Source organism: Burkholderia sp. lig30 (assembly GCF_000687455.2).
Taxonomy (GTDB): domain Bacteria; phylum Pseudomonadota; class Gammaproteobacteria; order Burkholderiales; family Burkholderiaceae; genus Burkholderia.
Map to the genome: position 1 here is coordinate 1 of NZ_JGVW01000063.1, position 48,198 is coordinate 48,198.

The 48,198-nt window shown below is 68.4% G+C and carries 46 protein-coding genes; 11 read left to right on the top strand and 35 right to left on the bottom strand.

The genetic code is table 11. The annotated features are described in order from the left end of the window. The 9 genes from LIG30_RS08205 to LIG30_RS08245 all read right to left on the bottom strand — a co-directional run. The coding region (locus LIG30_RS08205; protein ID WP_038711171.1) for a sigma-54-dependent transcriptional regulator at nucleotides 1-859 on the bottom strand (859 nt) is incomplete at its 3' end. Between the two features lie 50 nt (nucleotides 860-909). Next, complete coding sequence (locus LIG30_RS08210) at nucleotides 910-3,003, bottom strand: sensor histidine kinase (RefSeq protein WP_038711173.1); 2,094 nt, start codon at nucleotides 3,001-3,003, stop codon at nucleotides 910-912. Nucleotides 3,004-3,008: 5 nt separating this feature from the next. Next, nucleotides 3,009-4,301 carry a dicarboxylate/amino acid:cation symporter gene (locus LIG30_RS08215; RefSeq protein ID WP_038711175.1) on the bottom strand — a complete coding sequence of 431 codons (1,293 nt, stop codon included), beginning with the start codon at nucleotides 4,299-4,301 and terminating at the stop codon, nucleotides 3,009-3,011. A gap of 414 nt (nucleotides 4,302-4,715) precedes the next feature. After that, nucleotides 4,716-6,395, bottom strand: a complete 1,680-nt coding sequence (locus tag LIG30_RS08220; protein WP_038711238.1) for a cation acetate symporter — start codon at nucleotides 6,393-6,395, stop codon at nucleotides 4,716-4,718. Between the two features lie 11 nt (nucleotides 6,396-6,406). After that, nucleotides 6,407-6,712, bottom strand: a complete 306-nt coding sequence (locus LIG30_RS08225; RefSeq protein ID WP_038711176.1) for a DUF485 domain-containing protein — start codon at nucleotides 6,710-6,712, stop codon at nucleotides 6,407-6,409. 114 nt (nucleotides 6,713-6,826) lie between these two features. After that, entirely contained in the window at nucleotides 6,827-8,032 is a 1,206-nt protein-coding gene (locus LIG30_RS08230) for a CaiB/BaiF CoA transferase family protein (RefSeq protein WP_038711240.1), read from the bottom strand. 22 nt (nucleotides 8,033-8,054) lie between these two features. Beyond that, on the bottom strand, nucleotides 8,055-9,209 hold the full coding sequence (locus LIG30_RS08235) for an acyl-CoA dehydrogenase family protein (RefSeq protein WP_038711177.1): 1,155 nt from the start codon (nucleotides 9,207-9,209) through the stop codon (nucleotides 8,055-8,057). Between the two features lie 155 nt (nucleotides 9,210-9,364). Beyond that, entirely contained in the window at nucleotides 9,365-10,561 is a 1,197-nt protein-coding gene (locus LIG30_RS08240) for an acyl-CoA dehydrogenase family protein (RefSeq protein WP_038711178.1), read from the bottom strand. 28 nt (nucleotides 10,562-10,589) lie between these two features. After that, a complete protein-coding gene (locus tag LIG30_RS08245) occupies nucleotides 10,590-12,716 on the bottom strand; it encodes a 3-hydroxyacyl-CoA dehydrogenase NAD-binding domain-containing protein (protein WP_038711180.1) in 2,127 nt (708 codons plus the stop codon). Nucleotides 12,717-12,871: 155 nt separating this feature from the next. Here LIG30_RS08245 and LIG30_RS08250 point away from each other — a divergent pair, with 155 nt between their 5' ends. Both LIG30_RS08250 and ggt read left to right on the top strand, forming a co-directional pair. Beyond that, a complete protein-coding gene (locus LIG30_RS08250; RefSeq protein WP_038711183.1) occupies nucleotides 12,872-13,831 on the top strand; it encodes a LysR family transcriptional regulator in 960 nt (319 codons plus the stop codon). A gap of 67 nt (nucleotides 13,832-13,898) precedes the next feature. Beyond that, the gene (ggt, locus tag LIG30_RS08255) at nucleotides 13,899-15,785 is read left to right on the top strand and encodes a gamma-glutamyltransferase (RefSeq protein WP_038711186.1); all 1,887 of its coding nucleotides are present in this window, start codon (nucleotides 13,899-13,901) and stop codon (nucleotides 15,783-15,785) included. 49 nt (nucleotides 15,786-15,834) lie between these two features. Here ggt and LIG30_RS08260 read toward each other — a convergent pair whose 3' ends face one another. From LIG30_RS08260 to pstS, 4 genes are all read right to left on the bottom strand, one after another. Then, nucleotides 15,835-16,731, bottom strand: coding sequence for an ABC transporter permease subunit (locus LIG30_RS08260; protein WP_038711188.1), 897 nt, complete (start codon nucleotides 16,729-16,731; stop codon nucleotides 15,835-15,837). Next, nucleotides 16,728-17,525 carry a taurine ABC transporter ATP-binding protein gene (locus LIG30_RS08265; RefSeq protein WP_038711189.1) on the bottom strand — a complete coding sequence of 266 codons (798 nt, stop codon included), beginning with the start codon at nucleotides 17,523-17,525 and terminating at the stop codon, nucleotides 16,728-16,730. Before LIG30_RS08265 ends, LIG30_RS08260 begins: the two co-directional genes overlap by 4 nt. A gap of 27 nt (nucleotides 17,526-17,552) precedes the next feature. Further along, a complete protein-coding gene (gene tauA / locus LIG30_RS08270; RefSeq protein WP_038711191.1) occupies nucleotides 17,553-18,569 on the bottom strand; it encodes a taurine ABC transporter substrate-binding protein in 1,017 nt (338 codons plus the stop codon). Between the two features lie 343 nt (nucleotides 18,570-18,912). Beyond that, nucleotides 18,913-19,938 carry a phosphate ABC transporter substrate-binding protein PstS gene (gene pstS / locus LIG30_RS08275; RefSeq protein WP_038711193.1) on the bottom strand — a complete coding sequence of 342 codons (1,026 nt, stop codon included), beginning with the start codon at nucleotides 19,936-19,938 and terminating at the stop codon, nucleotides 18,913-18,915. Nucleotides 19,939-20,567: 629 nt separating this feature from the next. Here pstS and LIG30_RS08280 point away from each other — a divergent pair. Then, on the top strand, nucleotides 20,568-21,731 hold the full coding sequence (locus tag LIG30_RS08280) for a porin (protein ID WP_038711194.1): 1,164 nt from the start codon (nucleotides 20,568-20,570) through the stop codon (nucleotides 21,729-21,731). A 219-nt stretch (nucleotides 21,732-21,950) separates the two neighbouring features. Here LIG30_RS08280 and lipA read toward each other — a convergent pair whose 3' ends face one another. From lipA to LIG30_RS08295, 3 genes are all read right to left on the bottom strand, one after another. Next, nucleotides 21,951-22,961 carry a lipoyl synthase gene (gene lipA / locus LIG30_RS08285; protein WP_038711195.1) on the bottom strand — a complete coding sequence of 337 codons (1,011 nt, stop codon included), beginning with the start codon at nucleotides 22,959-22,961 and terminating at the stop codon, nucleotides 21,951-21,953. Beyond that, entirely contained in the window at nucleotides 22,954-23,700 is a 747-nt protein-coding gene (gene lipB / locus LIG30_RS08290) for a lipoyl(octanoyl) transferase LipB (protein WP_038711196.1), read from the bottom strand. The genes lipA and lipB overlap by 8 nt, the downstream gene beginning before the upstream one ends. A 70-nt stretch (nucleotides 23,701-23,770) precedes the next feature. Continuing rightward, nucleotides 23,771-24,097 (bottom strand): DUF2917 domain-containing protein, encoded by a 327-nt coding sequence (locus LIG30_RS08295; RefSeq protein WP_038711198.1) that lies wholly within the window; start codon nucleotides 24,095-24,097, stop codon nucleotides 23,771-23,773. A 102-nt stretch (nucleotides 24,098-24,199) separates the two neighbouring features. Here LIG30_RS08295 and LIG30_RS08300 point away from each other — a divergent pair, with 102 nt between their 5' ends. Then, nucleotides 24,200-25,141, top strand: coding sequence for a transcriptional regulator GcvA (locus LIG30_RS08300; protein ID WP_038711201.1), 942 nt, complete (start codon nucleotides 24,200-24,202; stop codon nucleotides 25,139-25,141). Nucleotides 25,142-25,187: 46 nt separating this feature from the next. Here the strand turns inward: LIG30_RS08300 and LIG30_RS08305 are convergent, their stop codons facing one another. The 13 genes from LIG30_RS08305 to LIG30_RS26780 all read right to left on the bottom strand — a co-directional run bounded on the left by LIG30_RS08305 (nucleotide 25,188) and on the right by LIG30_RS26780 (nucleotide 36,228). Beyond that, complete coding sequence (locus LIG30_RS08305) at nucleotides 25,188-25,496, bottom strand: HP0495 family protein (protein WP_038711202.1); 309 nt, start codon at nucleotides 25,494-25,496, stop codon at nucleotides 25,188-25,190. After that, a complete protein-coding gene (locus tag LIG30_RS08310) occupies nucleotides 25,493-26,422 on the bottom strand; it encodes a D-amino acid aminotransferase (RefSeq protein WP_038711203.1) in 930 nt (309 codons plus the stop codon). The genes LIG30_RS08305 and LIG30_RS08310 overlap by 4 nt, the downstream gene beginning before the upstream one ends. Nucleotides 26,423-26,471: 49 nt before the next feature. Continuing rightward, the gene (locus LIG30_RS08315) at nucleotides 26,472-27,785 is read right to left on the bottom strand and encodes a D-alanyl-D-alanine carboxypeptidase family protein (protein ID WP_038711205.1); all 1,314 of its coding nucleotides are present in this window, start codon (nucleotides 27,783-27,785) and stop codon (nucleotides 26,472-26,474) included. Nucleotides 27,786-28,204: 419 nt separating this feature from the next. Then, nucleotides 28,205-28,849 (bottom strand): alpha/beta hydrolase, encoded by a 645-nt coding sequence (locus tag LIG30_RS08320; protein ID WP_038711207.1) that lies wholly within the window; start codon nucleotides 28,847-28,849, stop codon nucleotides 28,205-28,207. A 61-nt stretch (nucleotides 28,850-28,910) separates the two neighbouring features. Continuing rightward, on the bottom strand, nucleotides 28,911-29,228 hold the full coding sequence (locus tag LIG30_RS08325) for a (2Fe-2S) ferredoxin domain-containing protein (protein ID WP_038711208.1): 318 nt from the start codon (nucleotides 29,226-29,228) through the stop codon (nucleotides 28,911-28,913). A gap of 183 nt (nucleotides 29,229-29,411) precedes the next feature. After that, entirely contained in the window at nucleotides 29,412-30,035 is a 624-nt protein-coding gene (locus LIG30_RS08330; RefSeq protein WP_038711241.1) for an ABC-type transport auxiliary lipoprotein family protein, read from the bottom strand. Nucleotides 30,036-30,079: 44 nt separating this feature from the next. After that, a complete protein-coding gene (locus tag LIG30_RS08335) occupies nucleotides 30,080-31,009 on the bottom strand; it encodes an MlaD family protein (RefSeq protein WP_038711211.1) in 930 nt (309 codons plus the stop codon). A gap of 27 nt (nucleotides 31,010-31,036) precedes the next feature. Beyond that, nucleotides 31,037-31,876 carry an ABC transporter ATP-binding protein gene (locus tag LIG30_RS08340; protein WP_038711212.1) on the bottom strand — a complete coding sequence of 280 codons (840 nt, stop codon included), beginning with the start codon at nucleotides 31,874-31,876 and terminating at the stop codon, nucleotides 31,037-31,039. Then, a complete protein-coding gene (locus tag LIG30_RS08345) occupies nucleotides 31,873-32,997 on the bottom strand; it encodes an MlaE family ABC transporter permease (protein ID WP_038711213.1) in 1,125 nt (374 codons plus the stop codon). The genes LIG30_RS08340 and LIG30_RS08345 overlap by 4 nt, the downstream gene beginning before the upstream one ends. A 334-nt stretch (nucleotides 32,998-33,331) precedes the next feature. Then, complete coding sequence (locus tag LIG30_RS26120) at nucleotides 33,332-33,730, bottom strand: hypothetical protein (protein WP_152986040.1); 399 nt, start codon at nucleotides 33,728-33,730, stop codon at nucleotides 33,332-33,334. A gap of 206 nt (nucleotides 33,731-33,936) precedes the next feature. Next, nucleotides 33,937-35,103: a glycosyl hydrolase gene (locus LIG30_RS08350; RefSeq protein ID WP_038711216.1), complete on the bottom strand. Its 1,167-nt coding sequence runs from the start codon at nucleotides 35,101-35,103 to the stop codon at nucleotides 33,937-33,939. Nucleotides 35,104-35,179: 76 nt separating this feature from the next. Continuing rightward, entirely contained in the window at nucleotides 35,180-36,067 is an 888-nt protein-coding gene (locus LIG30_RS08355; protein ID WP_038711218.1) for a hypothetical protein, read from the bottom strand. A gap of 2 nt (nucleotides 36,068-36,069) precedes the next feature. Continuing rightward, nucleotides 36,070-36,228 carry a hypothetical protein gene (locus LIG30_RS26780; RefSeq protein ID WP_160326684.1) on the bottom strand — a complete coding sequence of 53 codons (159 nt, stop codon included), beginning with the start codon at nucleotides 36,226-36,228 and terminating at the stop codon, nucleotides 36,070-36,072. A 403-nt stretch (nucleotides 36,229-36,631) separates the two neighbouring features. Here LIG30_RS26780 and LIG30_RS08360 point away from each other — a divergent pair, with 403 nt between their 5' ends. The 3 genes from LIG30_RS08360 to LIG30_RS08370 all read left to right on the top strand — a co-directional run bounded on the left by LIG30_RS08360 (nucleotide 36,632) and on the right by LIG30_RS08370 (nucleotide 38,671). Next, a complete protein-coding gene (locus LIG30_RS08360) occupies nucleotides 36,632-37,561 on the top strand; it encodes a biotin--[acetyl-CoA-carboxylase] ligase (RefSeq protein WP_038711219.1) in 930 nt (309 codons plus the stop codon). Continuing rightward, on the top strand, nucleotides 37,558-38,349 hold the full coding sequence (locus LIG30_RS08365) for a type III pantothenate kinase (RefSeq protein WP_038711221.1): 792 nt from the start codon (nucleotides 37,558-37,560) through the stop codon (nucleotides 38,347-38,349). The genes LIG30_RS08360 and LIG30_RS08365 overlap by 4 nt, the downstream gene beginning before the upstream one ends. A gap of 73 nt (nucleotides 38,350-38,422) precedes the next feature. Next, complete coding sequence (locus LIG30_RS08370; protein WP_038711223.1) at nucleotides 38,423-38,671, top strand: hypothetical protein; 249 nt, start codon at nucleotides 38,423-38,425, stop codon at nucleotides 38,669-38,671. Between the two features lie 10 nt (nucleotides 38,672-38,681). On the opposite strand, the gene rfaE2 is transcribed toward LIG30_RS08370, so the two are convergent. The 6 genes from rfaE2 to LIG30_RS08400 all read right to left on the bottom strand — a co-directional run bounded on the left by rfaE2 (nucleotide 38,682) and on the right by LIG30_RS08400 (nucleotide 44,596). Continuing rightward, entirely contained in the window at nucleotides 38,682-39,167 is a 486-nt protein-coding gene (gene rfaE2, locus LIG30_RS08375; protein WP_038711224.1) for a D-glycero-beta-D-manno-heptose 1-phosphate adenylyltransferase, read from the bottom strand. A 133-nt stretch (nucleotides 39,168-39,300) separates the two neighbouring features. Then, nucleotides 39,301-40,176, bottom strand: a complete 876-nt coding sequence (locus LIG30_RS08380) for a ferritin (RefSeq protein WP_038711226.1) — start codon at nucleotides 40,174-40,176, stop codon at nucleotides 39,301-39,303. Nucleotides 40,177-40,593: 417 nt separating this feature from the next. Then, complete coding sequence (locus tag LIG30_RS08385; RefSeq protein WP_038711227.1) at nucleotides 40,594-41,802, bottom strand: patatin-like phospholipase family protein; 1,209 nt, start codon at nucleotides 41,800-41,802, stop codon at nucleotides 40,594-40,596. A gap of 34 nt (nucleotides 41,803-41,836) precedes the next feature. After that, nucleotides 41,837-42,607, bottom strand: a complete 771-nt coding sequence (locus LIG30_RS08390) for a PhaM family polyhydroxyalkanoate granule multifunctional regulatory protein (protein ID WP_038711228.1) — start codon at nucleotides 42,605-42,607, stop codon at nucleotides 41,837-41,839. Nucleotides 42,608-42,677: 70 nt separating this feature from the next. Beyond that, complete coding sequence (locus LIG30_RS08395; protein WP_038711230.1) at nucleotides 42,678-43,505, bottom strand: enoyl-CoA hydratase/isomerase family protein; 828 nt, start codon at nucleotides 43,503-43,505, stop codon at nucleotides 42,678-42,680. A 98-nt stretch (nucleotides 43,506-43,603) separates the two neighbouring features. Continuing rightward, complete coding sequence (locus LIG30_RS08400) at nucleotides 43,604-44,596, bottom strand: fumarylacetoacetate hydrolase family protein (RefSeq protein ID WP_038711232.1); 993 nt, start codon at nucleotides 44,594-44,596, stop codon at nucleotides 43,604-43,606. Between the two features lie 134 nt (nucleotides 44,597-44,730). Here LIG30_RS08400 and LIG30_RS08405 point away from each other — a divergent pair, with 134 nt between their 5' ends. From LIG30_RS08405 to LIG30_RS08420, 4 genes are all read left to right on the top strand, one after another. After that, the gene (locus LIG30_RS08405; RefSeq protein WP_038711243.1) at nucleotides 44,731-45,588 is read left to right on the top strand and encodes an IclR family transcriptional regulator; all 858 of its coding nucleotides are present in this window, start codon (nucleotides 44,731-44,733) and stop codon (nucleotides 45,586-45,588) included. 117 nt (nucleotides 45,589-45,705) lie between these two features. Next, nucleotides 45,706-46,956, top strand: a complete 1,251-nt coding sequence (locus LIG30_RS08410) for a DUF3108 domain-containing protein (protein ID WP_038711233.1) — start codon at nucleotides 45,706-45,708, stop codon at nucleotides 46,954-46,956. 205 nt (nucleotides 46,957-47,161) lie between these two features. Continuing rightward, nucleotides 47,162-47,419: a BTH_I0359 family protein gene (locus LIG30_RS08415; protein WP_038711235.1), complete on the top strand. Its 258-nt coding sequence runs from the start codon at nucleotides 47,162-47,164 to the stop codon at nucleotides 47,417-47,419. A 204-nt stretch (nucleotides 47,420-47,623) separates the two neighbouring features. Then, nucleotides 47,624-48,198: homocysteine S-methyltransferase family protein (locus LIG30_RS08420; RefSeq protein ID WP_038711236.1), on the top strand; the 575-nt coding region annotated here is incomplete at its 3' end.

A 48,198-nucleotide genomic window follows, 5' to 3' on the forward strand; every position in this document is an offset into this window, starting at 1 on the left:
TCGCGGCCGCGACGATCCGGCAGTTCACGCGGATCGGCTGGTTCGAGCCGAGCCGCTCGAGCACGCCGTCCTGCAGCACGCGCAGCAGCTTCACCTGCAGCGCGAGCGGCATGCTTTCGATCTCGTCGAGGAACAGCGTGCCGCCCGACGCGTATTCGAGCTTGCCGACCCGGCGCTTCGCGGCGCCGGTGAACGCGCCCGGCTCGTAGCCGAACATCTCCGATTCGAACATCGGCTCGGGCAGCGCGCCGCAGTTCACCGCGATGAACGGCTTGTCGCGGCGCGGCGACAATTCGTGCAGGCTGCGCGCGATCAATTCCTTGCCCGCGCCGGTGTCGCCGTTGATGAGCACCGACGCGTCGGTCGGCGCGATGTTCGCGATCAGGCGGCGCACCTGCTCGATCGCCGGGCTGCGGCCGATGATGCGCGGCGCGACGATGTTCTGCCCGGCCAGCTCGCGCCGCAGCGCGTGATTCTCGAGCACCAGCTCGCGCCGCTCCAGCGCGCGCCGCACGGTTTCGATCAGCCGCTCGGCGGCGAACGGCTTCTCGATGAAGTCGTACGCGCCGTCGCGCATCGCCTGCACCGCCATCGAGATGTCGCCATGCCCGGTGACGAGGATCACCGGCACGTCCGGCGCGCGCTCGCGGCATTGCGCGAGCAGGTCGAGGCCGCTCGCGCCGGGCAGGCGGATGTCGCTGACGATCGCGCCCGCCGTGTCGGCCAGGATCGCCTTCTCGGCGGCCTCGGCCGATTCGAAGCCGGTCACGTCGAAGCCCGCCAGCTGCAGGCTCTGCATGCTCGCCCGGCGCACGAGCGCATCGTCTTCGATATAGATCACTTGCAGCCGGTTGGCCATCGTTATCCCCTGCTCTTCTGCTGCGCGTCCGCCGTCATGCCGCGCGGGCGTCACGCGCCGGCGGACGCGGAGTCCGGATGATGCGTGCGGGCGCGCCGCAACGTCAAGACGAACAGCGCGCCGCCCGCCGGCGCGTTGCGCGCAGTCAGCGAGCCGCCCGCGTCGCTCGCGATCGACGACGCGATCGCGAGCCCGAGCCCCAGCCCGCGCCCCATTTCCTTGGTCGTGAAGAACGGCTCGAACAGCCGCGGCAGCAGTTCGGGCGGAATGCCCGGGCCGTTGTCGCGCACCTGGATCGCGAGCATCGCCGCCGACACCTCGAGCGTGACCTCGATGCGTGGGGCGGCCATCCGTGGGGCGGCCATCCCGGTGGCGGCGGTTGGCGGCGCCCCCGTCGCGGCGACCGCGTCGAGCGCGTTGCCGATCAGGTTGATCAGCACCTGCTCGAGACGCAGGTCCTCGCAACGGGCGACCAGCTCCGGATAATCGTCCGCCAGGTCGAGCGGCGTTTCGCGCGCGGGCGACACGGTCGTGTCGCACAGCGTCAGCACCAGTGCGACGCCGCGCAGCCGCTCGTCGAGCAGCGACAGCACGCTGCGCAGCGCGCGGACCACGAGCGAGCGCTCGTTGCGCGGCCGCGCGCGCCCGACGAACAGCTTCAGCTGGTTGGTGATCTTGCCCATCCGCTCGGTGAGCGCGGCAATCGCCTCGAGATTCTCGCGCGCGGCCGCCTGTTCCCCACGGTCGAGCAGCACGCGCGTGTTGTCGGAGAAACTGCGCAGCGCCGCGAGCGGCTGGTTCAGCTCGTGCGTGATGCCGGCCGCCATCTGGCCGAGCGCCGCGAGCTTGCTCGCCTGGATCAGCTCGTCGTGCGCGGCGCGCAACTCCTGTTCCGCGCGAATGCGGTCGCCGACTTCCTTCTGCAATTGCGCGTTCGCCTCCGACAGATCGGCGGTGCGCTCCGCGACGCGCTGGTTCAGCTCCGCGTACGCCTGCTGCAACAGCGCGCGGCTGCGGATCATCTCGCGCACGCGCGCGCGGCGCATCCGCCAGTAAAACCCGAGCAGCGCGAGCGACACGAAGCCGAAGCCGGTGACGATGGTCGCGTTGCGCGCGTCGGCGTCCACCGGCGCGATCGGCGCGAGCGTGACGAGCCGCCAGTCCGGCTCGCCGAGACGGCGCTGCGTCACGAGGTAGCGCGGCGCGCGGAGGCCCGGGCCTGAGCCGACCGCGCCTGGGCCGGCCGCACCTGAGCCGGCCGCACCGAGCCGCACGATCTGCGCGTCGGGGCCGAGCACCTGCTCGACCCGCAGCGGCAGCGGCGTGACCGGCTGCTGCGCGTACTGGCGGGTCGCGTAGATCGACGCCGCGACGCCGCCCTGCAATGGCTCGAGCGTGTGGTATTTCCACGCCGGCACCGACGACAGGAACACCACGCCGTGATCGTCGGCGACGACGAGCGGCTCGGACGCGTCGGCGCCCTGGAACCATTCGAGATTGAGCTTCACGACGACGACGCCGACGATCTTGCCGTCGCGCCGCACCGGCTGCGAGATGTAATAGCCGGGGTCGCGCGAGATCGTGCCGATGCCGAAGAAGCGGCCGACCCGGCCGTGCATCGCGTCGATGAAATACGGGCGGAACTGGTATCCGATGCCGACGAAGCTGTCGGGCGCGCGCCAGTTGCTCGCGGCGACGCACTGGCCGTCCGCGCCGATCAGGTAGGTGACGGTCGCGTGCGCCTGGCGGTTCAGGTCTTCGAGGTAGCGATTCGCGCGCGTGACGTAATCGACGCGCTGCGGCTCGGCGAGCAGTTCCTGCACGAACGGATGGCTGCCGAGCAGGTAAGGCAGCGATTCGTAGCGGTCGAGGGTGCTCTTGAGCGCGTTGGTGGTGCGATCGACGCGCACCGCCGCGTTGCGCTGCAGCTCGCCGACCCCGCGCCGCCAGGTGACGGTCCACGTCAGCGCGCACGCCGCGGCGAGCGCTGCGGCGAGCACGACGAGGACGAGCAGGCGGCGCTTCACGGTGACGGCTTCCTGGCGATGCGGATCGCTTATTGTGTCATAGCCGCCCGCCCCTGCCCGGCCGCCGCGCGGCGCGCCGCCCGCGGCGGGCGAGCCGTGCGCCGCCCGGTGTTGCACGGCCGTCAGATGCCGGCCGTCTCGGTGGCCGCGACTTGTTCGGCGCCGCCGTGCATCGCCTGGCGCAGCTTCGTGCGGTCGAGCTCCTTTTCCCAGGCAGACACGACGACCGTCGCGACGCCGTTGCCGACGATGTTGGTCAGCGCGCGGCATTCGCTCATGAAGCGGTCGATGCCGAGGATCAGCACCATGCCCGACAGCGGGATCGTCGGCACCACCGCGAGCGTCGCGGCGAGCGTGATGAAGCCCGCGCCCGTGACGCCGCTCGCGCCCTTCGACGTCAGCATCGCGACCGCGAGCAGCGTGAGCTGCTGCATCCACGTCAGTTCGATGTTGGTCGCCTGCGCGATGAACAGCACGGCCATCGTCATGTAGATGTTGGTGCCGTCGAGGTTGAACGAGTAGCCGGTCGGCACGACGAGGCCGACGACCGAGCGCGAGCAGCCGGCCTTCTCGAGCTTTTCCATCAGTTGCGGCAGCGCGGCTTCCGACGAGCTGGTGCCGAGCACGATCAGCAGCTCTTCCTTGATGTAGCCGACGAAGCGGATGATCGAGAAGCCGGTGAGGCGCGCGATCGTGCCGAGCACGACGAGCACGAACACGACCGACGTCAGGTAGAACGTGCCGATCAGCTTGAGCAGCGGCAACAGCGAGCCGACGCCGTACTTGCCGATCGTGAACGCCATCGCGCCGAACGCGCCGATCGGCGCGAGCTTCGTGACGATGTGCACGATGCCGAACAGCACGCGGGTGATGCCGTCGATGAAGTCGGTGACGGCGCGGCCGCGCTCGCCGAGGTGCGCGAGCACGCTGCCGAACAGCAGCGCGATCAGCAGGATCTGCAGGATTTCGCCCTGCGCGAACGCGTCGACCATCGTGTTCGGGATGATGTGCATCAGGAAGTCGACCGTCGACTGGCCGTGCGCCTTCGCCGCGTACGACGCGACTTCCTTGCCGTTCAGCGTCGCCGGATCGATGTTGAAGCCGACACCCGGACGCAGGATGTGCGTCGCCGCGAGGCCGAGCGCCAGCGCGAAGGTCGACACGACCTCGAAGTAGAGCAGCGCCTTGCCGCCGACGCGCCCGACCTTCTTCATGTCCTCCATGCCGGCGATGCCGGTCACGACCGTGCAGAAGATGATCGGTCCGATCACCATCTTGATCAGCTTGATGAAGCCGTCGCCGAGCGGTTTCATCTCGGTGGCGAGCGCCGGATAGTAGTGGCCGAGGATCACGCCGACGATGATGGCGAAGATCACCTGGGCGTAGAGCACTTTATAGATGGGTTTCTTCTTCACGATGATTCCTGACGAGAAGGTAGGGGTGGGCTGGTGGAGCGGCGTCACGCGCGCGGGGAAGAACGCCGAAGGGGGCAATGCCCCCTTGGCACTCGCCCGCGCGGCTGCCGTGCCGCAACAAGCGATGCCTCAGGGCATCCAGGGGAGGGGGAAGGCGCTGGTCATCGAATGTCTCCTGTCGACCCGAGTTAGCGCTTCAGCGCTTACTCGGGTCCCATGCAAGGCTGCTTTAATTGTCGGGCCGGGTGGCCGTGCGTCTTATATTGCAAGGTCGATGCCAGGCACAAAAATCACACCAAGCCGTTGTTTCTATTATATTTTTCACAATACGGCAGGCACAGGAATCCAGCTTTCCGGAAATCCGGAAAGCGCGCGTCCGGCGATCCGGACGCGCGCAGGGTTTCATCGGGAGAATCAGTGCCGGGCGGCCGGCCCGGCCAGCACGCCGGTCTGCGCGTAGAACTCCTGGCGGGCGAATGCGTCGCGCTCACGGCGTGCGCGCTCGCTGCGGTCGGCGAGCGAGCCGACGATGATCCCGACGAACGCGAGAGGCACCGACACGAGCGCCGGGTTGTCGAGGAACACCGGCGCGTGCGCGTGGTGCAGCACGTCGACCCAGACCGATTTCGACAGCAGCGTCAGCAGCACCGCCGACACGAGCCCGAGGCCGCCGCCGATCACCGCGCCGCGCGTCGTCATCCCGCGCCAGAAGATCGACATCGCGAGCACCGGGAAATTCGCGCTCGCCGCCACGGCCGCGACGAGGCCGACCATGAACGCCACGTTGACGTGCTCGAACAGGATCGACAGGCCGATCGCCACAGCCGACAGCACGATCGTCGCCGCGCGGGAGATGCGCATTTCCCGCCGCTCGTCGGGCTTGCCGCGCGCCCACATCTGTGCGTACAGGTCGTGCGAGATCGTCGTCGCACCGGCGAGCGTCAGGCCCGCGACGACAGCGAGGATCGTCGCGAACGTCACCGCCGCGATGAAGCCGTAGAACCAGTCGCCGCCGACCGCCTGCGCGAGCTTCACGGCCACCATGTTCGAGCCGCCGAGCAGGTCGTGCGTCAGGTTGAAGGTGCCGTCCGCGCCGAGCCGGAAGAACGCCGGATGCTGCGCGAGCAGCACGATCGCGGAAAAGCCGATCGCGAACGTCAGCAGATAGAAGTAGCCGATGAAGCCCGTCGCGTAGAGCACCGACTTGCGCGCCTCCTTTGCGTTCGGCACCGTGAAGAAGCGCATCAGGATGTGCGGGAAGCCCGCGGTGCCGAACATCAGCGCGATGCCGAGCGACAGCGCATTGGCCGGATCGCGGATCAGCTTGCCCGGCCCCATGATGCCGAGCGCGCCCGGATGCACGGCGACCGCGCGGCGGAACATCTCGTCGACGTCGAAGCCGAACTGGGCAAGCGCGAGCACGGTGAGCAGCGTCGCGCCGCAGAGCAGCAGCACGGCCTTGATCATCTGTACCCAGGTCGTCGCGGTCATCCCGCCGAAGAACACGTAGATCACCATCAGCACGCCGACGATCAGCTCGGCCGTTCCATACGAGAGCCCGAACAGCAGCTGGATCAGCTTGCCCGCACCGACCATCTGCACGACCAGATACAGCACGACGATCGTCAGCGAATTGGCCGACGTGAGCAGTCGTATCGGCTGCTGCGCGAAGCGGTACGCGACCACGTCGACGAACGTGAACTTGCCGAGATTGCGCAGCGGCTCGGCAATCAGGAACATCACGAACGGCCAGCCGACGAGAAAGCCGATCGAGTAGATCAGGCCATCGAAGCCGAACATGAACACCATCCCCGACAACCCGAGGAACGACGCCGCGGACATGTAGTCGCCCGCGATCGCGAGCCCGTTCTGCAGGCCCGTGATGCCGCCGCCGGCCGTGTAGAAATCGCGCGTCGAGCGGGTGCGGCGCGCGGCCCAGCGGGTGAGCGCGAGCGTCGCGAACACGAACGCGAAGAACATGCCGATCGCAATCGGGTTCAGCTCGACCTTGTCGGGCATCGGCCCGGCGACCGACACGGCATGCGCGGCGGCGGGCATCGCGGTGGCCGCGATCCAGATCCATTTACGTTTCATCAGGGCCTCCATCACGAACGCTGCAGGAGCGCGTCGACCGTGCGGTCGAACGAGCGGTTGGCGCGCACCACATACCACGCCGTCAAGCCGATCGCGACGAAGATGATCGCGACGCCGGCGACGATGCCGACGCTGATCGTCGCGCCCGCATAGAGCGGCGCGGCGAGTGTGTGCGGCGCGAGCGCGACGAACAGGATGAAGCCGTAATACGTCGCGATCATCAGCGCCGTCAGCACGAAGCTGAAGCGGCGCCGCGTGCGCACGAGCTGCTGGTAGTCACGGCGAGCCGTGAGTGTTTCGATGACGGAAAGCTCCATGATGTCTCCTCCTCGATCGGCGAGGTGTGTTGGTGTGGTGAAGCGGCACTGCGACAACGAGAGCAACATGCGCACGGCGCGACGCGCACGCCGAGCGCGCAGGAATCGGAGGAATCAGACGGCGCGCCCGGTACGCAGGCGCTCGACATCCGCCCCGGACAGGCCGAGCCATTCGCCGAGCACGCGTGCGGTATCCGCGCCGAGTACTGGCGGCGCACCACGCACCGGCAGCCGCTCGCCGTCGATGCGGTACGGCGGCACGAGCACGTCGACGCCGCCCGCGACCGGATGCGGCTGCCGCGTGACGAGCCCCGCGCCACGCGCACGCTCTGACGTCAGCGCCTCGTGCAGGCCAAGCACCTCACCGCACGGGATGCCGGCGTCGGCGAGCGCCGCGAGCAACGCCGCGCGCGGCCGGCTGGCCAGCGCACGGCGGATGTCCGGCAGCAGCTCGGCGCGATTCGCCGAACGCGCGAGATTGGTTGCAAAGCGTGCATCCTGCGCGAGTTCCAGACGGCCGATCACGCCGCAAAAGCGCGCGAACTGCGCGTTGTTGCCGACCGTGATCACAAGCGGACCGTCCTTCGCGTCGAACACGCCATACGGGACAATCGACGGATGCGCGTTGCCATAGCGCGGCGGGTCCTTCTCCATCAACAGCGCCTCGAGCCCGTAGTACGCGGTGATCATCAGCCCGCAGTCGAACAGCGCCATCTCGATGCGCCGCCCGCGTCCCGTCGTATGCCGCTCATAGAGCGCGGCGAGGATCGCCTGCGCCGAATACATCCCGGTAAAGAGGTCGACTGCCGCGACACCGAATTTCAACGGCGGCTGGTCTTCCTCGCCGTTGAGCGCCATCAGGCCGGCCTCGCCCTGCACGACGAGGTCATAGCCGGGCCGGCCGGCTTCCGGGCCGGAACGGTCGTAGCCGGAGATCGCGCAATGCACGAGGCGCGGATTCAGCGCGGCGAGCGCGTCGTAGCCGAGGCCGAGCTTCTCCGCGCCGCCGGGCTTGAAGTTGTGGATCACGACGTCGGCCCGCGCGGCCAGCTCGCGCGCGACGCGCTGTCCCGCGTCCGTCTGCAGGTCGACGCAGATCGAGCGCTTGCTGCGGTTCACGCTGTTGAAGTAGGTCGTCTCGGTGTCGCCAATCCGCAGCCCCCAGTCGCGGGTGTCGTCGCCGCGCGCCGGATGCTCGACCTTGACCACCTCGGCGCCGAAGTCGGCCAGCACCATCGCGCACCACGGCCCGGCCAGCACGCGCGAGAAGTCGAGCACCTTGACGCCCGACAGCGGCAGCGCGCGTTGATCTTCCTGCATCGTCGTCTCCTCCATTCGCGGTTTACCGTTTCGACAGCGCGACGTAGCGCGCAAGGTGATGGTCCTCGTCGCCGAGCTGGTGATCGATCATCACGAGCCGCTTCGCGTAATGCGACAGCGGCAGTTCCCAGGTCATGCCGATCCCGCCGTGCAGCTGGATGCTCTCCTCCGCGACGAGCGTGCCGATCCGGCCGATGCTGTATTTCGCGGCGGCGAGCGCGCGCTCGCGCACGGTGCGCGGCGCATCGAGCTGCGCGGCCGCGTTGATCACCGCCGAGCGCGCCTGCTCGACTTCGAGCAGCAGGTCGGCCATCCGGTGCTGCAGCGCCTGGAAGCTGCCGATCGGCACACCGAACTGCTTGCGCGTGCGCAGGTAGTCGAGCGTCTGCTCCTTCGCGACGTCCATCGCGCCGAGCGCTTCGGCCGACAGCGCGAGCAGGCCGTAGCCGAGCACGCGCTCGACGAGCGCCGCGCCCGTCTCGATGCCCGTCTCGCTGCCCGGCCGCGGCTCGCCGAGCGCCGCATCGGCCGGCAGCGCGACGCGATCGAAGCGCACTTCGGCCGCGCGGCCGCCGTCGATCTTGCGATAGCCGCGCAGCGACACGCCGGACGCGCTCGCGGGCACGACGAACAGGCCGATGCCGTCCGCGTCGTCGTCACTGCCCGACGTGCGCGCGGTGACGACGAAGAACGCCGCCTGCTCCGCGTGGTCGACGACGCCCTTCGCGCCGGTGATCACCCAGCCGTCGCCGGAACGTTCGGCGCGCGTGCGCACGGTCGTCAGTTCGTAGTGCGAGCCCGGCTCGTCGTGCGCGAACGCGGCGCTCGCGCGGCCGTCGATCAGCGCGGCGAGCCTGTCGCGGTGCGCGTCGCCGCCGGCCAGCGCCAGCGCGCGGCCCGCGAGCAGTGCGCCGAGGAACGGCTCGACGACAAGCCCGCGCCCGACGCACTCGAACACGACCATGATGTCGAAGCCCGCGCCGCCGAAGCCGCCGTCGGCTTCGGCAAACAATGCGCCGACCGCGCCGAGTCCGGCGAAGCGCGCCCACATCGTCCGGTCGAAGCCTTCGGGCGACAGCGCGATGCGGTCACGCACCGGAAAGCCGTATTGCTCGACGATGAAGCGGTTCAAGGTATCCGCCAGCATCCGGCGGTCTTCGGTATGTTGAAAGTTCATCGAATCACCTGTCGACCCGTTGTCGACCGAATTTGGCGCTTCAGCGCTTAAGTTCGGTCCCGTGCAAAGCTGTTGGCGCTTCAGCGCTGTCGATCGGTGTGGGTGCTTCAGCACGTACTCCGGTCCCACGCAGTGCGCTCTGGTCCCATGCAAAGCTACAGCCCGAGCATCATCTTCGCGATGATGTTCTTCTGGATCTCGTTCGAGCCGCCGAAGATCGACAGCTTCCGGTTGTTGAAATACTGCTGCGCGGCGCTCGCGGCCTCCTCCGGCCCGACCGGCTCGTCATCCTGATCGCCGTCGAGCGCCTCCTCGACGAACGGCTGCGCGTACGGCCCCATCGCGCGGCGCATCAGCGACGTGATCTCCTGACGGATCTGCGTGCCGCGGATCTTCAGCATCGAGCTTTCGGCGCCCGGCGCGCCGCCGCCCGCGACCGCGGCGAGCACGCGCAGGTTGGTGGTCTTCATGTTCTCCAGCTCGATCTCGACGCGCGCGAGACGCGCGGCGAACAACGGATCGTCGGCGAGCGGCCGGCCGTTCTTCACGCACTTCGCGGCGACCGCGCGCAGCCGGTCGAGCGCCGCGGTCGAAAAGCCGACGCCCGCGATGTTCGTGCGCTCGTAGGTCAGCAGGTACTTCGCGTAAGTCCAGCCCCTGTTTTCCTCGCCGACGAGGTTCCCGGCCGGTACGCGCACGTCGGTGAAGAACACCTCGTTCACTTCGTGCTCGCCGTCGAGCGTGACGATCGGGCGCACCTCGACGCCGGGGCTGTTCATGTCGATCAGCAGGAAGCTGATGCCCTCCTGCTTGCGCACGTCGGTCGCGGTGCGCACGAGGCAGAAGATCATGTTCGCGTAGTGGCCGAGCGTGGTCCACGTCTTCTGGCCATTGACGACGTAGTGATCGCCATCGCGCACCGCACGCGTCCTGACCGCCGCGAGATCCGATCCCGCACCGGGTTCCGAATAGCCCTGGCACCACCAGTCGGTGCCGTCGAGGATGCGCGGCAGCCAGTGGCGCTTCTGCGCTTCGCTGCCGTACTTGATCAGCACCGGGCCGAGCATGTTCACGCCGAACGGCACGACGCGCGGCGCGCCCGCGAGCGCGCATTCGTTGTCGAACAGGAATTTCTGCGCGACGCTCCAGCCAGGGCCGCCGTATTCGCGCGGCCAGTGGCTCGCGAGCCAGCCGCGCGCATTGAGAATCGCGTGCCATTCGCACATGTCGTCGCGCGTCAGGCGCAGCCCGCCCTTCACCTTGCGCGCGATGCGCTCCGGCAGGTGCTCGCTCAGGAAGCGCTGCACGTCGGCGCGAAACGCTTCCTCTTCGGGAGTGAAATTCAGATCCATCAGTTATCCGTATCGAATGCGTTGACGTTCAGTCGCGGCGGTTCAGGCTCGCGAAATCCGCGCCGCGCGCCACCAGCTCGACGATCAGCGGCGACGGCGTCCAGAACAGCGGATCGTCCTTCGCGAATGCGCGGATGTCGGCGAGCACGTTCGCGAGGCCGACCGTGTCCGCGTAGTGCATCGGCCCGCCGCGATAACGCGGAAAGCCGTAGCCGTGCAGCAATACCGCATCGACGTCGAGCGGGCGCAGCGCGATCTTCTCGTGCACCACGTTCGCGCCTTCGTTGATCATCGCGGCCAGATAGCGGCGCACGATCTCGTCGTCGCTGAACGCGCGCGACGTCATGCCCTTCTTCGCGCGCTCCGCGTCGACGATCGCCTCGACGTCCGGGTCCGGCGTGCCGACGCGCGCGCCGTCCGGATACAGGTAGAAGCCGCGCCCGCTCTTCTGGCCGAACCAGCCGCGCTCGCACAGCCGGTCGGCAATCTCGACGTAGCGTGCGCGCGGGTCGCGCGTCGGCGCGCGGCGCTTGCGGGCCGCCCAGCCGATGTCGCCGCCCGCAAGGTCGACGACCTGGAACGGCCCCATCGGAAAGCCGAAGTCGCGCACCGCGCGGTCGATCTGATACGGCGACGCGCCGTCTTCCATCAGAGCGTCGGCCGCGGCACGGTAGACGGCGAGCATCCGGTTGCCGATGAAGCCGTCGCACACGCCCGCGCGCACCGGCGTCTTCTTCAGTTTCTTCGCCAGCTCGAACGCGGTCGCGACCACGTCGGCGCTCACGCGCGCCGGCACCACGATCTCGAGCAGCTTCATCACGTGGGCCGGCGAGAAGAAGTGCAGGCCGATCACGTCGGATCCGCGATCGATGCTCGCGGCGATCTCGTCGACGTCGAGATACGACGTGTTGGTCGCGAGCACCGCGCCCGGCTTGCACACGCGCGCCAGTTCCGCGAACACCGCCTGCTTCACCGCGATGTCCTCGAACACGGCTTCGATCACGATGTCCGCCTGCGCGAGCGCGTCATACGACGTGCTGCCCTTGAAGCGCGCGATCCGCGCGGCCTGCGCGGCGGGCGTCATCCGGCCCTTCGCGACGAGGCCGTCGTAGACCTTCTCGACGTGCGCGCGCCCCCGCGCGAGCGACGCGTCGTCGCGCTCGATCATCGTCACCGGCAGCCCGGCGTCGAGCGCCGCCACAGCGATGCCCGCGCCCATCGTGCCGCCGCCGACGATGCCGACCCGCTCGATCGGCCGCGCGCTCCCGCGGCGCGTCTCCGGCGCCTTCGCCGCTTCGCGCTCCGCGAAGAACGCGTGCACGAGGCCCGCGCGCTGCGGACTGTCGACGCATTGCAGGAACAGCGCGCGTTCGAGCGCCATCCCTGCGTCGAACGGCTGCGTGAGCGCGGCCTCGACCGCGTCGACGATCTTCGCCGGCGAGAACAGCCCGCGCGCCTGCTTCGGCAACGCGGCGCGCGCCGCGTCGATCGCCGCCTGCGCGGCCGCGCGGTCCGCGAGCCCCTGCGCGTCGCGCGTGCGGCGCACCGGCGCGCCGATCGACAGCAGTTCCTGCGCGTACGCGAGCCCTTCGGCGAGCGTGTCGTCGCTGTGCGCGACGCGGTCGACGAGACCGAGCGCGAGCGCTTCCTCCGCGCTCGCGTGTCGGCCGGACAGCATCAGGTCGAGCGCGGCCTGCGCGCCGACCAGGCGCGGCGTGCGCTGCGTGCCGCCCGCGCCGGGCAGCAGGCCGAGCTGCACTTCCGGCAGCCCGAGCTTCGCGCCCGGCGCCGCAAGCCGGTAATGCGCGGCGAGCGCGACTTCCAGCCCGCCGCCGAGCGTCGCGCCGTGCAACGCGACGACGACCGGCTTGCCGCTCGACTCGATCCGCGCGCAGACGTCCGGCAGCGACGGCGGCACCGGCGGCTTGCCGAATTCGCGGATGTCCGCGCCCGCGATGAAGTTGCGGCCCGCGCCGACGATCAGCACCGCGCCGATCGCGGCATCGGCCTGCGCCGCGTCGAGCGCGTCGGCGAGGCCGCGCCGCACGCTCGCGGACAGCGCATTGACGGGCGGGTGATCGACGGTGACGACGAGCACCTTGTCGCGCCGCTCGCGCGTGACGGTGCCGGTTTCATCAGGGAGGGGCGGGTTCATCGTGACTCCGGAAAAATGTGCCCGGCGCCGTGCCGGGTTTGACATGATTCTCGATTGATCGAGTTTCATTGACAATTCCAGCAACCCTTTACAGACTGTCAAGTCCGATTTGACACCGGATGTTTTCCATCCGTTAAACCGGCACGGAGCCATCGATGGATCTGAACGCGCTGACGCTGCTCGTCGACATCCTCGACGCGGGCAACCTGAGCAAGGCCGCGCAGCGGCTGAAGATGAGCCGGGCGAACGTCAGCTACCGGCTGAACCAGCTCGAGCGCTCGATCGGCCTGCAACTGGTGCGCCGCACCACGCGGCGCATCGAGCCGACCGAGATCGGCCTCAGGCTGTACGAGCACGGCCGGCGCATCCAGAACGAGCTGCTGGCCGCGCAGGAATCGGTGGCGACGCTCGGCCAGGATCTGCAGGGGCGCGTGCGCCTGTCGGTGCCGAGCGGCTACGGCCAGCTCGTGATGTCGGAATGGCTGCTCGCGTTCAAGCGGCTGTATCCCGGGATCGTGCTCGACGTCGTGTTCGAGAACCGCGTCGAGGACCTGATGCGCGACGAGGTCGACATCGCGGTCCGCGTGATGTCCGAGCCGCCGCAGAGCCTGGTGGCGCGCGACATGGGCGCGGTGCGCTACGTCGCGTGCGCGTCGCCGGCGTTCGCCGCCGCGCACGGAATGCCGGCCGGGCTCGACGCGCTGCGGGCCGCGCCCGTGATCACCGCGACGGTGATCAACCGGCAGCTGCGGATCGCCGCCTATCTCGGCGACGAGCGCCATGAAGTGCTGCTGGAGCCGACGCTGATCTCGGAGAACTTCCTGTTCCTGCGGCAGGCGATCCTCGCCGGGCTCGGCGTCGGCATCGTGCCGGACTACGTCGTGCACGACGACATCCGGCGCGGCGCGGTCGTCACGTCGCTCGACGCGTACCGGCTGTCGATCTTCGGCACGCACATGTACATGCTGTACATGCCGAACCGGCACCACACGCGCGCGACCTCCACCTTCATAGAGTTCATCCTCGAACAGGCCGGCATGACCGGCCGTGGCGGGTCTGGCCCGCGTCAGGGTTTGTGGTCGGATGACAGCCCGCCAGCGGCGCGGCGACAATAGCCCGCGCCGGCGGCTGCCGCCGGGGAACGCCGCACCGCTTCGCATTCATCTTCCTGCCGAGGGTTCAATGTCCGACCGGATTCGTCCGCGCGCGCCGCGCCTGTGCGTCACGCTGGCCGCGGCCGCGCTCGTCGCGTTCAACGCCGCCTGCACGAGCGCGCCCCCGACCGCCGGGGCCACCGCTTCGGCCGCCACGGCCGCTGCCGCCCCGCAGGCCGCCTCGGGCACCCCGGCCCCGCACGCGCCCGAGCTGTCGTCGGGCTGGACCGACAAGCCAGGCTGGACCGCGCAGCGCGACATGATCGTCGCCGCGAATCCGCTCGCCGCGCAGGCCGGCCACGCGATGCTGAAGGCGGGCGGCAGCGCGATCGACGCGGCGATCGCGACGCAAATGGTGCTGGCGCTCGTCGAGCCGCAATCGTCCGGGCTCGGCGGCGGCGCGTTCATGCTGTACTTCGACGGCAAGACGACGCAGGCCTACGACGGCCGCGAGACCGCACCGGCCGCCGCGACCGAGCGGCTGTTCTACGGCCCGGACGGCAAGCCGATGAGCTTCTACGACGGCGTCGTCGGCGGGCGCTCGGTCGGCACGCCGGGCGTGTTGCGGATGCTGGAGACGGCGCACCGCGCGCACGGCAGGCTGCCGTGGCGCCGGCTGTTCCAGCCGGCGATCGGGCTCGCCGAGCGCGGCTTCGCGATCAGCCCGCGGCTCGCGACGCTGCTCGCGAACGACGACTACCTGATGAAGGACCCGGCCGCGCGCGCGTACTTCTACAACAAGGACGGCACGCCGAAGCGGGCCGGCACCGTGCTGAGGAACCCGGCCCTCGCGGCCGTGCTGCGCCAGGTCGCCGAGCGCGGCGCGAACGCGTTCTACACCGGCGCGATCGCGCGCGACATCGTCGCGAAGGTGCGCAAGCACCCGGCCAATCCGGGCCTGCTGTCGCTGCAGGATCTCGCGCGCTACAAGGCGAAGGTGCGCGAACCGCTGTGTACCGACTACCGCCGCTGGACGGTGTGCGGGATGCCGCCGCCGTCGTCGGGCGGGCTCGCGATCGCGCAGATGCTCGGCATCCTCGAGGCGCTGCCGGACTGGCAGCAGATCGGCGCGCAAAAGCTGGTGCGCAACGACGTCGGCGTCGAGCCGACGCCGTTTGCCGCGCACCAGTTCAGCGAGGCCGGCCGCCTCGCGTACGCGGACCGCGCGCGCTACGTCGCCGATCCGGATTTCGCGCCGCTGCCGGGCGGCAGCTGGGCGAGCCTTGCCGACAAACACTACCTCGCGCAGCGCGCGCGGCTGATCGGCGAGGACAGCATGGGTACCGCGCAAGCCGGCATGCCGCACGGCGCGACGCTCGCGATGGCCGACGACCGCAGCCCGGAGCGGCCGTCGACGTCCGATCTCGCGATCGTCGACCGCTACGGCCAGGCGGTGTCGATGACCACGAGCGTCGAGGACGCATTCGGCTCGCGGCTGATGGTGCGCGGCTTCCTGCTGAACAACACGCTGACCGACTTCTCGTTCGTGTCGAGCGACAACGGCCGGCCGGTCGCGAACCGCGTGCAGCCCGGCAAGCGGCCGCGCTCGTCGATGTCGCCGGAGCTCGTGTTCGACACGCGCACGAAGCAGCTGACGACGATCGTCGGCTCGGCAGGCGGGCCGGCGATCATCAATCACGTCGCGAAGGCGCTGGTCGGCGTGATGGACTGGGGGATGACGATGCAGCAGGCGGTCGCGCTGCCGAATTTCGGGTCGATGAACGGGCCGACGCAGCTCGAGAAGGGCCGCGTGTCGGATGCGCTGGCGAACGGGCTGAAGGCGCGCGGACACGACGTGCAGGTCGTCGAGATGAATTCGGGACTGGAGGGGATTCAGCGGCTGAACGTCGAGGGACAGACGATCTGGTTCGGCGGCGCGGATCCCCGGCGCGAAGGGGTCGCGATCGGGGACTGAGCGGCAAGCGCTCCACGCCGACGCGGCGCACGAGCGGCGCGCCGGCCGCTCAGCCGCGCCCCTTCCACGGCACGATGCGCCGCTCGACCCAGCGCATCGCGAGGTCGAACAGCCACGCGATCGCGCCGATGATCAGAATCCCCATCACGACGATGTCGGTGCGCAGGAAACTCGACGCGTTGAGCACCATCTGCCCGAGCCCGGCCGTCGCGGCGACCATCTCGGCCGCGACGAGCGTCGTCCAGCCGAAACCGATCGCGATCCGCAGGCCGGTCAGGATCTCCGGCAGCGCGGCCGGCAGCACCACGTGCCGGACGACCTGCGCGAAGCTGCCGCCGAGCGAATACGCGGCGTTGATCTGCTCGACCGTCGCCGCGCGCACGCCCGCGCGCGCGGCCATCGCGACCGGCGCGAAGCACGCGAGGAAGATCACGACGAGCTTCGCGGTCTCGTCGATGCCGAACCAGATCACGACGAGCGGCAGATACGCGAGCGGCGGCAGCGGCCGGTAGAACTCGAGCAGCGGATCGAGCACGCCGCGCGCGACGCGGCTCACGCCCATCAGGATGCCGGCCGGCACGCCGACGAGCGCCGCCAGCACGAATGCGCCGAACACGCGGGCGGCGCTCCACATCAGATGCTCGGACAACGGCAGGCCGCCTTGAATGCGGCCGTGCCATGCATCGACGAACGCGGCCCACACCGCCTCCGGCGCCGGCAGAAAAAGCGGCGGCAGCCATTGCCGGTGCGTGGCGATCCACCACAGCGCGGCGAGCGCCGCGACCGTCGCCGCGCTCAGTCCGGCCGTCTTTCCCTGCCCCGGCAGCCGGTAGCGACGGCCTCGCACGAGCCGCCCGCCGTCGGCACGCTGCAGCGCCGACGCACTGCCGCCAGCCACGAAGCGCGCGGCACCGCGCTCGGCCGTCAACGAATCCTGCGTGCTCATGCCGCCTCCCCGACCGTCTCGCCGCGATGCAGATACGCGATCAGCCATTCGCGCCATTCGATGAAATCCGGCGACGACTTCACCGCGCGCGCGTCGCGCGTCTCGACATAGCGGCGCGCGAACGGCAACTCGAAGGTCTCGGCGATGCGCCCCGGCCCCGTCGTCATCACGACGAGCCGCGTCGCGAGAAACAACGCCTCCTCGACATCGTGCGTGATGAAGAACACCGTCTTGCCGGTGCGCGCCCACACGTCGAGCACGAGCGCCTGCATCGTGCCGCGCGTCATCGCGTCGAGCGCGCCCATCGGCTCGTCCATCAGCAGCACGCGCGGATCGCTGGCGAGCGCCCGCGCGATGCCGACGCGCTGCTGCATCCCGCCCGACAATTCGTAGACACGCGCATGCGCGTGACGCTCGAGGCCGACGAGCGCGAGCATCTCTCTCGCACGCTGCGTGCGTTCGGCCTTCGGCACGCGCGCGAAGCGCAGCCCGAGCGCGACGTTGCCGAGCACGTCGAGCCACGGCAGCAGTGCGTATTTCTGGAACACGACGCCGCGATCCGCGCCCGGGCCGGTCACGCGCACGCCGTCGACCAGCACGTCGCCGGTCGTCGGCGCGACGAAGCCGGCCATGCAGTTCAGCAACGTGGTCTTGCCGCAGCCGGACGCGCCGAGCGCGACGACGAACTCGCCCGCGTCGAGCCGCAGATCGACCTGCGCGAGCGCCTGCGTGGTCGGCCGCCCGCGCTCCCCCGGATATGCGACCGACACCTGGCGGACTTCGAGCGTGCTCATGCGTGCCTCGCGTTGGTTCCGCCGCGCTCAGCGCGCCGCCTTCTGCACGAACTGCGGATCGACACCGACCGAGTAGTCGGCCAGCACCGCCTGGATCGTGCCTTGCGTCTTCAGGAACGCGGCCGTCGCAGCGAGCGACTTCGCGGCGCCGGATTGCGCGCCGCCGCCGAGCCACGTCGACGACGCCTGCTCGCCCGGCGTCGGGAACGCATAGAGCGCGAGGCTCGCCGGCACGTCCTGCGGATTCGCGCCGGACACCTTCGCGACCGCCGCGACCTGCGGCGTGCCCGCCGTCCATGCCGATGCGTGCGCGCGATAGTCGGCATCCGCGGCGGCCAGCACCTTGACGAAGCGCGTGACGAATTCCGGGTTCTCGCGCGCGAACTTGCGGCCCACGACAAAGCCGTCGAAGGTCGCCTTGCCGCTTTGCTTCGCGACCTGGCCCGACGTCGTCAGCACCGTGCCGGATTGCTTGACCTTCGCGAGCACCGGGTCCCAGATGTAGGTCGCGTCGATGTCGCCGCGCGCCCATGCGGCCGCCACTTCAGGCGGACGCAGGTTGACGATCTTCACGTCGTTCGGATTGACGCCCGCGGCCTGCAGCGCGACGAGCGTATGGAAATGCGACGTCGACACGAACGGCACGCCGATCTTCCGGCCCTTCAGCGCGGCGATGCTCGTCACGCCCGAGCCGTTGCGGGCGACGAGCGCCTCGGCGTCGTTGATGTTGTCGAGAATCCAGAACAGCGAGATGTCGAGCCCCTGCGACAGGCCGGCCGCGATCGGGCTCGAGCCTGCCTCGCCGAGCTGCACCGAGCCGGACGCCAGCGCGCGGATCACGTCCGCGCCGCTGTCGAGCTTGCGGAACGTGACCTTGTAGCCGGTCGCCTTCTCGACTTCGCCGCTCGCCTGCGCGTAGCGCCATGGCACGACCATGTCCTGGTAGGCGATCACGACCTCGCGCGATTCGGCATGCGCCGAGGTCAGCGCGGCAAAGGCCGTCAACGCGGCGACGGCATGGCGGATGAGGCTGAAACGGGACATGCGGCTCTCCTTCGATATCCTGGCGATGCAACGAGAGAGCCGACTATAGGCGGTTTGCGCGCGGCGGAAGCGAACTTATCCTGCGAAGCAATCGACGCTGCTGCAGCTTTGCTTTCCACGCTGGATTGGATGGCGCGTTCGATCAGCACCTGTTCACGCTGATCACTGGCTTGCGCTGGCCGCGAGCAGGGCCGGGCACGAGGACTGCGTCGAAGCGAATACGACGCGTATTCGCTTCGAGCCTGACGCGGCGCGGGACGCCGCCTCGAGGGAAGACCGCCTTGCGGCGAAAGACATGGCCCGCTCGCCATCCGCATGCGGGATGGCGAGCGGTCATTCAGGCTTACTGCCCGATCGGCTTGCCGGCCGCATCCTTGATCTTGCTGGCCCACTGCGTCCGGATTTCCGTCACGACGGACTTGGGCAGCGAAATGTAGTCGAGTTCGTCGGCGGCCTGCTCGCCGTTCTTGAACGCCCAGTCGAAGAACTTCAGCGTTTCCTTGCCCTGCTCCGGCTTCTCCTGCGTGCTGTGCAGCAGCACGTAGGTCGCGGCGACGACCGGCCATGCTTCCTTGCCCGGCTGGTTCGTCAGGATCTGGTAGAACGACTTCGACCAGTTCGCGCCGGCAGTGGCGGCCTTGAAGGTTTCCGTCTTCGGCTCGACGATGGCGCCCGTCGAGTTCTTCAGCGCGGTATACACCATATGGTTCTTCTTCGCGTACGCCCATTCGACGTAGCCGATCGAGCCCGGCAGGCGCTGCACGAATGCCGCGACGCCGTCGTTGCCCTTGCCGCCCGTGCCCGTCGGCCAGTTGACCGTCGTGCCTTCGCCGACCTTCGACTTCCACTCGCCGTTGACCTTCGACAGGTAGTTCGTCCAGACGAAGCTCGTGCCCGAGCCGTCCGCACGGCGCACCACGGCGATGTCCGTATCCGGCAGCTTGACCTTCGGGTTCAGCGCGACGATCTCCGGATCGTTCCACTTCTTGATCTTGCCGAGGTAGATGTCGCCGAGCACCTGACCCGACAGCGTCACTTCGCCCGCCTTCACGCCCGGCACGTTGACGACCGGCACGATGCCGCCCACCACCGTCGGGAACTGGAACAGGCCGTCCTTCGCGAGGTCTTCGTCCTTCAGCGGCGCGTCGGAGCCCGCGAAGTCCACCGTCTTGGCGATGATCTGCTTGATGCCGCCCGACGAACCGATGCCCTGATAGTTGACCTTGCCGCCGCCCGTCTTCTGATAGGCGTCAGCCCACTTCGTGTAGATCGGCGCGGCGAAGGTGCTGCCTGCGCCCGTAATGTCTGCGGCATGCGCGGCGGCGGCGCACAGTGCATACACCGTAACGGCGAGTTGCTTGACGTTCATATCAGATTCCTTGCGTGTCGACTGCTTCGTAAAAACCAGCACCCTAAAGGCCCGATGTGAAACGATTGTGACCGCCCGATCCAGTCGACAGGCCAAGGCATCGCGAAAACCGGCGCATCGCGTGAACGCACCGGCCCGCACCGGTATTCAGCGGATGCTTCAGAAAATGACCGACGACGACCGTTGGTAAGGATTGCTTGTGCGGTCGTCGGCATCGAGTCGGTCATGAACGGCTGCTTTCGTGCACTGCGGGGCGAACGGCCGGGTGAACGACTGCTTTCGTGCGTCGTGGCGCGAACACCGGGGCGGACGGGATCGACGGCGGCGACGCGTTACGCAGTCCGACTCGTTTTTTCCCGAGCGCCCCCCGCCCGCTTACGGTGCGACGCGCAATCTTGCGGGCGGCCTCTGTTGCGTCAACACCACTCGATATCGGTGCAAATCGGTACCCTTGGCCGCCTCCTTATCCCTAAAAACCCTACCACCGCTCAATTGTTTCACATTTGTGAACGATTATTTCGTTTTCAGCAATAGATTCGTGTGAGGCGCAAACAACTTGCTGACCCGCTCAGGTTTTTATACTCGCCCCGTTTTTCCCCATTCGTTTCAAGAAAATCTGGAGTTTTCTCGTGAAAAAACTGTCTCTCGCTGTCGCCGTTTGCGGCGCATTCGCGGCGTCCGCGGCCAACGCACAAAGCTCGGTCACGCTGTACGGCCTGATCGACGCTGGTATCGCATATACGAGCAACGTTGCGAACGGTGCAACCGGTCACGGCAGCGGGCGCGTCGCCCTCGCCAGCGGCAACATCAGCGGCAGCCGCTTCGGCCTGCGTGGTTCGGAAGATCTCGGCGGCGGCCTGAAGGCAGTCTTCGTGCTCGAAAACGGTTTCAGCGTCAACAACGGCACGCTCGGCCAAGGTGGCCGCATGTTCGGTCGTCAAGCGTTCGTCGGCCTGAGCGCCAACGACTACGGCACCGTGACGATGGGCCGCCAGTACGACTCGATGGTCGATTTCGTTGCACCGCTGTCGGGCACGGCTGGCCCGTTCGGTGACTCGGGCTTCGCGCACGTGTACGACAACGACAACCTGCAACACAGCATCCGCCTGAACAACTCGGTGAAGTTCACGAGCGTTGACTACGCCGGCTTCAAGTTCGGTGGCGCGTACGCGTTCAGCAACAGCACCGACTTCACCATCGATCGCGCATACAGCGTCGGCGCGAGCTACAACAACGGCCCGCTGCGCCTGGCTGCTGCGTACCTGCAGATCAACGGTTCGGCGCAGGCAACTGCGCTGTCGGCGAGCGGTCAGGCAAGCGCCGGTGTCGACCCGAGCGAATTCAAGGGGAACCTGACGGCAGACGTGCAGCGCACGGTCGGTGGCGGCGTGGGCTATACGTTCGGCCCGGCAGCTGTCAACTTCGTCTACACGCACAGCCAGTTCCAGAACACGACCGCGTTCGGCTTGAATCACGGTTCGACGAACTTCAACAACTACGAACTGAACGTCAAGTACGCACTGACGCCGGCGCTCATGCTCGGCCTGATGGATACGTACACGGATGCCCACCTGAATGGCGCTGGCGGCAATCTCGGTACGGCTGATCCGAAGTGGAACCAGGTCAACGCGATTGCGCGCTACTCGCTGTCGAAGCGCACGGAACTGTACGCTGAAGCGATGTACCAGCACGCGATCGGCAGCAGCAACCACGCAGTGATGTACAACGCAGGCGGCGCATCGGCGACGGGCAACCAGGTGATGGGCGCGGTCGGCATGCTGACCCGCTTCTAAGAAGCAGCCAGCACACCCATCCCGAAGTCATCAGCGGGGTGGGTGGTTGTGCAGGGACCGCGAGACCGTGGATATCGCAGTCCCCGTGCAGTGCGGTTGAAAAAAAGGCCCGCCCATCGTGGCGGGCCTTTTGTCGTTTACGGGCCGGCCATGGCCCCGGGCGTCCGGAGAACAACCGGCGCGAACCGGTTCTCCTCGGGACTTACCGATCTTCCTCGCTTACTTCTGGACGTCGACCACCACGCCCGCGCCGTGCGCCTGCAGGTCGGCGTGATAGCTCGAACGCACCATCGCGCCAACGGCCGCGTGCGTGAAGCCCATCTTGTACGCCTCTTCCTCGTACATCCTGAACGTATCGGGATGCACGTACGCGCGCACCGGCAGGTGGTGTTCCGACGGCTGCAGGTACTGGCCGATCGTCAGCATGTCGACGTCGTGCGCGCGCAGGTCGCGCATCACCTGCAGGATTTCCTCCTCGGTCTCGCCCAGGCCGACCATCAGGCCCGACTTCGTCGCGACGTCCGGATGCTGCGCCTTGAAATCCTTCAGCAGCTTCAGCGAGTGCGCGTAGTCCGAGCCGGGGCGCGCTTCCTTGTACAGGCGCGGCACCGTTTCGAGGTTGTGGTTCATCACGTCGGGCGGCGCGGCGTTCAGGATCGAGATCGCACGGTCGAGACGGCCGCGGAAATCCGGCGTGAGGATCTCGATGCGGGTTTCCGGCGACTGCTCGCGCACTTCGCGGATGCACTCGACGAAGTGGCCGGCGCCGCCGTCGCGCAGGTCGTCGCGGTCGACGCTCGTGATCACCACGTACTTGAGCTTGAGCGCCGCGATCGTGCGCGCGAGGTTCTTCGGCTCGTCCGCATCGAGCGGATCGGGACGGCCGTGGCCGACGTCGCAGAACGGGCAGCGGCGCGTGCACTTGTCGCCCATGATCATGAACGTCGCGGTGCCCTTGCCGAAGCACTCGCCGATGTTCGGGCAGCTCGCTTCCTCGCACACGGTATGCAGGTTGTGCTCGCGCAGGATCGTCTTGATCTCGTTGAAGCGCGAGCTGCCGGTCGCCGCCTTCACGCGGATCCATTCCGGCTTCTTGAGCCGCTCGATCGGCACGACCTTGATCGGAATGCGTGAGGTCTTGGCCTGCGCCTTCTGCTTGGCGGTCGGATCGTAGGCGGTGCCCGGCTCGGCCGGTTCGGCCGGTGCGGGAGAAGCGGTAAGGTCAGTCATTCGAATGTTCCAGTGCCTGCGGCTGTGCGGCGGCCGCGGATTCGCCGTCGAGGTTGGCGATCAGACGGCGCACAAGCGCGTGCGCCACGTCGTTCCAGTCGGCGGCAACCTCGAGGCTCGCCATGTCGACGGTTTCCAGTCCGGCGTAGCCGCACGGGTTGATCGCGAGAAACGGGCGCAGATCCATCTTCACGTTCAGGCTCAGCCCGTGATAGCTGCAGCCGTTGCGGATCTTCAGGCCGAGCGCCGCGATCTTCGCGCCCTCGTGAGGGCCGGATGCGACGTAGATGCCCGGCGCGCCCGCCTTGCGAACCGACGGGAGATTATACGCCGCGAGGGTTTCGATCACGGCCTCCTCGATCCGGCTCACCAGCGTGCGGACCATCAGCTTGCGGCGGCGCAAGTCGAGCAGCAGGTAGACGACGATCTGGCCGGGGCCGTGATAGGTGATCTGCCCGCCGCGGTCGACCCTGACGAGCGGGATGCCGCTGTCGGCCACCAGCAGATGGGCCGGGTCGCCCGCCTGGCCGAGCGTGTAGACGGGCGGATGCTCGACCACCCAGATCTCGTCGCCGGTGTCCTCGGTGCGCGCATCGGTGAACGCGCGCATCGCGTCGAAGCTCGCGTCGTAAGGCTCGACGCCGCGCCAGCGCACCGTCACAGGCGTTGCCGCGGGTGCGGCGGGCGAAACGGGTACGGCAGCAGGCGTGGACACGATGGAAACCGGCGAGACGGACATGGGCGGTAGTTTAACGAAATCCCATGCGTCTCGCCGGTCAGTGAAAGGGGCAGATCGCCGCCCTCGCCGCTCAGACCGTGCGCCAGCCGTCGCGGAACAACGACAGGAAGCGCGCGCGCAACCGCGCGAGGCTGCCGAGCGCCAGCTCCTTCGGCGGCCGCGCGACCGAGAACGCGACGCACGCGCTGTCCCCGCCCTCCGCACTGAGCCACAGCCGCTCGCCGCGCCGCAGCCGCAAGGTCTCGCCCGCCATCAGGAAATAGTCGTCGATGTCGTTGCTGCGCGTCGCCCACACCGGGCCGCACTGGACGGTCAGGCGCGTGCTGCGCACGACCTTCATCGGGATGGTCTCGCCCGGTTGCAGTTCGAACGTGATGCTTGAAGAAATTTCTTGCATGATCCGCTCCGCCAAAAAGTGCTTCGATGGCTACAATCCTAGCCAGACCAATGCGCTGGACCAAACGACCATTTTTCACGCCCTTGTGAGGAAAATTAGCCAATGGACCTCCGGCAGCTCCCCGCGCTGAACGCGATCCGCGCATTCGAGGCGGCCGCCCGGCACGAGAACTTCTCGCGTGCCGCCGACGAACTGTTCGTCACCCACGGCGCGGTCAGCCACCAGGTGCGCGGGCTGGAGGAGGCGCTCGGCGTGAAGCTGTTCGTCCGCAACGGCAAGCGGCTGTGCCTGACCAACACCGGCGCGCGCTACGCGCAGCAGGTCCGCACCGCGCTGATGATGCTCGCCGACGCGACGCGCGACGTCCGCGCAAGCGACCGCGACCGGCGGCTGGTGATCTCGATGCTGTCGTCGTTCGCCGCGCGCTGGGTGACGCCGCGCATCGGCTCGTTCATCGAGCGGCATCCGGAGATCGACGTCGAGCTGCAGTCGACGAACGGCCTCACCGATTTCTCGCGGGACGACGTCGATCTCGCGATCCGCTTCGGCTTCGGCGTCTATCCGGGGCTGCACGTCGAGCCGCTGCTCGACGAGGTGTTCTTCCCCGCGTGCTCGCCGAACCTGAACGGCGGCAAGCTGCCGCAGACGCCGGCCGATCTCGTCCACTACCCGCTGCTGCGCTCGGACGACGAGCTGTGGCGGCCGTGGTTCGATGCGGCGGGCCTCGACGCAGTGACCGAGCCGAAGCGCGGCGTGCTGTATCAGGATTCGTCGAATCTGCTGCAGGCGGCGATCGACGGGCAGGGAATCGCGCTCGTGCGCCGCTCGCTCGCGGTGCACGAACTGCTGGCGGGGCGGCTAGTGCGCCTGTTCGACATCGACGGGCCGAGCCCGTGGAATTACTTCTTCGTGTGCCCGCGCTCGTCGCTCGACACGCCGCGGGTGCAGGCGTTCAGGACGTGGCTGCTGCAGGAAGTCGCGCGGTTCAGGATGCTGTGCGGCGAACTGGACGCGCGGCGCGCGGCGGGCCCGGCCGCCGCGTGAGCGCCGCGGCACGCGCCCGGCGCCGCGGCGAGGACGGAAGACGGGATCAGAGCACGACCTTGACCATCGGGTGGCCCGTCAGCGCGCGGTAGATGTTGTCGAGCTGCTCCTGGCTCGTCGCGCGCACGGTGATCGTGAGGCCGGTGTAGTTGCCGCCGCTCGACGCGCGCTCCTCGATCTTCTCGAGGTCGATCTCGTTGTCGTGGACGCTGACGACCTTGAAGATCGTGTCCTTGAACTCCGGATGGGCGCGGCCCATGATCTTGATCGGGAAATCGCAAGGGAATTCCAGCAGCGACTCCTTCCGGGTATCGATCGCGCCGGTCAGCTCGATGGTTTTGGATGGTTCGCTCATGACTTTCTCCTGGTGGGGTCAAACTGTTCAAACTCGCGCGCCTTCGCGCGCTGATAGGCCGCGTACAGCGCCTCGAATACCGGGCCGGGCTTGCCGCCATGCACCGGCAGATCGTCGAGCTGCGTGACGGGCAGCACCTCCTTGGTCGCCGACGTGATCAGGATCTCGTCGGCCGCGCGCAGCTCCGCTTCGCTGATGTCGCGCTCGACGAACGGAATCCCGCATTCGCCGGCCAGCGCCTCGAGCAACGCATAGCGGATCCCTTCGAGGATCAGGTTGCTGCGCGGCGGCGCAAGCAGCTCGCCGTTCTTCACGATCCACACGTTCGACGACGCGCCTTCGGTCAGGCGCCCGTCGCGCAGCTGCAGCGTCTCGAACGCGCCGTGCTCGACCGCGTGCTGCGCCATCAGCACGTTGCCGAGCAGCGACACCGACTTGATGTCGCAATGGAGCCAGCGCCGGTCCTCGGCCGTCACGCAGCGCACGCCCCGCGCGCGCTCGTCGGCCGACGGCACGCGCAACGGGCTCGCCATCGCGAACACGGTCGGCACGATGCCGGCCGGGAATGCGTGGCCGCGCTTCGCGACGCCGCGCGTCACCTGGATGTAGACGATCAGGTCGCCGCCGCCGAGGCCTTCGGCGTTCGCGTCGACGATCGTGTCGACCAGCGCGCGCCAGCCGGCGTCGTCGTGCGGGTTGGCGATGCCGATCTTCGCCAGGCTGCGGTCGAGCCGCGCGAGGTGCTGCGCGATCCGGAACGGCACGTGCGCGCCGCCCGCCGCGTAGACCGGGACGACTTCATACACGCCGTCACCGAAGATGAAACCGCGATCGAGCACCGGCACGCACGCCTCCGATAGCGGCGACAGCGACACGCGGGATGCGACGCTGAGGTAGACGATCGGGTCGAATTCGGCCTGGCTCATGGCGATAACGGATCGGGGTGAAGACGTCGGGACGCCGGTGCCGGAACGCTTACTTCTTCTTGCTGAACATCAGCAGGATCGAATCCCAGATGCGGCCGAAGATGCCCGCTTCCGGCACCGCCTGCAGCGCAACGATCGGGAACTGCGACAGCGTCTTGCCGTCGGCGACGATCTTCACGGTGCCGACCTGCTGGCCTTGGGCGAGCGGCGCGATCAGCGGCGCGTTCAGGTCGACTTCCGTCTTGACCTTGTCGCCGAGGCCGCGCGGCACGGTCGCCCACTGGTCGCGCGTCACGCCGACCTGCACGGCGTTGCTCTTGCCCTTGTAGATGCGCGGCGTGTCGATCACCTGGCCGGACTTGAACAGGCGCACCGAGTCGAACGCGCTGTAGCCGTAGTTCAGCATCTTCATGCTGTCCTGCACGCGGTCGCTTTCCTTGGTCTCGCCCATCATCACCGACACGAGGCGGCGCGAGGCGTCGGCCGTACCCGGCAGCGAGCGCTTCGCCGACGAGATCAGGCAGTAGCCGGCCGCCTGCGTGTGGCCGGTCTTCAGGCCGTCGACAGTCGGATCGAGCCACAGCAGGCGGTTGCGGTTCGGCTGCCGGATGTTGTTGTACTTGAATTCCTTCTCCGAGAAGATGCTGTAGTACTGCGGGTAATCGCGGATCAGGTGTGCGGACAGCGTCGCGAGGTCGCCCGCCGTCGTGTAGTGGTTCGGGTCGGGCATGCCGTTCACGTCGGCGAAGTGCGTGCCCTTCATGCCGAGGCGCGCGACCTCGTCGTTCATCATGTTGACGAACTGCGCCTCGCTGCCGCCGACCAGCTCGGCGAGCGCGATCGCCGCGTCGTTGCCCGACTGGATGATCATCCCGTAGACGAGGTCGTGCACCGCCACCGGCTTGCCCGCCTCGATGAACATGCGCGACTCGTCGCGGCCGACGCGGCGCACCGCTTCGCTCGGCGTGACGATCTGGTCCATCGAGATCTTCTTCTTGTCGAGCGCCTCGAACACGATGTAGGCCGTCATCAGCTTGGTCAGCGAGGCCGGCTCGACGCGCTCGTCCGCGTTGCCGGACGCGAGCACGGTGTTGCCGGTCGCGTCGACGAGCACCCACGAGCGCGCGTTCACGCCGGGCGGCGGCACCGCGCCCGGCATGAACGTCGCGGGCGCGCCGGTCGCCTCGACGGCGGCGGCAGCGGGCGCGGCGGCCTTGGCCTTGGCGGCGGGCTTCGCCTCGGCGGCGGCGATCGTCGACGCGAGCGCGACGGGCAGCATCACGCCGAGCGCGACGTTGCGCGCGGCGACGCTGAGAGCGGTGGAGGATGCGAGGGACTTGAGGCCTTGGGAGGACAAACGCATGATCGATTCAGGCTGATGGCAGAAAGTGCGACGCACGAGGCGCGCGGTTGAGTCGCCGGGCGGCGGGCGTTTCGGCCTGCGCTTGAACCTCAAGCGGTGCGAAACGCGCCGGTTGGACACATGCGGACGCATTCGGTTCGCGATGCGTCGGCAGGCCGCGAACCGGACGCCGCATGGGGCCAGACCGGCCCGCGGGCGACGCGAAATGCGGCCATTATACGTGGCTGCGGCGTGCGTTTTGGTGAACGAAAACACACATGCCGCAAGGGCTGCGGGGCATGCGCGCGCCGGCTGATCGCGCCCCGCATTCGCGCAAACGGCGGGCCGCGCGCGTCGGATCGCCATCGCCCCGGCGCGGCAGACACGGAACGGTCGCGCGGCGCGCTGTGCTCAGGTGACGGAACCGGACAGGCTCGCGCTCAACGCCACGCGTCGACCACGACGCGCTTCAGCACGTGCAGCTTGCGATGGAAGAAATGCTCGGCGCCCGGAATCACGACGACCGGCAGCTCCTGCGGGCGCGCCCAGTCGTAGACCGACCCGATCGGCACGGTGTCGTCGGTCTCGCCGTGGATCACGAGCGTGTTCTCCGGCACGTCGGCGACCTGCCAGCGGCTCGCGGCCGTGCCGACGAACACCATCCGCTCGATCGCCTGCCCGGCGTCGCGCAGGCGCTTCGCGACGTGCGACAGCACGAAGGTGCCGAACGAGAATCCGGCGAGCACGAGCGGCAGCGACGCGTAGCCGGGCTGCGCGCGCATGTGCGCGATCACCGCGAGCAGATCGTCCGCTTCGCCCGCGCCGTGGTCGTGCGCGCCGTCGGTCGCGCCCACGCCACGGAAATTCGAGCGGTAGACGACGTAGTTGAGCTGAACGAGGGTGCGCGCGAGCGTCTGCGCGACCTTGTTGTCCATCGTGCCGCCGAACAGCGGATGCGGATGCGCGACGAGCGCGATGCCGCGCGGCGCGGCGCTGCCGTCGCGCACCGCGTCGGGCAGGTCGACGGCGATCTCGATGTTGCCGACCGGGCCGGGGATCAGGGATTTCTGCGTGTGGACGTTCATGCTTCGAATCGGGTGTGGCCGCGCGTGGCGCGCGGCGCTTCGTGTGCGGCGCGCACGGCGCTCAGATCTTCAGGCGTTCGACGACCTTGCCGTCGCGCAGGTGCGACTCGACGATCTCGTCGATGTCGGCCTGGTCGACGTAGGTGTACCAGGTGCCTTCCGGATACACGACCATCACCGGCCCTTCCTCGCAGCGGTCGAGACAGCCGGCCTTGTTGATGCGGACCTTGCCCGGCCCCGCGAGGCCGAGTTCCTTCACGCGCTTCTTCGCGTATTCCTGCATGGCCTGCGCGTCGCATTGCGCGCAGCTCGGCCGCTCGGCGCCCGGTTCGCGCTGGTTCAGACAAAAGAAAACGTGGTGCTGGTAGTAGGAATCCATGATGGGTCGCAACGAGCGGCCCGGCGGCAGTGCCGGGCCGGTGATGGCAGGAAGAAGGCGGACCGGACGATTATAGCGAGCGGCGTGCGCGGCCGCAGGCCGGCGCCCGGCCGGTGCCGCACGGGCACATGTGTGACGCGCGCATCGCGGGCCGGAGCGGCCGTCACGACCGCGCCGAGCGCGTCAGGGCGAGCCGGCGTACGCCTGCATGCCCACCCATGCGGCGATCTGCGCGATCAGCGCATCGCTCGCCATCGCGAGCGCCCGCGCGCCGCCCGCCGCGTCGGGCGTGCTCGACGGCGCGCGCGCGATGAACGTGCGCTGGCCGAGCACCTTGCCGTCCTGCATCAGCGTCGCGCGCGCGGTGACGGCGCCGTGGCTCTCGGCCTGGCCATCGAACACCTGCTCGAACTCGTCCAGCTCGACCTTGAGGGTCGGCGCGCGCACGCCGTCGGTGCCTTCCAGCACGGCGCCGCGCGACGACAGCGCGCCGCGCAGCCGCTGCGTGAGCAATTGCGCGGGCGGTGCGCTCCAGCGGCTGTCGCGGTAGACCGCGGTGCGCTGCGCGTCGGCATACGCGAGCCGGTAGACGAACTTGTCCGAATCGAGCGAGTCCGGCGCGCCGACGTCGAGCACCTTCAGCGCCGGGCCGGTGCCCGCCGTCGCGACGCTCGCGGCCGGGCCGAGGTCGTAGCGGAAGTTCGACTGCGCCGCGCTCGAGCCGGCGCACCCGCCCGCGAGCGCGAGCGTCAGCGCGGCGAGCGCGGCGGCGGCCGGCCGCAGCGCGCGGCCGAGGGTTCTGGGCATGACGGTTTCCTGCATGGTGATGATTCCCGGATTCGTGGGTCTGTTCAGTGGCCGGCCGCGGTGCCCGGCCAGACGAAGCCTGTCTCGCCCGGGCCCGGCGCCGGCCCCGGCGAACCGAACAGCAGGCTGCTGGGATTGCGGCCGAGGTCGCCCGCGACGTCCTTGAGGGTGCGCGACGCGTCGCCGACGCTCGTCGCGAGCGTGTTGAAGCGCGGCAGCGTGTCGTATTGCACGCGCCCGTTCAGCTCGTTGAGCGCGACGCCGACCTGCTCGGCCGCCGAGCCGGCCTTGTTCAGGTTCGACACGAGCGGGCCGTCCGGCTTCAGCAGCGTGCTGGCGGACGCCATCGTGCGGTTCACCTGCGCCATCGTCGCGGGCAGTTCGGCCACCGCCGGGCCGAGCGACTTCGACAGCGTCGTCACGCCGTCGGCGGCCTGCTGCATGCTGGCCGCCGTCGCCTTCAGCTGCGCGCGCATGTCCGCCGACAGCAGCGCGTTCGCACTCTTCGCGGCCAGCTCGAGCTGCCGCAGCAGCGCGTCGCCGCGCTGCTGAATCTGGTCGAACAGGCTCGGATGCATCGGGATCTGCGCGACCGCCTTCGGCGACGACGGCAGCGGCGCGAGATCGCGCCCGGTGTCGTCGAGCTGCACGAACGCGATGCCGGTCACGCCCTGGAAGCCGAGGCTGCCGAACGTCGATTGCGTGATCGGCGCGTCCTTGTCGACCATGATGCGGATCACGATCTGGCCCGGATGCATGCGGTCGAAGGCGATCGACTGCACCTTGCCGACGTCGAGCCCGCGATAGCGCACCGCCGCGTCCGGAAAGAGCCCGGTGACGTTGGTGCGCGCGATCAGGTCGTACGGGATGCGCACGGCGCGGTCGACATTGAACCAGAACACGGTGCCGGCGATCGCGAGCGACAGCGCGATCGTAAACAGGCCGGCCCAGAACGCATGTGATTTGTTTTCCATTCGCGGATTCCTATTGCCAACAGCAGACTACAGCTCGGTGCTCGACGGCGCCGGTTCGAGGGCGGCCTTCGGCAGCTTCGCGCGCCGCTCGGGCGGCAGCGCCTGCAGCGCGCGCCGGCCGCGCAGCCCCAGAAAATATTCGCGGATGAACGGGTGGTCGACATTCGCCGCCTCCTCCACCGGCGCCGCCACCAGCACCTTGCGGTCGGCGATCACCGCGACGCGCGTCGACAGCGCGGTCATCGTGTCCAGGTCGTGCGTGATCATCACGACCGTCAGCCCGAGCGTGCGGTGCAGCGTCGCGATCAGATCGACGAACTCGTCCGACGCCTGCGGGTCGAGGCCGGCCGTCGGCTCGTCGAGGAACAGCAGTTCCGGCTCGAGCGCGATCGCGCGCGCGATGCCGACCCGCTTGACCATCCCGCCCGACAGCGCGGCCGGCATCTTCGATGCGTGCTTGCACGGCAGCCCGACCATCTCGAGCTTCAGCATCACGATGTCGTCCAGCAGGTCCGCCGGCACCCGGCCGAGCTCGCGCAGCGGCTGCGCGATGTTGTCGAACACCGTCAACGACGAGAACAGCGCGCCCTGCTGGAACAGCATGCCCGAGCGCGTGCGCATCATGCGCGCGGACTCGTCGTCCATCTGCGACATGTCCTCGCCGAACACCCTGACCGTGCCGGACGTCGGCCGCTCGAGGCCGAGGATCTGCCGCACCAGCGTCGTCTTGCCCGAGCCCGAGCCGCCGACGATCGACACGATCTCGCCGCGCCGCACGTCGAAGTCGAGATGCTCGTGCACGACGTTGCGCCCGTAGCGCTTCGTCAGGTCGCGCACCTCGATCACCTTTTCGTCCGACAGCGTCATCCGAGCCCCACGTTCTGGAAAACGATCGCGAACACCGCGTCGGCGAGGATCACCACCGTGATCGACGTGACGACCGAGGTGGTCGTCCCTTCGCCGAGGCTTTGCGAGTTCGCCTTGATCCGGAAACCGAAATGGCAGGCGACGAGCGCGATCAGCATGCCGAACACGACGCCCTTGCCGAGCCCGATGAACAGGTTCGCGATCGGCACGACGCTCGGCAGCGAGCGCACGAAGTAGCTGAAGTCGATGCCGAGCACGAACTTCGCCGCGAGCGCGCCGCCCGCGAGCGCGATGACGTTGGTCCACATCACGAGGAGCGGCATCGCGACGCCGAGCGCGAGCACGCGCGGCAGAACCAGCCGCAGCCCGTGCGGGATGCCCATCACGCGCATCGCGTCGAGTTCTTCCGTCACGCGCATCACGCCGATCTGCGCGGTGATCGCCGAGCCCGAGCGGCCCGCGACGAGGATCGCCGACAGCACCGGGCCGAGCTCGCGGATCACCGACAGCCCCAGGATGTTGACGATGTAGCGGTTCGCGCCGAACTGCTGGAGCTGCTGCGCGGACAGGTAGCTGAGCACGATGCCGATCAGGAACGCGACGAGCGCCGTGATCGGCAGCGCCTGCGCGCCCGCGCTGTAGACGTTCGCCGACGTCTCCATCCACGGCATCGTCTTCGGGCGGCGCAGCACCGACAGCACGTCGAGGATCACGCGGCCGAACATCGCGATGCCACCCTGCAGGTGCTCGGCGAACGTGAAGATCGCGCCGCCGAGGCGCGTGACGGGATCGATGCGCACGACGGGCTCGGGCGCCTCGCGCTGGCTGTCGAGCCGCTCGATGCGCTCGAAGATCGTGCGCTGGTTGTCGGAGAGCGTGACACCGGGCGGCAGCGTGCGGCCCCAGACGCGCCACAGCGCCTGGCCGCCGACGTGATCGAGCCGCTCGATGCCGGACAGGTCCCATTCGCCGATCCGGTGCCTCGCAAGGGCCGCGACGCGCCGCGCGAGGGCGCCGCGATTGCGCGCGAGCGCAAGCGCGGTCCATTGTCCGTGCAAACGCACGATCTGGCCTTGGCTGCCGGCGTGGAGCGACAAGCCCGGAGGAGTCTCTGAATGCAAGGCGGCTTGAATGCGGGAGGATGACAGCGGCCATTGTAGCGAACCGTTTCGACGCGCGACGTGCGGATTTCTGCACGGTCCGTTGCATGGCCGCGCACAAGGATGCGACGGCTGCCCTCTGCCTACCTTGTGCCGCGTCAGCCGAACAGACGCCCGATTGCATTCGCGCCAGTCACACGTCCGTTCGATTCACTCACCCATCAGCAAGCCGGCCGTCTGCACGCGCCCCGCTCGGCCAACGCCGAAATCGCCGCGCGCGAATTCCCTGTACGCCCCAGTAGTGATGTCGTCGCCCCCAAGCCTGCCAAGGGCGGCAACCTCACCATGCGTGCGTCTAAAGCAAGCGGGTAGCATAAGGTTCAAGGTAAAGGACGCTCGCGAACATGGTGCCAATGCTGAGTGCGACAACCCATTTTTTCCGCGACCAGTTCTTATAGGCAATGGCATTAATAAAGCCAAAAATCAAGGCCGGCGCAAGTAAATACGCGAGAAAGAGACCCCCTTCCCACCACGAAACCGGACATTCGCCGAGCTCGCGGCATCCATGCGATGCCCCACCTGAAATTGCAGGCCAATCCATATGGCTATATGCGTAAAGCAACAACCACGTTAATAGCAAGCCACAGAGCATCCCGCATAGCGCAAGCGCCAGCCTTCTCACTTTATTTCCCAAAATAGAATCGACTTTGATTTTCAAAAGTCTGAATGTCGACGCCTTCTTCTCGTTACTCATCCGGATTTCATTTACCGATAAATGAGTGATAATTGCCCCGGTCCAAACTAGCGCGAACAAGAAAGAATGATCAATCAGACGAATCCGAAACCCCGCCGTTTTTTTGTTGTAGCGCTGACAAACGGCATGCGCGCTCGTCCCTCCATTGAAAGACGACCTGAGAGCGCAACAAGGGGCAGATGGTCGCAGCGATCAAGCCCCCCCATTCAGAACGCCCGTTTCTTGAGCGTGTAGGCATAAAGCGCATATTGCGTATTGGTTTCGCGATCGAACCAGCCACCCTGACTGATCCCGTCATCGACGTCGTTCCAGGACTTGCCGAAGTCGCTGCTGTAGAACGTGATGTCATGCGGCGCACCCGCGCGATTGTCGTCGCTCGCATAGACGAGCAGTACCCCGCGCTTCCCGATGTCCAGGCCTTCCAGCGTGTAACGCTCGTCGAACGTGTGCAATTGCGTGACCGGCGGCGTCTGGTAATTGGCCCACCTCGAAATCGCGCCGGTGCGCGTCCCTTTGTCGTTTCGGTCGTTCCAGTCGCGCGGGAGGCCCAGTTGCGACAGCGCGTAGATCGAGTAGGTATATCCCGGCGGCTCGTCGGTCGAGCCCAGCTGGACGACGACCTGATCCGGCAGCACGACGTCCTGCTCGAATTGCGCCGCCTCCCAGCGCAGCCGGTACACCACGCTGGACAGCTGGACCTTGCCGAGCATCGGCACGAAGTAGGCAACGCGCAGCGTGCCGTCCGGGCCGAGGTCCACCGCGTCAAACGTCTTGCGTGGCTTGCTGGCATCGGTGGCCATCGGCGGCGGCGGGATTTCCTGCCACGACCGGCCGCCGTCGGCGGTGCGCCAGATGTGCGGCCCCCAGCCGATCGCGTAGCCGCGCTGTGAGTCAAGAAACTGCAGGTCGTTGATGTTGTGATCTTCCGGCCATTCCAGTTGCGTCCAGGTTCCTCCTCCATCAACGGATCGCCAGAGTCTCGCGATGTGCGGTGCCGGTCCCTTGAGCGATGCGGCAGCCTTATAGTCCATCCAGTCCGTCGCGACGTAGATCGTGCTCCAGTCCTTCGAATACCACCATGCGGTGCCTTGGGCGGGCTGCTGGAACGAGCGGCTCATCCCGCCTTCCAGCGGGCCCCGCAGGAAATTCACCGTATATCGGTTGAGTCTTTCGTGGGAGTTGTTCATCCACGGTTCGGTCGGCTCCGCGACATCGGGTTTCTTACGCTCGCTCCTTGGCTTGAACGTGATGGCCGGACCGGCAAGTTTGAGCGTCATGACTTCATTGCCGCGCAGAACGAACCCGCCACCGCCATAGGGCCGATCCGCCTTCATGAATTCCGTCGAGATCGTGCTCCAGCCTGGTGTCGTCATGATTCGGTATCCATAAATCGTTACGGTGGCCAAGGTCAGCCCGGCCAGCAATGTCTTCCAGAAGGATTGACGCATGTCACTTGTTCATCAGCCGGTTCAATACCCGATTCACGAGTTCGCTCGATTCATCGCCGATTGCGCCGCCATAGTTCTTCAAGGCCCCCCACATGCTTGACCCGACCTGCTTGTAGGTGTCCACGTCCCCCCATTCCTCGGCGGCGGGGCCGCTCAGAATCAAAGCCATATCGATCGGATTCAACCAGGCCAGACCACCGTCCAGATAGGCGAGGGGATGTGTCTTGAACGCAAACTTCTTGAAATTCTCCTCGTCTACTTCCAGCTGGTACTGCGGTATCTTCATCTCAAACTTGCCATTACGAGGATTCTCACTGGCTAAACTAATCACATTCCCCTGCATGTTTTGACTCAGCCCATCTTCCATATAATTTTGCAGCGACCACCGTGCGTTATCCAGCCAGTCTTTTCCCCTGTCACTCAAACGGGGCTTCAGGCTCGCTCCATAGTTCGAGCAGTAGTAATACCCGTAGCTGATGTAATACGACGGTGGCTTGTGTCCACAGCCGATGTGCCGCATCATGAAGCTGCTGTGCCGCGACCAGTCGGAATCCGTGCAGTTCGGCGGAATCAGCTTGTCGCGGCGCGTCAAAAGGCGTTCGATGACCTCGACGTCTTTCCAGGGATTGAAATCGCGCGCAAATACCTTCACCGCGGCAAACGCGGCCGCGGAAGAGGCATTCGAGAGCTTGATCTTTTCGACGGTCTCGGTGTAGCCGCAATTCAGCGGGCGATAGTAGTACTCGCATTCGCCAATGATCGAATCAGCCGCAGGCGGCACGTTGAGGTCGCACTTGCCGATTTCTGCATCGGCCCGCTGCGTGTAGCCTGCTGGCGTCATGTAGGAATGGAAGACGCCGATCACTTTCGGGTTATCGTTTTCAGCCATTTTCAATCGCCCAGAAGCTTGAGCACCGCATCCTGCGGCACGTGACTGTTGGTCAGCGAGGTCTCCTCGCCCTTTTCGTTGATCATCCCTTCCGCGCTCGCATGGCTTGCCGGAATCTGCATCCCGCTCCGGTTCTGGACCGCATCCTCAAAGGTTCGCATGGCACCAATGTCGTTAGGTTTCCAAACTGGCACGACCGCCCGCATTGCTGCTACGGACGAGATATCGTCAGATGCGCACGAGTTAAGCAAATCATCAGATAAATGTCGATCGGACAGGTCCTAAATTCGCTTGGGAGATATCGACAAGCACCGTCCAACGGCACCTGTGCATGCAGCGGCGCGTTTCCATCGGTTGCTGAGCCCGGACGGCACGATACGGCGCCGGAGTTGACCGCCGATTCGGCGGCGTGCTTTCACTCCTGTTCGCCTTGACCCGATCCGGCAGTTGCGTACCCGCAGCGAAATGCTCTAGTTGTAGTTCAGCAGCATGCCTCCACTCGGCTGCCACCCGCCGCCACGCTTGCAGGCACGATCTCGTCCCCCTGTCGCTACAATAGGCGCCATGAACGCCCCGACCTCCTCCGACACGCCCGACTCCGGCGACGCGCACATCGCGCGCAGCCGGCTCGAAGCGCACCTGGACGCCGCGCCGCGCGCGTGGCCGCTCGACGTCGTCGCCGCGACCGGCTCGACCAACGCCGACCTCGCCGCGCGCCTGAAGACGCTGCCGCGCACCGCGAGCGCATTGCCCGCGCCGCTCGTGCGCGTCGCGTTCGAGCAGACGGCCGGCCGCGGCCGGCAAGGCCGCCCGTGGTTCGCGCAGCCGGGCAACGCGCTGCTGTGCTCGGTCGGCTGCATCGTGCCGCGCCCGATCGACGCGCTCGGCGGGCTCAGCATCGCGATCGGCGTCGCGCTCGCGGAAGGGCTCGCGGCGCTGCCGCTCGACGGCCGCTCCGGCATCGCGCTGAAGTGGCCGAACGACGTGCTGCTGACGGCCGCCGACGCCGGCGCGCGCCGGATCGTCGGCAAACTCGCCGGCATCCTGATCGAAACGGTCTGGACCACGCCCGCCGCGACCGCCGTCGTAATCGGCTTCGGCGTCAACGTGCGCGGCGCGGAAACGGTCGCAGCCCAGGTCGACGCGCAGCGCGCGCGCGAGGCGTCGCTCGCGGGCGCGCTGCCGCCGGCCGCGCTGTCGTCGGCCTGGTCGGCCGCCAATCTCACCGATACGCTCGCCGCGTCGCTCAATGCGCTCACGCCGGCGCTCGCGCAGTTCGCGGCCGAGGGCCTCGCGCCGTTCCTGCCGCGCTGGCATGCGCTGCACGCGTACGCGGGCCGCGAAGTGGTGCTGCTCGAACAGGGTATCGAACGCGCGCGCGGCATCGCGACCGGCATCGACGCGGCGGGCCAGCTGCTGCTCGACACGGCCGACGGCATCCGCGCGATCGCGGCCGGCGACGTGTCGTTGCGCGAGGCGGACGCGCAGCCATGAGCGCGCCCGCGCTGCTGATCGACGCCGGCAACAGCCGGATCAAATGGGCGCTCGCCGACGCGCGCCGCGACCTGATCGCGAGCGGCGTGTTCGGCCATGCGCGCGACGGCGGCGGCGATCCGGACTGGTCGCACGCGCCGCGGCCGCGCGGCGCGTGGATCTCGAACGTCGCCGGCCCCGACGCCGCCGCGCGGCTCGATGCGCTGATCGACGCGCAATGGCCCGCGCTGCCGCGCACGACGATCCGCGCGTGCGCGGCGCAATGCGGCGTGACGAACGGCTACACGACGCCCGGCCAGCTGGGCAGCGACCGCTGGGCCGGCCTGATCGGCGCGCATGCGGCATTCCCCGGCGAGCACCTGCTGATCGCGACGTTCGGCACCGCGACGACGCTCGAGGCGCTGCGCGCGGACGGCCGCTTCACGGGCGGGCTGATCGCGCCGGGCTGGGCGCTGATGATGCGCTCGCTCGGCACGCATACCGCGCAATTGCCGACGCTCACGACCGACATCGCGAGCGGCCTGCTCGCCGGCGCGCAGACGGAGCCGTTCCAGGTCGATACGCCGCGCTCGCTGTCGGCGGGCTGCCTGTACGCGCAGGCGGGGCTCATCGAGCGCGCGTGGCGCGACCTGACCGACGCGTGGCGCGCGCCGGTGCGGCTCGTGCTGGCGGGCGGCGCCGCGGACGACGTCGCGCGGGCGCTGACGGTGCCGCACACGCGGCACGATGCGCTGATTCTGTCGGGACTGGCGTTGATCGCCGGGGAGGCCGCCGCTGCCGCAGCCTGATGCGGATGCGGAGCGTAACTGCCGCACGATGACCGGCCGGCGTGCCGGTCGCTTGACGACAAGGGGGTTCGAGATGCTGCGCTGGCTGATCGCTGTTCTCTTTCTCGCCAACATGCTTGCGTTCCTGGCGGCGCGCGGCCTGTTCGGGCCGTCGCCCGCGGCCGGTGCGCGCGATCCGGGCCTGCTGTCGCGGCAGGTGATGCCCGGCAGTTTGCGCGTCACACCGCTCGCGCGGGGCGCCGATCAGGCGGCCGGCAACACGCCGGACGCCGCGCCTGCCTCGGCGTCCGCCCTGCCCGCCGCGTCCGCGCCGGCGCCGTGACGCCGAACGCTCAGGGTTGTTGCGCGCGCACCTTCTTCAGGAGCGAGGTCGTCGAGCGGTCGTGCTCGAACGGAATCGCAAGCGCGCGTCCGCCCCAGCCACGCACCAGCGCGGATTCCGGCAGCACGTCCATGTCGTAGTCGCCGCCCTTGACGAGAATGTCCGGATGCACGGCTTCGATCAGCGTGACCGGCGTCTTCTCGTCGAACCGCACGACCCAGTCGACGCTCTCGAGCGCCGCGAGCAGCGCCATGCGGTCGTCCTCGCGGTTGATCGGCCGGTCGTCGCCCTTGCCGAGCATGCGGACCGACGCGTCGCTGTTGACGCCGACGATCAGGCACGCACCGAGCGCTTTCGCGTCGGCGAGATAGGTGACATGGCCGCGGTGCAGGATGTCGAACACGCCGTTCGTGAACACGACGGGCGACGGCAGCGACGCGCGCATCGCGGCAAGCGCGTCGCGGGTGATCAGCTTACGTTCGAAGGAAGCGGGCATGATGCGTGAAGTGCGAGGATGAGGCGCGCGGCGCGCGCCAAAGAAAAAACCCGCCGGTGCTGCGCGGCGGGCTTCGTGTCGCCGCCGAGCGGCGTCGGGCGCGGCTGGCCCGAACGGGCCGGCCGCATCAGGCTCAGGCCGGCTGCGCAGCCGACGGGCTGCTTTCGGCCTGCAGGCGGCCCGTCACTTCCTTGCGGTAGCGGTTGAGCTCCTGCGCCGATGCGAAGCTGCGTCCGAACAGCACCGACAGGTTGTGCAGGATGCGCTCGACGACCTTCTTCTCCCACTCGCCGTCGAACTGGATCTGCTCGTCGAGCCAGCGCTCGAGCCATTCCGGATCGGGCAGGCGCGACTGCACGGTGTCGCGCGGGAACAGCGACTGGTTCACGTGCAGGTTGGTCGGGTGCAGCGGCTTCTCGGTGCGGCGTGCCGACGCCATCAGCACGCCGATCTTCGCGAATGCCGCGCGCGCGACGTCGCCGGAGGTGTTGAGCGCCTTCTTCATGTAGCGCAGGTACGCGCCGCCGTGACGCGCCTCGTCGCGCGAGATCGTATCGTAGATGTGCTTGATGACCGGCTCCGTGTGCCAGTCGGCCGCGCAGCGATACCAGTGGTTCAGGCGGATCTCGCCGCAGAAATGCAGCATCAGCGTCTCGAGCGGCGGCGCCGGGTCGAACGTGAAGCGCACCGCGTGCAGCTCTTCCTCGGTCGGCATCAGCTCGGGCTTGAAGCGGCGCAGGTATTCCATCAGCACGAGCGCGTGCTTCTGCTCCTCGAAGAACCACACGCTCATGAACGCGGAAAAGTCGCTGTCGTGCTGGTTGTCGCGCAGGAACATTTCCGTCGCGGGCAACGCGGACCACTCGGTGATCGCGTTCATCTTGATCGTCTTCGCCTGCTCGTCGGTCAGCAGCGAAGCGTCGAACGTGTCCCACGGAATGTCCTTTTCCATGTCCCAACGGACGGCTTCGAGCGACTTGTAAAGTTCCGGATAAAGCATGGTGTTCATGGTCCCACCCCTGTTCTGCGCAATGCGACTTCTTTTAAACGTGACCGTTGCGGCAAACGCGCGTCGCGAGTGCGTTTTTTGCAACCAAGATTTCAATTTTACGCGTTAATCCAGCGCCCGGACGCAGGTTTCGCTCCGGGCCGCCGGGCGGCCGCGCCGCCGCCGTGGGACATGCATGCCGTTCCGCTCGAACGGAACCGGTCGTGCGCGCCCGAGAGGGGCCGGCTCGAGCCGGCTTCGCTGGCGAACCCTTGCGCGCCCTTGTTCCGGGCCGGTGCGCCGGGCTGCTCGTATGGTGTATTCGGCGGCGGCCATAATAGCACGCACCCGTGACCGTTCCACGACAGCGGCGGGCCGCCCGACGCGGCGATGCGGCGAATCGTCGCGCCCCGGCGTCGCGAAAACGCAACCCCTCGATCAGACCCGCATTTCCCCGAGCGGTTGCCCGGCGGGCGGCGTGCTCGCGCCGTCCGCGCGCGCGATCCAAGCTCCGAGGGTGTCGCGCTGCGCGAGCCCGTCGCGATAGCCGAGCTCGATCAGTTCGCGCGCGAACGCCTCCTCGAACAGCAGGTAGCTCGCGAACGACGCGCCGGCGGGCTGGCTGCCGCCGACCGCGCCCAACAGCCCGCGCACGGTGAGCGGCAATTGCTTCAGGTGCTTCGCCGCGATCAGTTCGATGCGCTCGGACGGCGCGATCGCCAGCACGTCGACATGGCGCCAGCCGCTGTCCGCCTCGATCTCCTGCGGCAGGTGCGAAATCATCCGGTTGATGTGCTCGATGCGCTCGATGTCCGCGCCGATCGAGTCGAGGAACACGCTCGCGAGCACCTGCTGGCCGATCTGCGCAAGCGTCGGGTAGCCGCGCACCGCACCGGCGCCGTTCGCGGCGGGCACCTCGGGCCGCGCGTCGGCCGCGCCGACCACGACGATCCGGTCCGCGCCGAAGTGGATCGCCGGCGACAGCGGCGCGACCTGGCGGATCGAGCCGTCGCCGAAATACTCGATCTGGCCGTCGAGCACAAGCGGCACGGCAGGGAACACGAACGGGATCGCCGACGACGCGAGCAGGTGCGACGCCGACAGGTCGACGAGCCGCGCGGTGCGGTGCGCGCGCCGCCATGCCTGGATCGGTTCGGCCGCCTGATAGAACGTCAGGTGCCGGCCGCTCGAATAGCTGAGCGCCGTCACCGACAGCGCGTGCAGCACGTGCGCCTCGAGCATCTGCTCGATCCGGTGAAAGCTCAGCTCGCGCTGCAGCAGGTGCGCGAGCGGCGCGTTGTCGAGCAGCCCGCGCGGCGAGCGGCGCGCCGCCCAGCCGAAGCTCATCGTCGCCAGCCAGCGCGCGCCGGCGGCGGCGATGCCGAGCCAGTCGGTGCGGTAAACATAGTCGGCGCGCAGGTGCTCCCAGAATTCGAGCAGGCGGCGCACGCCATGGGCGAAGTCGTCCGCGTGGCTCGCGATCGACGTCGCGTTGATCGCGCCCGCCGACGAGCCGCACACGACGCCGAACGGCACCGTGCGCCGTTGCGGATCGACGTCGAGCGCGATCTCGGTCAGCGCCTTCAGCACGCCGACCTGATACGCGGCGCGCGCGCCACCTCCCATCAGTACGAGCGCGAGCCGCATCGGTCGACCTGCTACATGCGCGGTGGCCGGGTCGTCACGCGCCACGCTTCGGCGGACGGCTCGCGGGCGTCGACGCCGCCGCCGCGCGCGCGGCGGCCGATACCGGCTTCGCGCGCTTCGCGGCGGGCTTGCGCGCCGGCGCGGGTTGGTCGGCCACGGGCCCGGCTGCTGCCTCGGCTGCTGCCTCGGCGGGAGGCTCGGCAGCAGGCGTGGCGGCCGCGTCGGGCGCAGCCTCGGCCGGCGCTGCGCCCTGCGCGCCCGGTTGCGCCATCGCGAGGCTCGCGAGCTGGCTGAACTGGGTTTGCAGCAGATTCCACCAGCCGGACGGATCGAATGCGGCATTCGGCGATGCAGCCTCGCCTTCGGGCGGCGGCGCCTCTCCCGGCCCGGCCTTCGGCGCATCGCCGTGCGGCGCGGCGGCCGCCTGCGCGGCAGCGACTGCCTCCTCGGCGGCCGACATCGAGCTTTGCGCGAACGCGCCGAACGCGCGCAGCGTCGCGAGCGTCGCGCGCTGCACCTCGAGCGCCTGGATCGCGGACTGCAGCATGCCGAGATTCAGCTTCAGCCACTGCTCGACCGCACGCAGGTCGGTGATCCGCTTGTCGAGTTCCTCGACGCTCGTGAGCGGCGCCATCATGTCGGACATCGACGACAGCGAAGGCGGCAGCCCCGGCATTGCGCCGGGAAACGCGGCCATGCCGCCGAACGGCGACAGCCGCATCATCTCCCACATCTTGTCGAGCATGTCGGCGGGCTTGAAACCGGCAAAGCCGGGAAACGGGGTGGAGCCTTGGGGGTCGGTCATTCGGCGTTCCTTCGTCGCGGGGAAGGGATGGCAGCCGCGCCGCGCGGCCGCCTGTGTCGATCATAGCGCGTCAGAACGGCGCGTCGCCGGAAAAGCCGGGCGGCCGGCGCTCGCGCAGCGAGCGAATGCCCTCGTGCACGTCCGGCCCGGAGAAGCCCATGAATTCGAGCGCGAGCGACGTGTCGAACGACGGGCCGGCCATCCGCAGCCAGTTGTTGAGCGCGTACTTGGTCCAGCGGATCGCCGTCTGCGAGCCGTGCGCGAGCTTCTCGGCGACTTCGTACGCCTTCGGCAACAGGTCGTGGTCGTCGACCGCGAGCGACACGAGGCCGATCCGTTCGGCCTCCTCGCCGCTCACCGGCTCGCACAGCAGCAGGTAGTACTTGGCCTTCGCCATCCCGCACAGGAGCGGCCACACGATCGCCGCGTGATCGCCCGCCGCGACCCCGAGGCGCGTATGGCCGTCGATGATGCGCGCGCTCTTCGACGCGATCGAGATGTCGGCGAGCAGCCCGGCGACGAGACCCGCGCCGACGGCCGGCCCGTGCATCGCGGACACGATCGGCTTGCTGCAGTTGATCACGTTGTAGACGAGGTCGCGCGCCTCGCGCCATACCCGCGCGCGCACGTCGAAGTCGTTCGCCATCTGCTCGACGAGCGCGAGATCGCCGCCCGCCGAGAAGCCCTTGCCTTCACCGCGGATCACCGCGACGCGCGTGTCCGGATCGCGATCGACGTCGCGCCAGATGTCGGCCAGCTCGCGATGCATCCGCTCGTCGGCAGTGGCGAGGCCGCTCTGGTTCGCGCCCTCGCCGCTCATCACGATTTCCAGAATGCCGTGCGGCTGCCGCCGCACGCGCAACGCTTCATAACCGCTGTACGCGGCGAGATCGGACATGCCCGCTCCTTGCTGATTCGTCATGCGTCGAGTGTAGCCAAGCGCGCCCGCGCGGTCATCGGGCGAAACCCGGCGCGTCCGCGCATCGCGCCGCCACGTCAGGCGGCGCCGTCGGGCGGCGCGACCGACTGCTCGATCGCGCCGAAGATCGACTTGCCCGTCTCGTCGAACATCTCTATCCGGACGGTATCGCCATAACGCATGAACTCGGTGCGCGGCGCGCCGTGCTCGATCGTCTCGAGGCAGCGTTTCTCGGCGATGCAGCAGTAGCCGCGCTTCGAGTCCTTGTTCGACACCGTGCCGGAGCCGACGATCGCGCCCGCGCGCAGGTTGCGGGTCTTCGCCGCGTGCGCGATCAGCTGGCCGAAATGGAACACCATGTCGACGCCCGCGTCGGGCTGGCCGACCTTCCTGCCGTTCCAGTGGACGATCATCGGCCGGTGCACGCGGCCCTCGCGCCAGTGCTCGCCGAGCTCGTCGGGCGTCACCGCGACCGGCGCGAACGCGGAAGCCGGCTTGCTCTGGAAGAAGCCGAAGCCCTTCGCCAGCTCGGCCGGAATCAGGTTGCGCAGCGACACGTCGTTGACGAGCGCGACGAGCCGCACGCTCTTGAGCGCGTCGTCCGGCGACACGCCCATCGGCACGTCGCCGGTCACGACCGCCACCTCGGCCTCGAAATCGATGCCCCACGCCTCGGACGGGCAAACCACGTCGTCGCGCGGCCCGAGGAAATCGTCGCTGCCGCCCTGGTACATCAGCGGATCGGTCCAGAACTCCGGCGGCATCTCGGCGCCGCGCGCGCGGCGCACCAGCTCGACGTGATTCACGTACGCGGAGCCGTCCGCCCACTGGAACGCGCGCGGCAGCGGCGCCATGCAGGCGGCCGGGTCGAACGCGAACGCGTGGCGCGCGCGACCGTGGTTCAGCGCGTCGTACAGCTCGCGCAGTTGCGGCGCGTAGAAGGCCCAGTCGTCGAGGACGCGCTGCAGGGTCGGCGCGATCGCGTCGGCGATCGCGGCGGTATGCAGATCGCGGGACACGACGATCAGCTGGCCGTCGCGCGTGCCGTCCTTCAGCGAAGCAAGTTTCATAAGGGGAATCAGCCGTTATAGTGACGATGGAAGGAATCTATTTTACGATGGTGAATCCGTGCGGCGCGCGCCCCTCGCGCGCCGCGTCCGAATCGCCCGTTGCCCGTTCACCGCGCGTTGCGCGCCGCTGCCCCATGTCCGCCACTCCCGCCCCAGACGACGATCTCGCCGAATCCGACAGCGCCGACGAGGCCGCCGGGGAGAAAGTCCGCTCCGGCATCCAGTCGATCGAAGTCGGCTTCCGTCTGCTCGACGTGCTGACGAGCGAGCCGCGCGCGATGATGCTGCGCGATCTCGCGCAGCGCGCGGGCATGAGCCCGGCGAAGGCGCACCGCTATCTCGTCAGCTTCTCGCGGCTCGGCGTCGTCGCGCAGGACCCGGTGTCGGGCCGCTACGAGCTCGGCGGCTTCGCACTGCAGCTGGGCCTCGCGCGGCTGGCACGGGTCGACGGCGTGAAGCTCGCGCGGATCGCGCTCACCGCGCTGCGCGACCAGCTCGACCAGACGGTCGGCATCGCCGTATGGGGCAACCAGGGGCCGACGATCGTCCACTGGATGGAATCGAGCCATCCGGCCAAGGCCTCGCTGAAGCTCGGCGACGTGATGCCGCTGCTCGGCTCCGCGACGGGCCTGCTGTTCGCCGCGTACCTGCCGCGCGGCAAGACGGCGCCGATGATCGAGCGCGAGCTGGCCGACTCGCGCCGCTCGCCGCATTACAGCGGGCCGCGCACGCTCGCGGAGGTCGACGCGGCGCTCGCCGACGTGCGCGCGCATCAGGCCGCGCGCGTCGAGGGGATGTTGCTGCCGACGGTCCACGCGCTCTGCATGCCGGTGTTCGACGCGGTCGGCGAGCTCGCGCTCGCGATCCTCGCGCTCGGGCAGGAAGGCTCGTTCGACATCCGCTGGGGCGGCGAGATCGACACCGCGCTGCGCGCGTGCGCGCAGAAACTGTCGTACGAACTCGGCTATAGTCCGAACCCGCGCGACGCGTGATGCGCCGATGCGCGAACGTTCGGCGCGCGCACCGGTCGGAATCCTGACGAGCCGCCCGGCTGCGCGTTGCGCGCCGCTCGTCCCGCGGCCGACGCCCGCCCTTTCCGTTTCGCTCCGATGCCGCCATCCGACGCACGCTCCCGCTCCGCTTCGCCCCGCCACTGGCTGCGCGCCGGCATCGCGCTCGCCGTCGTGCTGGCGCTGCACGGGCTCGCCGCGCTGTGGCTGTCGCGCAGCCGGGACGCCTTCACGCCGCTCGCGCCCGCCGAGGTGCCGGTGCAGATCACGCTACTGAAACCGCAGCCGATCGAACGGCAGGCGGCGCCCGCCGCGCGCCGGACGACGGCCGCCGCGCACCGGCGCACCGGCCCGGCGCACCGGGCGGCACCGCGACCGGCACCGTCGGCGCCGGTGCTGGCCTCGACGCAGACCGCCGCCGACGGTGTGCCGCCGCCGGACGGCGCCACGCCGTCGCACGGCGACGCTTCGGGCACGGGCACCGGCACCGGTACTGGCACAGACACGACCGGCTCGCCGGCAGGCGCCGCCACCACGCCCGGCCCGCCCGCCACGGGCGCGAAGTTCTCCGTGCCGCCGTCGGGCGACCTCCGCTACGACAGTTTCTTCAACGGCATGCAGAACTCGCCCGGCACGATCCACTGGCGCACCGACGGCCAGACCTACGACCTGTCGGTGTCGATGCCGGTGCCGTTCGTCGGCCCGTTCCGCTACCGGAGCCAGGGCCGCATCGACGGCTTCGGCATCGCGCCGGACCGCTACGTCGAGCAGCGCGGCAAGCGCCCCGAGGACATCGCGATCTTCAACCGCGACACGAAGGAGATCGTCTTCACCCGCACGCCCAACAGCCTCGCGCTGCCGGACGGCGCGCAGGACCGCTTCAGCATGCTGATGCAGCTAGCGGGCCTCGTGCGCGCCGAGCCGGACGCCTACCGGCCGGGCGTCACGCGCCAGTTCTTCGTGGTCGACAACAACAGCGGCGAAACCTGGCCGATCACGGTGATCGGCGACGAGAACGTGCGGACCCGCGCCGGCTTCGTCGCCACCCGGCACTTCATGCGGCTGCCGCGCCGCGCGGGCGACACGCGCCGCATCGACATGTGGCTCGCGCCGTCGCTCGGCTGGCTGCCCGCGCGACTCGTGCAGACCGAACCCAACGGCTCGCAGATCGAGCTGTTGTGGAGCGGGCCGCTCGCCGCACCGGAAACCACACCGGAAACCACACCGGAAGCCGCACCCGAGACCGCGCCGGACGGTGCGCCGCCCGCCCCGGATGCGGCGCCCGGCACGGGCGATGCCCCGCCAGCGCCCGCCGGACCGGCGGGCGAAGCCGGCGGCAACGCGCCCTGACATTCTTTGACAACTCTTTAACAACTATTTCAGTCCACCGGCGGACAATAGGAAACGTTTAGGCAGTATCGGTTTCTAACCGATAACACTCTTGACGCCCTCGGGAAGGTGAAGAGAGTGTGCAGCGCCAGCCCCTTGAAACCGGTACGGCCCGCCCCACCTATGGGGCAACAGGCCAGAAGCCACTGCAAAGAGGAGTGCCGCCATGCAAATGATCTACAACAGCCCCAATTACTGCGTCGTCGAATTCGCGCCGCAGGCCGGTCACCACGCGATGAACGCGGGCGGCTATGAAATCGTCGACAAGAACACGCAGCGCGAGATCTTCATCGACGGCGAGTTGGCGGAACGGTTCCGCGAGCACGTCAAGCAGTTGATCGAGGACGAGCCGTCGCTGGACGAAGTCGACGAATTCCTCGGACAGTTCGACAGCCTGATGATGCAACCGGTCGTGCTGCACTGACGACACCCAGGCCCGGCCGGCGCGATGCGCCGCCGGGCCACGCGCAAGCGGCGCGCTTCCCTCGCCGCCCGAGCACTCCCTCTCCCCCGCCCGGCATGCCGCGCGGGGGATTTCATTGGCGCGCGTCGCGGCCCGCGCCATGCCGGGCGACACCCGGTCGCAACGGCTACAATGGCGGTTTTCCCGATTCGCCGGTCATCCGCCATGTCAGCGCCTTCATCCGTCGTTCCTTCCGCCCAGTCCGCCGCGCTCGCCGCTCCGTACACGCGCGGCGCCCAGTTGCCCGCGCTGCTGCAGCAGCGCATCCTGATCCTCGACGGCGCAATGGGCACGATGATCCAGCGCTACAAGCTCGACGAGGCCGCGTATCGCGGCGAGCGCTTCAAGGATTTCCCGCGCGACGTGAAGGGCAACAACGAGCTGCTGTCGCTCACCCAGCCGCAGATCATCCGCGAGATCCACGACCAGTATTTCGCCGCCGGCGCCGACATCGTCGAGACCAACACGTTCGGCGCGACGTCGGTCGCGCAGGCCGACTACGGGATGGAAGACCTCGTGATCGAGATGAACGTCGAATCCGCGCGGCTCGCGCGCGAATCGGCGGCGAAATACGCGACGCCGGGCAAGCCGCGCTTCGTCGCGGGCGCGATCGGGCCGACGCCGAAGACGGCGAGCATCTCGCCGGACGTCAACGATCCGGGCGCGCGCAACGTCACGTTCGACGAGCTGCGCGACGCGTACTACGTGCAGGCGAAGGCGCTGCTCGACGGCGGCGTCGA

What these genes read in the sequence shown, in the direction of transcription:
- pstS (WP_038711193.1), bottom strand. Translation starts at nt 19,938, where the DNA reads ATGAACGTCAAGCAACTCGCCGTTACGGTGTATGCACTGTGCGCCGCC.
- LIG30_RS08265 (WP_038711189.1), bottom strand. Translation starts at nt 17,525, where the DNA reads ATGAGCACGCTCGAAGTCCGCCAGGTGTCGGTCGCATATCCGGGGGAG.
- LIG30_RS08350 (WP_038711216.1), bottom strand. Translation starts at nt 35,103, where the DNA reads ATGACGACACCAGGCTGGAGCACGATCTCGACGGAATTCATGAAGGCG.
- LIG30_RS08230 (WP_038711240.1), bottom strand. Translation starts at nt 8,032, where the DNA reads ATGCAGGAAGATCAACGCGCGCTGCCGCTGTCGGGCGTCAAGGTGCTC.
- LIG30_RS08380 (WP_038711226.1), bottom strand. Translation starts at nt 40,176, where the DNA reads ATGAACACCATGCTTTATCCGGAACTTTACAAGTCGCTCGAAGCCGTC.
- LIG30_RS08385 (WP_038711227.1), bottom strand. Translation starts at nt 41,802, where the DNA reads ATGCGGCTCGCGCTCGTACTGATGGGAGGTGGCGCGCGCGCCGCGTAT.
- LIG30_RS08360 (WP_038711219.1), top strand. Translation starts at nt 36,632, where the DNA reads ATGAACGCCCCGACCTCCTCCGACACGCCCGACTCCGGCGACGCGCAC.
- LIG30_RS08295 (WP_038711198.1), bottom strand. Translation starts at nt 24,097, where the DNA reads ATGCAAGAAATTTCTTCAAGCATCACGTTCGAACTGCAACCGGGCGAG.
- LIG30_RS08225 (WP_038711176.1), bottom strand. Translation starts at nt 6,712, where the DNA reads ATGGAGCTTTCCGTCATCGAAACACTCACGGCTCGCCGTGACTACCAG.
- rfaE2 (WP_038711224.1), bottom strand. Translation starts at nt 39,167, where the DNA reads ATGCCCGCTTCCTTCGAACGTAAGCTGATCACCCGCGACGCGCTTGCC.
- LIG30_RS26780 (WP_160326684.1), bottom strand. Translation starts at nt 36,228, where the DNA reads ATGCGAACCTTTGAGGATGCGGTCCAGAACCGGAGCGGGATGCAGATT.
- LIG30_RS08260 (WP_038711188.1), bottom strand. Translation starts at nt 16,731, where the DNA reads ATGAGCACGCAGGATTCGTTGACGGCCGAGCGCGGTGCCGCGCGCTTC.
- LIG30_RS08370 (WP_038711223.1), top strand. Translation starts at nt 38,423, where the DNA reads ATGCTGCGCTGGCTGATCGCTGTTCTCTTTCTCGCCAACATGCTTGCG.
- LIG30_RS08410 (WP_038711233.1), top strand. Translation starts at nt 45,706, where the DNA reads ATGCCGCCATCCGACGCACGCTCCCGCTCCGCTTCGCCCCGCCACTGG.
- LIG30_RS08310 (WP_038711203.1), bottom strand. Translation starts at nt 26,422, where the DNA reads ATGAGCCAGGCCGAATTCGACCCGATCGTCTACCTCAGCGTCGCATCC.
- LIG30_RS08320 (WP_038711207.1), bottom strand. Translation starts at nt 28,849, where the DNA reads ATGAACGTCCACACGCAGAAATCCCTGATCCCCGGCCCGGTCGGCAAC.
- LIG30_RS08325 (WP_038711208.1), bottom strand. Translation starts at nt 29,228, where the DNA reads ATGGATTCCTACTACCAGCACCACGTTTTCTTTTGTCTGAACCAGCGC.
- LIG30_RS08395 (WP_038711230.1), bottom strand. Translation starts at nt 43,505, where the DNA reads ATGTCCGATCTCGCCGCGTACAGCGGTTATGAAGCGTTGCGCGTGCGG.
- LIG30_RS08365 (WP_038711221.1), top strand. Translation starts at nt 37,558, where the DNA reads ATGAGCGCGCCCGCGCTGCTGATCGACGCCGGCAACAGCCGGATCAAA.
- LIG30_RS08415 (WP_038711235.1), top strand. Translation starts at nt 47,162, where the DNA reads ATGCAAATGATCTACAACAGCCCCAATTACTGCGTCGTCGAATTCGCG.
- LIG30_RS08220 (WP_038711238.1), bottom strand. Translation starts at nt 6,395, where the DNA reads ATGAAACGTAAATGGATCTGGATCGCGGCCACCGCGATGCCCGCCGCC.
- LIG30_RS08405 (WP_038711243.1), top strand. Translation starts at nt 44,731, where the DNA reads ATGTCCGCCACTCCCGCCCCAGACGACGATCTCGCCGAATCCGACAGC.
- LIG30_RS08335 (WP_038711211.1), bottom strand. Translation starts at nt 31,009, where the DNA reads ATGGAAAACAAATCACATGCGTTCTGGGCCGGCCTGTTTACGATCGCG.
- LIG30_RS08305 (WP_038711202.1), bottom strand. Translation starts at nt 25,496, where the DNA reads ATGAGCGAACCATCCAAAACCATCGAGCTGACCGGCGCGATCGATACC.
- LIG30_RS08245 (WP_038711180.1), bottom strand. Translation starts at nt 12,716, where the DNA reads ATGAACCCGCCCCTCCCTGATGAAACCGGCACCGTCACGCGCGAGCGG.
- LIG30_RS08355 (WP_038711218.1), bottom strand. Translation starts at nt 36,067, where the DNA reads ATGGCTGAAAACGATAACCCGAAAGTGATCGGCGTCTTCCATTCCTAC.
- LIG30_RS08300 (WP_038711201.1), top strand. Translation starts at nt 24,200, where the DNA reads ATGGACCTCCGGCAGCTCCCCGCGCTGAACGCGATCCGCGCATTCGAG.
- LIG30_RS08315 (WP_038711205.1), bottom strand. Translation starts at nt 27,785, where the DNA reads ATGCGTTTGTCCTCCCAAGGCCTCAAGTCCCTCGCATCCTCCACCGCT.
- LIG30_RS08400 (WP_038711232.1), bottom strand. Translation starts at nt 44,596, where the DNA reads ATGAAACTTGCTTCGCTGAAGGACGGCACGCGCGACGGCCAGCTGATC.
- lipB (WP_038711196.1), bottom strand. Translation starts at nt 23,700, where the DNA reads ATGTCCGTCTCGCCGGTTTCCATCGTGTCCACGCCTGCTGCCGTACCC.
- LIG30_RS08340 (WP_038711212.1), bottom strand. Translation starts at nt 31,876, where the DNA reads ATGACGCTGTCGGACGAAAAGGTGATCGAGGTGCGCGACCTGACGAAG.
- LIG30_RS08235 (WP_038711177.1), bottom strand. Translation starts at nt 9,209, where the DNA reads ATGAACTTTCAACATACCGAAGACCGCCGGATGCTGGCGGATACCTTG.
- LIG30_RS26120 (WP_152986040.1), bottom strand. Translation starts at nt 33,730, where the DNA reads ATGAGTAACGAGAAGAAGGCGTCGACATTCAGACTTTTGAAAATCAAA.
- lipA (WP_038711195.1), bottom strand. Translation starts at nt 22,961, where the DNA reads ATGACTGACCTTACCGCTTCTCCCGCACCGGCCGAACCGGCCGAGCCG.
- LIG30_RS08390 (WP_038711228.1), bottom strand. Translation starts at nt 42,607, where the DNA reads ATGACCGACCCCCAAGGCTCCACCCCGTTTCCCGGCTTTGCCGGTTTC.
- LIG30_RS08250 (WP_038711183.1), top strand. Translation starts at nt 12,872, where the DNA reads ATGGATCTGAACGCGCTGACGCTGCTCGTCGACATCCTCGACGCGGGC.
- LIG30_RS08330 (WP_038711241.1), bottom strand. Translation starts at nt 30,035, where the DNA reads ATGCCCAGAACCCTCGGCCGCGCGCTGCGGCCGGCCGCCGCCGCGCTC.
- ggt (WP_038711186.1), top strand. Translation starts at nt 13,899, where the DNA reads ATGTCCGACCGGATTCGTCCGCGCGCGCCGCGCCTGTGCGTCACGCTG.
- LIG30_RS08240 (WP_038711178.1), bottom strand. Translation starts at nt 10,561, where the DNA reads ATGGATCTGAATTTCACTCCCGAAGAGGAAGCGTTTCGCGCCGACGTG.
- tauA (WP_038711191.1), bottom strand. Translation starts at nt 18,569, where the DNA reads ATGTCCCGTTTCAGCCTCATCCGCCATGCCGTCGCCGCGTTGACGGCC.